This window comes from Enterovirga sp. GCM10030262 (assembly GCF_042666435.1).
Lineage (GTDB): Bacteria > Pseudomonadota > Alphaproteobacteria > Sphingomonadales > Sphingomonadaceae > Allosphingosinicella.
The window spans coordinates 1,058,136-1,114,781 of the sequence record NZ_JBHTDC010000001.1; the positions used below are offsets into that span (position 1 = coordinate 1,058,136).

51 protein-coding genes (2 of these 51 running past the window's edge) are annotated in these 56,646 nt (G+C 67.0%); 22 read left to right on the plus strand and 29 right to left on the minus strand.

Annotation, left to right across the window (positions count from 1 at the left end; all coding sequences use genetic code 11):
- Nucleotides 1-96: the 3' portion of a phosphoribosylaminoimidazolesuccinocarboxamide synthase gene (gene purC, locus ACFQRC_RS05205; RefSeq protein ID WP_379958532.1), read on the plus strand. 684 nt of this gene lie to the left of the window's left edge; 96 of the gene's 780 nt are visible here — the last part of the coding sequence; its start codon lies off the left edge, out of view; the stop codon is at nucleotides 94-96.
- A gap of 293 nt (nucleotides 97-389) precedes the next feature.
- Here purC and ACFQRC_RS05210 read toward each other — a convergent pair whose 3' ends face one another.
- From ACFQRC_RS05210 to argC, 9 genes are all read right to left on the minus strand, one after another.
- Nucleotides 390-1,334 (minus strand): M23 family metallopeptidase, encoded by a 945-nt coding sequence (locus ACFQRC_RS05210; RefSeq protein WP_379958534.1) that lies wholly within the window; start codon nucleotides 1,332-1,334, stop codon nucleotides 390-392.
- 136 nt (nucleotides 1,335-1,470) lie between these two features.
- Nucleotides 1,471-2,298: a ferritin-like domain-containing protein gene (locus ACFQRC_RS05215; protein WP_379958537.1), complete on the minus strand. Its 828-nt coding sequence runs from the start codon at nucleotides 2,296-2,298 to the stop codon at nucleotides 1,471-1,473.
- Nucleotides 2,289-3,248, minus strand: a complete 960-nt coding sequence (dmeF, locus tag ACFQRC_RS05220; protein ID WP_379958540.1) for a CDF family Co(II)/Ni(II) efflux transporter DmeF — start codon at nucleotides 3,246-3,248, stop codon at nucleotides 2,289-2,291. Before dmeF ends, ACFQRC_RS05215 begins: the two co-directional genes overlap by 10 nt.
- Before the next feature lie 72 nt (nucleotides 3,249-3,320).
- The gene (locus ACFQRC_RS05225; RefSeq protein ID WP_379958543.1) at nucleotides 3,321-4,565 is read right to left on the minus strand and encodes an argininosuccinate synthase; all 1,245 of its coding nucleotides are present in this window, start codon (nucleotides 4,563-4,565) and stop codon (nucleotides 3,321-3,323) included.
- Between the two features lie 2 nt (nucleotides 4,566-4,567).
- Nucleotides 4,568-5,038 carry an arginine repressor gene (argR, locus tag ACFQRC_RS05230; RefSeq protein ID WP_379958546.1) on the minus strand — a complete coding sequence of 157 codons (471 nt, stop codon included), beginning with the start codon at nucleotides 5,036-5,038 and terminating at the stop codon, nucleotides 4,568-4,570.
- The gene (gene argF, locus ACFQRC_RS05235) at nucleotides 5,035-5,913 is read right to left on the minus strand and encodes an ornithine carbamoyltransferase (protein ID WP_379958548.1); all 879 of its coding nucleotides are present in this window, start codon (nucleotides 5,911-5,913) and stop codon (nucleotides 5,035-5,037) included. The genes argR and argF overlap by 4 nt, the downstream gene beginning before the upstream one ends.
- A complete protein-coding gene (gene argB / locus ACFQRC_RS05240; RefSeq protein WP_379958550.1) occupies nucleotides 5,910-6,776 on the minus strand; it encodes an acetylglutamate kinase in 867 nt (288 codons plus the stop codon). The genes argF and argB overlap by 4 nt, the downstream gene beginning before the upstream one ends.
- 109 nt (nucleotides 6,777-6,885) lie before the next feature.
- Nucleotides 6,886-8,046: a bifunctional glutamate N-acetyltransferase/amino-acid acetyltransferase ArgJ gene (argJ, locus tag ACFQRC_RS05245; protein ID WP_379958552.1), complete on the minus strand. Its 1,161-nt coding sequence runs from the start codon at nucleotides 8,044-8,046 to the stop codon at nucleotides 6,886-6,888.
- Nucleotides 8,043-9,053: an N-acetyl-gamma-glutamyl-phosphate reductase gene (gene argC / locus ACFQRC_RS05250; protein WP_379958555.1), complete on the minus strand. Its 1,011-nt coding sequence runs from the start codon at nucleotides 9,051-9,053 to the stop codon at nucleotides 8,043-8,045. Before argC ends, argJ begins: the two co-directional genes overlap by 4 nt.
- A 124-nt stretch (nucleotides 9,054-9,177) precedes the next feature.
- On the opposite strand from argC, the gene ACFQRC_RS05255 reads away from it, so the two are divergent.
- Nucleotides 9,178-10,563: a M20/M25/M40 family metallo-hydrolase gene (locus tag ACFQRC_RS05255; RefSeq protein WP_379958557.1), complete on the plus strand. Its 1,386-nt coding sequence runs from the start codon at nucleotides 9,178-9,180 to the stop codon at nucleotides 10,561-10,563.
- 17 nt (nucleotides 10,564-10,580) lie between these two features.
- On the opposite strand, the gene betI is transcribed toward ACFQRC_RS05255, so the two are convergent.
- Nucleotides 10,581-11,183, minus strand: coding sequence for a transcriptional regulator BetI (gene betI / locus ACFQRC_RS05260; RefSeq protein WP_379958559.1), 603 nt, complete (start codon nucleotides 11,181-11,183; stop codon nucleotides 10,581-10,583).
- Between the two features lie 50 nt (nucleotides 11,184-11,233).
- Here betI and ACFQRC_RS05265 point away from each other — a divergent pair, with 50 nt between their 5' ends.
- Both ACFQRC_RS05265 and ACFQRC_RS05270 read left to right on the plus strand, forming a co-directional pair.
- Nucleotides 11,234-12,421, plus strand: coding sequence for an aromatic ring-hydroxylating dioxygenase subunit alpha (locus ACFQRC_RS05265; protein ID WP_379958561.1), 1,188 nt, complete (start codon nucleotides 11,234-11,236; stop codon nucleotides 12,419-12,421).
- Nucleotides 12,422-12,519: 98 nt separating this feature from the next.
- Entirely contained in the window at nucleotides 12,520-14,118 is a 1,599-nt protein-coding gene (locus ACFQRC_RS05270; RefSeq protein ID WP_379958563.1) for a phytoene desaturase family protein, read from the plus strand.
- Here ACFQRC_RS05270 and ACFQRC_RS05275 read toward each other — a convergent pair.
- From ACFQRC_RS05275 to ACFQRC_RS05300, 6 genes are all read right to left on the minus strand, one after another.
- Nucleotides 14,074-15,432, minus strand: a complete 1,359-nt coding sequence (locus ACFQRC_RS05275; RefSeq protein WP_379958565.1) for an amino acid permease — start codon at nucleotides 15,430-15,432, stop codon at nucleotides 14,074-14,076. The genes ACFQRC_RS05270 and ACFQRC_RS05275 overlap by 45 nt on opposite strands.
- Before the next feature lie 175 nt (nucleotides 15,433-15,607).
- Complete coding sequence (locus tag ACFQRC_RS05280) at nucleotides 15,608-16,564, minus strand: YdiY family protein (RefSeq protein WP_379958566.1); 957 nt, start codon at nucleotides 16,562-16,564, stop codon at nucleotides 15,608-15,610.
- Nucleotides 16,565-16,635: 71 nt separating this feature from the next.
- Nucleotides 16,636-19,083 (minus strand): TonB-dependent receptor, encoded by a 2,448-nt coding sequence (locus ACFQRC_RS05285; protein ID WP_379958568.1) that lies wholly within the window; start codon nucleotides 19,081-19,083, stop codon nucleotides 16,636-16,638.
- A 132-nt stretch (nucleotides 19,084-19,215) separates the two neighbouring features.
- Nucleotides 19,216-21,033, minus strand: a complete 1,818-nt coding sequence (locus ACFQRC_RS05290; RefSeq protein ID WP_379958571.1) for a sulfotransferase — start codon at nucleotides 21,031-21,033, stop codon at nucleotides 19,216-19,218.
- Nucleotides 21,034-21,109: 76 nt separating this feature from the next.
- Nucleotides 21,110-24,331 carry an autotransporter domain-containing protein gene (locus ACFQRC_RS05295; RefSeq protein WP_379958574.1) on the minus strand — a complete coding sequence of 1,074 codons (3,222 nt, stop codon included), beginning with the start codon at nucleotides 24,329-24,331 and terminating at the stop codon, nucleotides 21,110-21,112.
- A 229-nt stretch (nucleotides 24,332-24,560) separates the two neighbouring features.
- Nucleotides 24,561-25,541, minus strand: coding sequence for a LysR family transcriptional regulator (locus ACFQRC_RS05300; protein ID WP_379958577.1), 981 nt, complete (start codon nucleotides 25,539-25,541; stop codon nucleotides 24,561-24,563).
- Nucleotides 25,542-25,875: 334 nt separating this feature from the next.
- On the opposite strand from ACFQRC_RS05300, the gene ACFQRC_RS05305 reads away from it, so the two are divergent.
- The 11 genes from ACFQRC_RS05305 (at nucleotide 25,876) to ACFQRC_RS05355 (ending at nucleotide 35,833) form a co-directional block, all read left to right on the plus strand.
- On the plus strand, nucleotides 25,876-26,415 hold the full coding sequence (locus ACFQRC_RS05305) for a glycoside hydrolase family 108 protein (protein ID WP_379958579.1): 540 nt from the start codon (nucleotides 25,876-25,878) through the stop codon (nucleotides 26,413-26,415).
- Between the two features lie 42 nt (nucleotides 26,416-26,457).
- Nucleotides 26,458-26,871 carry a holin family protein gene (locus tag ACFQRC_RS05310; protein ID WP_379958581.1) on the plus strand — a complete coding sequence of 138 codons (414 nt, stop codon included), beginning with the start codon at nucleotides 26,458-26,460 and terminating at the stop codon, nucleotides 26,869-26,871.
- A gap of 218 nt (nucleotides 26,872-27,089) precedes the next feature.
- Complete coding sequence (locus ACFQRC_RS05315) at nucleotides 27,090-28,019, plus strand: right-handed parallel beta-helix repeat-containing protein (protein ID WP_379958584.1); 930 nt, start codon at nucleotides 27,090-27,092, stop codon at nucleotides 28,017-28,019.
- A 76-nt stretch (nucleotides 28,020-28,095) separates the two neighbouring features.
- On the plus strand, nucleotides 28,096-28,644 hold the full coding sequence (hslV, locus tag ACFQRC_RS05320; RefSeq protein WP_379958586.1) for an ATP-dependent protease subunit HslV: 549 nt from the start codon (nucleotides 28,096-28,098) through the stop codon (nucleotides 28,642-28,644).
- Between the two features lie 52 nt (nucleotides 28,645-28,696).
- Complete coding sequence (locus ACFQRC_RS05325) at nucleotides 28,697-29,800, plus strand: FAD-dependent oxidoreductase (protein ID WP_379958588.1); 1,104 nt, start codon at nucleotides 28,697-28,699, stop codon at nucleotides 29,798-29,800.
- Nucleotides 29,801-29,937: 137 nt separating this feature from the next.
- Complete coding sequence (gene hslU, locus ACFQRC_RS05330) at nucleotides 29,938-31,239, plus strand: ATP-dependent protease ATPase subunit HslU (protein WP_379958590.1); 1,302 nt, start codon at nucleotides 29,938-29,940, stop codon at nucleotides 31,237-31,239.
- A gap of 123 nt (nucleotides 31,240-31,362) precedes the next feature.
- A complete protein-coding gene (locus tag ACFQRC_RS05335) occupies nucleotides 31,363-31,860 on the plus strand; it encodes a hypothetical protein (protein ID WP_379958593.1) in 498 nt (165 codons plus the stop codon).
- A gap of 127 nt (nucleotides 31,861-31,987) precedes the next feature.
- Nucleotides 31,988-32,530 carry a hypothetical protein gene (locus ACFQRC_RS05340; protein WP_379958596.1) on the plus strand — a complete coding sequence of 181 codons (543 nt, stop codon included), beginning with the start codon at nucleotides 31,988-31,990 and terminating at the stop codon, nucleotides 32,528-32,530.
- A gap of 75 nt (nucleotides 32,531-32,605) precedes the next feature.
- The gene (locus ACFQRC_RS05345) at nucleotides 32,606-32,992 is read left to right on the plus strand and encodes a hypothetical protein (RefSeq protein WP_379958598.1); all 387 of its coding nucleotides are present in this window, start codon (nucleotides 32,606-32,608) and stop codon (nucleotides 32,990-32,992) included.
- Nucleotides 32,993-33,054: 62 nt separating this feature from the next.
- Nucleotides 33,055-33,426: a hypothetical protein gene (locus ACFQRC_RS05350; protein ID WP_379958601.1), complete on the plus strand. Its 372-nt coding sequence runs from the start codon at nucleotides 33,055-33,057 to the stop codon at nucleotides 33,424-33,426.
- Nucleotides 33,427-33,604: 178 nt separating this feature from the next.
- Entirely contained in the window at nucleotides 33,605-35,833 is a 2,229-nt protein-coding gene (locus ACFQRC_RS05355) for a hypothetical protein (protein WP_379958604.1), read from the plus strand.
- Between the two features lie 62 nt (nucleotides 35,834-35,895).
- On the opposite strand, the gene ACFQRC_RS05360 is transcribed toward ACFQRC_RS05355, so the two are convergent.
- The gene (locus tag ACFQRC_RS05360; protein ID WP_379958606.1) at nucleotides 35,896-36,459 is read right to left on the minus strand and encodes a glycine zipper 2TM domain-containing protein; all 564 of its coding nucleotides are present in this window, start codon (nucleotides 36,457-36,459) and stop codon (nucleotides 35,896-35,898) included.
- Nucleotides 36,460-36,597: 138 nt separating this feature from the next.
- Complete coding sequence (locus ACFQRC_RS05365) at nucleotides 36,598-37,590, minus strand: hypothetical protein (RefSeq protein ID WP_379958609.1); 993 nt, start codon at nucleotides 37,588-37,590, stop codon at nucleotides 36,598-36,600.
- Between the two features lie 118 nt (nucleotides 37,591-37,708).
- Between ACFQRC_RS05365 and ACFQRC_RS05370 the strand changes: the two genes are divergently transcribed.
- Nucleotides 37,709-38,335 carry a D-Ala-D-Ala carboxypeptidase family metallohydrolase gene (locus ACFQRC_RS05370; RefSeq protein ID WP_379958611.1) on the plus strand — a complete coding sequence of 209 codons (627 nt, stop codon included), beginning with the start codon at nucleotides 37,709-37,711 and terminating at the stop codon, nucleotides 38,333-38,335.
- Nucleotides 38,336-38,361: 26 nt separating this feature from the next.
- On the opposite strand, the gene ACFQRC_RS05375 is transcribed toward ACFQRC_RS05370, so the two are convergent.
- Nucleotides 38,362-39,123: a CsgG/HfaB family protein gene (locus tag ACFQRC_RS05375; protein ID WP_379958613.1), complete on the minus strand. Its 762-nt coding sequence runs from the start codon at nucleotides 39,121-39,123 to the stop codon at nucleotides 38,362-38,364.
- Nucleotides 39,124-39,349: 226 nt separating this feature from the next.
- Here ACFQRC_RS05375 and lepA point away from each other — a divergent pair, with 226 nt between their 5' ends.
- Nucleotides 39,350-41,170, plus strand: coding sequence for a translation elongation factor 4 (gene lepA, locus ACFQRC_RS05380; RefSeq protein ID WP_379958615.1), 1,821 nt, complete (start codon nucleotides 39,350-39,352; stop codon nucleotides 41,168-41,170).
- 231 nt (nucleotides 41,171-41,401) lie between these two features.
- On the opposite strand, the gene ACFQRC_RS05385 is transcribed toward lepA, so the two are convergent.
- The 3 genes from ACFQRC_RS05385 to ACFQRC_RS05395 form a co-directional block, all read right to left on the minus strand.
- Nucleotides 41,402-42,112 (minus strand): hypothetical protein, encoded by a 711-nt coding sequence (locus ACFQRC_RS05385; protein ID WP_379958618.1) that lies wholly within the window; start codon nucleotides 42,110-42,112, stop codon nucleotides 41,402-41,404.
- A 74-nt stretch (nucleotides 42,113-42,186) separates the two neighbouring features.
- Nucleotides 42,187-42,453 carry a hypothetical protein gene (locus tag ACFQRC_RS05390; protein ID WP_379958620.1) on the minus strand — a complete coding sequence of 89 codons (267 nt, stop codon included), beginning with the start codon at nucleotides 42,451-42,453 and terminating at the stop codon, nucleotides 42,187-42,189.
- A gap of 147 nt (nucleotides 42,454-42,600) precedes the next feature.
- Entirely contained in the window at nucleotides 42,601-43,074 is a 474-nt protein-coding gene (locus ACFQRC_RS05395) for an IS1595 family transposase (RefSeq protein ID WP_379958622.1), read from the minus strand.
- Between the two features lie 138 nt (nucleotides 43,075-43,212).
- Here ACFQRC_RS05395 and ACFQRC_RS05400 point away from each other — a divergent pair, with 138 nt between their 5' ends.
- Together ACFQRC_RS05400 and ACFQRC_RS05405 are read left to right on the plus strand one after the other, a co-directional pair.
- Complete coding sequence (locus tag ACFQRC_RS05400; protein WP_379958624.1) at nucleotides 43,213-43,743, plus strand: pyridoxamine 5'-phosphate oxidase family protein; 531 nt, start codon at nucleotides 43,213-43,215, stop codon at nucleotides 43,741-43,743.
- A gap of 88 nt (nucleotides 43,744-43,831) precedes the next feature.
- The gene (locus tag ACFQRC_RS05405) at nucleotides 43,832-44,197 is read left to right on the plus strand and encodes a hypothetical protein (protein ID WP_379958627.1); all 366 of its coding nucleotides are present in this window, start codon (nucleotides 43,832-43,834) and stop codon (nucleotides 44,195-44,197) included.
- 133 nt (nucleotides 44,198-44,330) lie between these two features.
- On the opposite strand, the gene ACFQRC_RS05410 is transcribed toward ACFQRC_RS05405, so the two are convergent.
- The gene (locus ACFQRC_RS05410) at nucleotides 44,331-45,077 is read right to left on the minus strand and encodes a hypothetical protein (RefSeq protein ID WP_379958629.1); all 747 of its coding nucleotides are present in this window, start codon (nucleotides 45,075-45,077) and stop codon (nucleotides 44,331-44,333) included.
- Between the two features lie 133 nt (nucleotides 45,078-45,210).
- Between ACFQRC_RS05410 and ACFQRC_RS05415 the strand changes: the two genes are divergently transcribed.
- The gene (locus ACFQRC_RS05415; RefSeq protein ID WP_379958631.1) at nucleotides 45,211-46,719 is read left to right on the plus strand and encodes an aldehyde dehydrogenase family protein; all 1,509 of its coding nucleotides are present in this window, start codon (nucleotides 45,211-45,213) and stop codon (nucleotides 46,717-46,719) included.
- A gap of 177 nt (nucleotides 46,720-46,896) precedes the next feature.
- On the opposite strand, the gene ACFQRC_RS05420 is transcribed toward ACFQRC_RS05415, so the two are convergent.
- From ACFQRC_RS05420 to lgt, 6 genes are all read right to left on the minus strand, one after another.
- Nucleotides 46,897-48,204, minus strand: coding sequence for a cystathionine gamma-synthase family protein (locus tag ACFQRC_RS05420; RefSeq protein WP_379960397.1), 1,308 nt, complete (start codon nucleotides 48,202-48,204; stop codon nucleotides 46,897-46,899).
- A gap of 142 nt (nucleotides 48,205-48,346) precedes the next feature.
- Nucleotides 48,347-49,750: an SLC13 family permease gene (locus ACFQRC_RS05425; protein ID WP_379958633.1), complete on the minus strand. Its 1,404-nt coding sequence runs from the start codon at nucleotides 49,748-49,750 to the stop codon at nucleotides 48,347-48,349.
- Between the two features lie 141 nt (nucleotides 49,751-49,891).
- On the minus strand, nucleotides 49,892-50,656 hold the full coding sequence (pgeF, locus tag ACFQRC_RS05430; RefSeq protein WP_379958636.1) for a peptidoglycan editing factor PgeF: 765 nt from the start codon (nucleotides 50,654-50,656) through the stop codon (nucleotides 49,892-49,894).
- Nucleotides 50,646-51,176 carry a GNAT family N-acetyltransferase gene (locus tag ACFQRC_RS05435; RefSeq protein WP_379958638.1) on the minus strand — a complete coding sequence of 177 codons (531 nt, stop codon included), beginning with the start codon at nucleotides 51,174-51,176 and terminating at the stop codon, nucleotides 50,646-50,648. Before ACFQRC_RS05435 ends, pgeF begins: the two co-directional genes overlap by 11 nt.
- Nucleotides 51,176-52,225, minus strand: a complete 1,050-nt coding sequence (locus tag ACFQRC_RS05440; RefSeq protein WP_379958641.1) for a class I SAM-dependent methyltransferase — start codon at nucleotides 52,223-52,225, stop codon at nucleotides 51,176-51,178. The genes ACFQRC_RS05435 and ACFQRC_RS05440 overlap by 1 nt, the downstream gene beginning before the upstream one ends.
- 108 nt (nucleotides 52,226-52,333) lie before the next feature.
- On the minus strand, nucleotides 52,334-53,161 hold the full coding sequence (gene lgt, locus ACFQRC_RS05445) for a prolipoprotein diacylglyceryl transferase (protein ID WP_379960399.1): 828 nt from the start codon (nucleotides 53,159-53,161) through the stop codon (nucleotides 52,334-52,336).
- A 119-nt stretch (nucleotides 53,162-53,280) separates the two neighbouring features.
- Between lgt and ACFQRC_RS05450 the strand changes: the two genes are divergently transcribed.
- Nucleotides 53,281-54,963: a class I adenylate-forming enzyme family protein gene (locus ACFQRC_RS05450; protein WP_379958644.1), complete on the plus strand. Its 1,683-nt coding sequence runs from the start codon at nucleotides 53,281-53,283 to the stop codon at nucleotides 54,961-54,963.
- 58 nt (nucleotides 54,964-55,021) lie between these two features.
- On the plus strand, nucleotides 55,022-56,646 hold the 5' portion of the coding sequence (locus ACFQRC_RS05455; protein WP_379958646.1) for a molybdopterin cofactor-binding domain-containing protein. Its footprint extends 613 nt past the window's final position; the window shows 1,625 of its 2,238 coding nt (coding positions 1-1,625); it begins with the start codon at nucleotides 55,022-55,024; the stop codon falls past the right edge of the window.

Genomic DNA, 56,646 nt, shown 5'->3' on the forward strand with positions numbered 1-56,646 from the left:
TATCAGGAAGTCGCCCGCCGCCTCGGCCTGATGCCCGAGGGCGAGGCCAACAGCGTCCTCGATCTCGAAAAGCACCGGAAGAAGAGGGGCAAGTAAGGCCGCCCGGTTCGCCGGCGAAGCCGGGACCCAGTGCTTCTGACAGCGCCTGGCGATTAAGCTGGAGCGCGCGCCACGACGCCCCTCTCAGCGCCGCGCCCAGGATTTCGCAAAGCTACCCGCCCAAGCCATGCACGCAAGCGCAAGCGACGCGCGCGCCTTCCTTCGCCCGGCCGCGGGCATGCGGGGAGGAGCACAGCACAACGCGTGCGCGAATTGGCCTTAGCGGGACAAAGAAAAAGCCCGCCGATCTTGCGACCGGCGGGCCTTTTCTTGCCCCGATGGGCCGAGCCTTATTGGGTCGCGCCCGCCGGGCCGCCCTGGGCGACGCGGGTGGCGGCGGCGGCACGGCGCTGGACGGCGAGAAGATAATCGTTCGACTGCATGAAGGGGACCGGGTTCACGGCCTTGCCGTCGATGCGGACCTCGTAATGGAGGTGGCTGCCGGTCGAGCGGCCGGTCGAGCCCATCAGGCCGATAATGTCGCCGCGCTTGACGCGCTGGCCGGCCTTCACGAGCAGCTTCGACATATGCCCGTAGCGGGTCTGGATGCCGCGACCGTGGTTCAATTCGACGAGGTTGCCATAGCCGCCGCGATTATATTCGGAGCGTCCGACGATGCCGTCGGCGGTGGCGTAGATGTTGGTGCCGACCGGGCCGGCGAGATCGATGCCGGCATGCATGGCGGCGCGGCCGCGGAAGGGATCGGAGCGGACGCCGTAGCCGCTGGTGAAGCTCATGCCCTTGACCGGCTCGGTCGAGGGAATGGCGATCGTGCCCTGCTCGATCTGGTCGAGCTTCTTCCAGCTCATGAACAATTGCTTGAACTTGGGGTTGGACGCCGACTGGAGCGGCTGGACCGCCTCGAACGGGCCGCCGGTGCCGGCGAAGCGCTTGGGATCGAGACCGAGGCGGCGAACCTCCTTCACGGTGAGCTTGTAGCGCGTGTCGGCGACCTTCTTGATCATCTGCACGTCGGCGTGCATCGCCTGGACCTGCATCTCCATCCGGGCGACCGCGACGGGATCGACGGTCGGGGCGGTGGCGATCTGCGCGGCGGCGAAAGCGGACCACAGGATCAGGAACAGGCCGGCCAGGGCCGCCGTCACCTGGAGCGGAACGCCGACGCTGACGCGCCGCAGGCTTTTGCCGTCATGAAAGAAAATATCGCGTGGTTTGAAAATGTTGCGGAACCTGAAAGCCGTTCCGCCGTTATCAGTCCGAACCATATTCATCATTACAATCCCCGGCGACCAGAAAAGCGGTCGGCACGGCCACGCATGATGGCGACCATGAAGCTCACATAAAGGCATCTCTGCCCGGCGTATTTTTCGTCAGGAAGTTGCCCACCCCGTGACGTGTGGCCGGAGACTGTTAAACATCCCTTGTCTGGGCAAGCCCGGAATAGAAATCCCGGGACAAACCGGCTTCACCCCGCGCCGAGTCGTTGAACGGAGGCTTCAGGTGGCCCCGGAAGTGACGTTCCGTTAACCATCGGAAGCGCTGGATCGGCTCAAATCCTAGGGATTCGCAGGTCCGTTTGAACCATCTCGTTCCGGCGCCGACATGCCGGATTTCGTCGCGATAGATGCGCTGCAATATGGCCGCCGAACGGGCATCGCCGGCGGCCTCGAACCGCGCGACCGTCGCCGGCGTCACGTCGAGCCCGCGCGCCTCCAGCACCATCGGCACGATCGCGAGCCGCGCCAGCACGTCGCGCGCGGTTTCCTCCGCCGCTTCCCACAGTCCGTCATGCGCGGGCAGCGCGCCATAGAAGGAGCCGAGGCTCCTCAAGCGCCGGTCGAGCAGAGCGAAATGCATCGCCTCGTCGGCGCCGACCGAGAGCCAGTCGTCGACAAATTCCGGCGGGAAATCCGCGCCGAAACGGCCGGCCATGTCGAAGGCCAGATCGATCGCGCCGAACTCGATATGGGCGAGCGCATGGAGCATCGCGATCCGGCCGCGATCGGAGCCGCCCTTGCCCCTTTTCGGCATGTGCGAGGCGGGCAGAAGCTCGGGGCGCGAGGGCCGGGCCGGCCGGTCGGGCATCGCCACGTCGAAGTCATGGGTCAGCGTGCCCCGCCGCCAGGCGCGCGCCGCCGTACGGGCGAGGCGCACCTTGTCGCGCGGCTCGGCGGTCAGCAGGACGGAGCGGATCGCCCGGGCGACGCTATTTTGCGGGCTCGTCTCGGCTAGCGGCAATGCGGCCCCGGGCAGCGATGCACTTCGATGGACAGATGGACGAGGGTGCGAAGATCGGCGAGGCGCGCGCGGTAATCGTCGACCCGCTGCGGACGATCGGCGACCAGCGAGACGATGCCGGCATGGGCGCCGGGCGCGATCCGCCAGACGTGGAGGTCGGTCACGCGAGCATCGCCGTCCGCCTCGATGCGGCGGCGCGCTTCCTCGGCCAGGCGGAGGTCGGAGCGGTCGAGCAGGATCGCGCCGGTGTCGCGCATCAGCCCGAAAGACCAGCGCGCGATGACCAGGGCGCCGACGATGCCGATGACCGGATCGAGCCATATCCAGCCGAGATAGCGGCCGGCGAGCAGGGCCGCGATGGCGAGCACCGAGGTCAAGGCGTCCGCCAGCACGTGGAGATAGGCGGAGCGGAGGTTGTTATCGTGGTGATGATGGCGGTCATGCGCCCCGCCATGGCCGTGATGGTGATGCCCTCCGGACAGCAGCCAGGCGCTGACCAGATTGACCAGCAGGCCGAGCACGGCGACGATGGTCGCTTCCTCGAAGGCGACGCCGCGCGGCTCCAGCAGCCGCTGGAACGATTCGACGCCGATCCCGACCGCGAACACCGCGAGCAGCAGAGCCGAGGCGAAGCCGGCGAGATCGCCGACCTTGCCGGTGCCGAAGGCGAAAGCGGGATCGTGCGCCCGCCGCCGCGCGAAGGCATAGGCCCCCGCGGCCACCGCCAGCGCGCCGGCATGGGTCGCCATGTGGAAGCCGTCGGCGAGCAGCGCCATCGATCCGGTCCAGTAGCCGGCGGCGATCTCGGCCACCATCATCACCGCCGTCAGCGCCACCACCCAGCGCGTGCGGCGCTCGTTGGCGTGGTGCGCTTCGCCGAGATAGGCGTGCGCGTGCCACAGCCCGTCGACGAAGTCGGCATGGAGCCTTTTATGCTCGGTCGTTTCCATCTCTAAACCCATAAGAGAAAAGGACGATGCTATCCACCGCCCCGCTTCATCGCCCGCGCCACGATGTCAGGGTCAAGCCCCGTTTCGGCGCTCCTCGAACAACCGGTGGCGCCGCGCGGCGATCCGGAGGCGTAAGGCGTTGAGGCGGATGAAGCCGGCGGCGTCGCGCTGGCTGTAGCTGCCCGACCCTTCCTCGAAGGTGACGAGATCCTGGTCGTAGAGCGCGACCGGGCTTTCGCGGCCGATGACGGTGGCGTTGCCCTTGTAGAGCTTCATCCGGACGATGCCGGTGACGAACTCCTGGCTTCGGTCGATCAGCGCCTGGAGCATCTCGCGCTCGGGCGAGAACCAGAAGCCGTTATAGATGAGCTTCGCGTAGCGCGGCATGATCTCGTCCTTCAAATGCATCGCGCCGCCGTCGAGCGTGATCGATTCGATGCCGCGATGGGCGGCGAGCAGGATGGTGCCGCCGGGCGTCTCATACACCCCGCGCGACTTCATCCCGACGAAGCGGTTCTCGACCAGATCGAGGCGGCCGATGCCGTTGTCGTGGCCGAGCCGGTTGAGTTCGGTCAGCAGGTCCGCCGGCGACAAGGGCCGGCCGTCGATCGCGACGGGATCGCCCGCCTCGAACGCGATCTCGATCACCGTGGCCTTGTCCGGCGCCTCCTCCGGCGAGATCGTGCGCTGGTGGACATATTCCGGGGCCTCCAGCGCCGGATCCTCGAGCACCTTCCCTTCCGACGAGGAATGGAGAAGGTTGGCGTCGATCGAGAAAGGCGATTCTCCTTGTCTATCCTTCGAAATCGGGATCTGGTGCTCCTCGGCGAAACGGATGAGCTGCTCGCGGCTGGCGAAATCCCATTCGCGCCAGGGGGCGACGACGCGGATGTCGGGCTCCAGCGCATAATAACCGAGCTCGAAACGGACCTGGTCGTTGCCCTTGCCGGTGGCGCCGTGACAGACCGCGTCGGCGCCGACGGCGCGCGCGATCTCGATCTGGCGCTTGGCGATCAGCGGCCGCGCGATCGAGGTGCCGAGCAGATATTGGCCTTCGTAAACCGTGTTCGCGCGGAACATCGGAAAGACATAGTCGCGGACGAATTCCTCGCGCACATCCTCGACGAAGATATTCTCCGGCCGGATGCCGAGTAGTTCCGCCTTGGCCCGCGCCGGCTCGACCTCCTCCCCCTGGCCCAGATCGGCGGTGAAGGTCACCACTTCCGCCCCATATTCGGTCTGGAGCCATTTCAGGATGATCGAGGTGTCAAGCCCGCCCGAATAAGCGAGCACCACCTTCTTCGGCGGATGGGTCATGTCTACTCCTGGGAAAGCGATAGGGTGCGGAAGCGGTGGGCGATGGCGCCGGCGACGGTGCCGTCACGGAGCGCCAGGAACAGCGTGTCGTCGCCGCAGATGGTGCCGGCGATCTCCGGCAGATTGGCCTGGTCGATGGCGAGGCCGACAAGGTGGGCGGAACCGGGCGGAGTCTTCAGGACGACGAGATTGCCCGCCGCCTCGACCGAGCGGACCCATTCGGCGAGGATGCGGTCGAGCCGCGCTGCCGCCCAGTCGCTTTCCGTCACCTGATCGGGAAGCGCATAGCCGAGCACGCCGCCGCGCTTGACCTTGACCGCGCCCATCTGGTCGAGGTCGCGCGACACCGTCGCCTGGGTGACGGCGATGCCGAGGCCGGCGAGCTTCGCCGTCACCTCCTCCTGGCTGCCGACGCCGTCCGAGCGGATCATGTCGGCGATCAGCTTCTGGCGGCGGGCGCGGGCGTCGGTCATGATTCCCCCCCCATCATCCAGGCCATGGCGCCGCGGGCGGTGTGCATCCGGTTCTCCGCCTGCCGCCAGACGGCGCTCCTCGGCCCGTCCATGACCGCGTCGGTCACTTCTTCCCCGCGCCGGGCCGGAAGGCAATGGAGGAACCAGGCGTCGCCGGCGCGGGCCATCAGCGCGTCGTCCACGCGATAGGCGGAAAGCGCCGCGCGGCGGGCCTCGGCTTCGCAATCCTGGCCCATCGAGACCCAGACATCGGTGTAGACGATGCTCGCGCCTGTCACGGCCTCGGCCGGGTCGGCGGTCTGGCGGATGCCGAGGCCGTCGGCTTCGGCGGTCGAGAAGCCATAGCCTTCGGGGCTTGCCACGCGAAGCTCCGCGCCCAGCTTCGCGCAGCCCTGGGCCAGCGAGCGGCAGACGTTGTTGGCGTCGCCGACCCACGCGATCCTCGCGCCCGCCAGCGATCCGAGCAACTGGCGGATGGTGAGCAGGTCGGCCAGCGCCTGGAGCGGATGGTCGCTGTCGGAGAGCATGTTGAGCACGGGCGTCGCGACCGCCGCCGCCATCCGCTCCAGCAGCCCGTGATCGGCAACCCGGGCTGCGATGACCGAATGGTAGCAAGCGAGCGTGCGCGCGACATCCTCGGCCGTCTCGCGGGTGCCGAGGCCGATCTCGTCCTTGTGGATGGTGACCGGATGCCCGCCCAATTGGACCGTCGCCATCTCCATCGAGTTGCGGGTGCGGGCGCTGGGCTTCTGGAACAGGAGCGCGACCCCCTGCCCCGCCAGCGGCCGGCCGAGCTCGGCGCGCGTCGACAGATCGAGGATCGCTTCCAGTGCCCCGGCGTCGAGATCGGCGATGGCGAGGATGTCGCGGCTCACCAGTCGGCCTCCCGCTTGACCATGGTGCCGATCCCCTCGTCCGTGAGCAGTTCGATGAGCAAGGCATGGGGCACGCGGCCGTCGATGATGTGGGCAAAGCCGACGCCGCCCTCGACCGCGTCGGCGCAGGCACGCAGCTTCGGGATCATGCCCGCGCTGACGCTCTCATGCGCGATCCGCTCGCGCAGTTCGGCGGCGGTGACGCGCGGCACGAGGCTGGCCGGGTCGTTCACATCCTCGAGCAGGCCCGGCGCGGCGGTGAGGTAGATGATCTTCTCCGCGCCCATCGCGACCGAGATGGCCATCGCGGCGTCGTCGGCATTGATGTTGAACGGCTGGCCCGACGCGTCGGCGCCGACCGTGGAGACGACCGGAGTCAGGCCGTCGTCGAGCAATTGGTGGAGCAGACCGGCGCGCACATTCGCGACGTCGCCGACATAGCCGAGCGCGGGATCGCGCGGCACGGTGGTCAGCAGGCCGCCATCCTCGCCCGAGACGCCGACGGCGACCGGCTCGTCCAGGGCCTCGCGGTTGATGGTGGCGACGAGGTCGCGATTGACCTTGCCGACCAGCACCATGCGGACGATGTCCAAGGTCTCCGCGTCGGTCACGCGAAGCCCGTCGCGGAATTCCGGCGCCTTGCCCATCCGCTTCATCATCGCATCGACCTGCGGCCCGCCGCCATGGACGAGTACGCAGCGGACGCCGACGCTCCGCAGCAACAGCACGTCCTGCGCCAGCGCCTTGTCCAGCTCGGCATCGATCGCAGCGCCGCCCAGCTTCACCACGACCGCCTTGCCGGCGAAGCGGCGGATATAGGGCAAAGCCTCGACGAGGATGCGAGCGGTCTGGGAGGGGGTCATCACTTCTCCGTCACCCCGGCGAAGGCCGGGGTCTCGCGGAGGCCCGCAGAGATTTCTGGTCCTGAGACCCCGGCCTTCGCCGGGGTGACGGAATGGCTTGTACCGCTCATCATGAAGTCACCGAATTTTCCTTGATGTAGCCGGGGCCGAGATCGATCCCGATCACCTGCGCGGCGCCGGTGCCGAGGCCGAGCGCGACTTCGATGTTGATCCGCTGGTTCTTCATGTGATCGGCGACGGCGGCCTCGTCATGGGGGGCGGATGTCCCGGCCTTCGAGACGACGATCCCGCCATAAGCGACGACCGCTTTGTCCGGATCGAAATCGATCCCCGCCGATCCCGCCGCGCCGAGCAGGCGGCCCCAATAAGGGTCCGAGCCGTACCAGGAGCATTTGACGAGATTGTTCTCGGCGATCGCCTTGGCCGCGATCCGCGCCTCTTCATCGCTGGCCGCGCCGGTGACGCGCAAGGTCACCATCTTGGTCATCCCTTCCGCGTCGCGCGCCATCTGCCAGGTCAGATCCTCGCAGACCTTGTGCACGGCGTCGGCGAATTCGGCGAGGTCCGGCTTCCCTGTCCGCCCGCTGGCGAGCAGGATCATCGTGTCGTTGGTCGAGGTCGCGCCATCGACGTTGAGCGTGTTGAAGGTGCGGTTCGCGGCGTCGCGAAGGATCGCCTGAAGCTCGTCGCGCGACACGTCGGCGTCGGTGGTGAGGAAGGCCAGCATGGTCGCCATGTTGGGCGCGATCATGCCGCAGCCCTTGGCGATGCCGCCGACGGTGAAGGTCGAACCCTTCACCACCGCTTCCTTGGGGACGTGATCGGTGGTGAGGATGCCTTTCGCCGCCTCCTCCGAACCATGAATGGACAGCTTCTTCGCCAATTTCGGCGTCGCGGCCAGGATCCTGTCCATCGGCAGAGGCGTGCCGATAATGCCCGTCGAGCAGACCAGCACGTCGTCGCGCGCGCAGCCGACCGCTTCGGCCGTGGCCGCGCACATCGCCTCGGCATCGGCATAGCCTTGCGCCCCGGTCCCGGCATTGGCGTTGCCCGAATTGACGACGATCGCCGCCGCGCGGCCGCCATTGTCGGCCAGCCGCTTGCGCGACACGCCGACCGGCGGCGCGAAGAACTTGTTCCGGGTGAAGACGGCGACCGCGGTCACCGGCTTGCCGTCGTCGGTCGCGATCATCGCCATGTCATGGCGGCGCCTCTTGACCCCGGCATGGCAACCGGACGCGACGAACCCCAAAGCGGCGGTGACGCTCATGGATAGACTCCGCATACAGAGAGACCCTGGCTTTCGTCGAAGCCGAGCATGAGATTGGCGCACTGGATCATCTGTCCGGCGGCTCCCTTCACCAGATTATCGAGCGCGGAAATAACGAGCACCCGGCCGGTGCGCGCATCGTAGCGGGCGGTGAGGTGGACGGCGTTGGAGCCCAGCGTCCATTTGGTCGCCGGCGCCCGTTCCGAAACATGGACGAACGGCTCGTCTTTATAAGCGGCGCGGAGCGTGTCGAGCGGGTCGCAGGGACCGTTCGCAACGGCGTAGCAGGTGGCGAGAATACCCCGGTTCATCGGCGCGAGATGCGGCGTGAACAGGATATTCGCGCCGAGGCTCGCTTCCATCTCGGCGGTGTGGCGGTGGGACACGAGTCCGTAAGCGGAGAGCGATTCCGAAACATTGTTGAAATGGGTCGAGTCTTTGAGACCCTTGCCCGCGCCGCTGACGCCGGAAGCGGCGTCGACCACGATGCTCTCCGGATCGATCAGGCCGGCGTCCACCAACGGCTTCAGCGCGATGATGGTGGCGGTCGGATAGCAGCCGGCGGCGGCGACCGCGCGCGCCGACCGGATCGCTTCGCGGTTGAGCTCGGGTATGCCGTAGACGAACCTATCGAGCAGCTCCGGCGCCCGGTGCGGTTCGCCATACCAATGTTGATAAGCGCCCGCATCCTTGAGCCGGAAATCGGCGCCGAGATCGACGAACGGAATGGAGCGGTCCAGAATCGCGGGGGCGAGCGCCTGCGACTGGCCGTGCGGCAGCGCCGCGAAGACGAGGTCGATGCCCTCCAGCGCCGCCTCGCCTTCGTAACGCTCGATAATCGCGCCCGGATAAGCCAGCGCGAGATGCGGGTGCACCTCGCCCAGCGCCTGCCCGGCCTGGCTGTCGCCGAACAGTCGCGTCGGTCGCAGCGCGGGATGCGCGGCGCAGAGCCGCAGCAATTCCCCGCCAACGAATCCGGACGCTCCGAAGATGGCTATTTGTGTCATCGGGGCGCATATGTATATTTATGCATTAGTATGCAAGATTATTCTTTTGTGATGCCGCGCCGCAGCTGGTTGCCTCCCGCCGCGGAGGCGGGCAGACATGGCGCTTGTTCGGTTGGGAGGGTTTATGAAGCTTCGTTCCGCTATCGCCGCCATCGCCCTGGCGGCAGCCGCCTGGACCGTCCCCGCCACCGCGCAGCAAGTGACGCCCGCCGACGTGGCCGAGGCCAAGGACATATTGAAGCGCTCGATCGCCTTTCGCACCGTCGAGGGCCAGGGCCAGGTGCCCGCTTACGCCGCTTATCTGGCGTCGGTGCTTAAAGGGGCGGGCTTTGCCGACAGCGACATCGAGATCACGCCAATGGGCGAGACCGCGACGCTCGTCGCCCGCTGGCCCGGCACGAGCGACGCCCGGCCGATCGTCCTCCTCGGCCATATGGACGTGGTCGAGGCCAAGGCCGAGGATTGGGAGCGCGACCCCTTCACCGCCGTCGAGGAAGGCGGCTATATTTTCGGGCGCGGCGCTGAGGACAACAAATATGACGTGAGCCTGATGGTGGCGACGCTCGCCCAGCTCCGCCGCGCGGGCTTCAAGCCGGAGCGGGAGCTCGTCCTGGCGCTTACCGGCGACGAAGAGACGCGGATGGTCACCACCCGCGCCCTCGCCCGCCGGTTCAAGGATGCCGAGATGGTGCTGAACGGCGATGGCGGCGGCGGCATCCTCGGGCCGGACGGCAAGCCGATCTTCTACGGCCTCCAGGGCGGCGAGAAGACCTATGCCGATTTCGAGATCATTTTCACCAATGAAGGGGGCCATTCCAGCACCCCCACCGGCGACAACGCCATTCAGCACCTCGCCGCTTCTCTCCAGCGGATCGGCGCCTATGAATTCCCGCCCCAGGCGAACGAGCTGACCCGCGCCTCGCTGGCGGCGGCGAGCCGGCAGCTGGGCGGCGACCTGGGTTCGGCCATGGCCGCCTTCTCCCGCGATCCGACCGACCTGGAGGCCGCCGCCCTGATCTCGACGAGGCCGGAATATATCGGCCAGGTCCGCACCACCTGCGTGGCGACGATGGTCGATGCCGGCCACGCCCGAAACGCGCTGCCGCAGCGGGCGACCGCCAACGTCAATTGCCGCATCTTCCCGGGCGTCCCGGTCGAATCGGTAAAGGCGAAGCTGACCGAACTGGTCGGCGACGATCGGGCCGAGATCGTCACCATCGACGATCCGACCGCCAGCGACGCCTCGCCGCTCCGCGCTGACGTGATGGAGGCCGTGGAAAAAGCGGTGGCGGCGCGCTATCCGGGCCTTCCGGTGACGCCGAGCATGTCCGCCGGCGCGACCGACAGCCTCCATTTCCGCGCCGCCGGCGTCCCCAGCTACGGCGTCTCCAGCCTTTTCATTCGCGCCGAGGACGGCTTCGCCCATGGCCTCAATGAGCGGGTGCCGGTGGAGGGAATCGGCGCGTCGCTGGCGCATTGGCGGTCGATCCTGGGGGATCTGGCCCGGTAACCACGGCCCCCGCCGGCTCAATCGAACCCCGGCCGCTCCAACAGGCTGTCCACCCAGCGCACCGCCATGGCGCTGGCCTGCGCGGGCGTGAAGGTCGACGGGTCGAGCGACAGCTCCAGCCACAGGCCGTCGACCAGCGCCGACAAGGCGATCGCCACCGGACCGGCCTCGGCCGGCGTCAGGCCGCAGCCGCCGAGCAGCAGCTCCAGTTCCTCGCGATAGCCGCGATAGGTCTCGCCGTGGATGGAGGCGATGGCGGGGGCGGTCTTCACGAGGCTCCAGAAAGCCAGCCAGGTGGCGAGCAAGGCCGGATCGGCGATCGGCGGGCGGAAGCTGGCGGTGATGAAGGCGATGAGCCGGGCGCGCGGCTCGGCGCCGGCCGCCTCCTCCGCCGCCCTCAACGTCGCCGAGACACGGTCGGTGACGTCGCGATAGGTGGCGGCGACGAGATCGTCGATGCCGTCGAAATAATGGGTCAGCAGGCCCGGCGAGACTCCGGCGCGCGCGCAGATCGAGCGGACCGAGGTGCCGGCGACCCCAAGCTCGGCGAGCGAGGCCGCCGTCGCGTCGATCAGCGACTGCCGCCGGAAGTCCGCGCTTTCGCGTGTCGTCGTCCTCATTGCGCGATCCTAGCAGTTATTATACGATCGTACAAAAGCTGGAGTCGGTGATGAATCAAATGCGGCCTGTGGAGGCGCTGTCGAACGTCGATCCGGACGAGGGCTGGAGCCTGCCTGCCTGGATTTACGACGATCCCGAATTCCACCGCGTCGAGATGGAACGGGTGATGCGGCCGAGCTGGCAGATCGTCTGCCATCTGAGCGACATTCCCGGCACAGGCGACTGGCACACGCTCGAATTTCTCGGCGAGAGCATCATCGTCGTGCGCGGCAAGGACGGGACGGTGCGCGCCTTCACCAACGTCTGCCGCCATCGCGGCTCCCGCCTCGTCGATGGAAGCTCGGGTTGCGCGAAGAAACTGGTCTGCCCCTATCACGCCTGGACCTATAATCTCGACGGCACGCTCGCCGGTGTGCCGGGGAAGGACGGCTACCCCGCCTTCGACACCGCCGACCACGGTCTCGCCCCGGTCGAACTGGAGGTGTGGCGGGGCTTCGTGTTCGTCCGGCTGGAGGGCGGCGGGCCGGCGGTCTGGGAGATGATGGCCCCCTATGAAAGCCGCGTCGCGCCCTACCGCTTCGAGCAATTGGAAGCGATCGGGCGGGTGACGTTGCGGCCTCGCCCGGTGAACTGGAAGAACGTCGCCGACAATTATTCGGACGGGCTTCACATCCCGATCGCCCATCCCGGCCTCACGCGCCTGTTCGGACGGGGCTATGGCATCGAGGCCGAGAGCCACGTGGACCGCATGTGGGGCGCGATGATCGACCGGCCGTCGCCCAACCTGTCGGAGCGCCTGTACCAGAATATATTGCCGCCGGTGGACCATCTTCCCGATGAGGCACAGCGGCTGTGGCTCTATTTCAAGCTGTGGCCCAACGTCGCCTTCGACATCTATCCCGACCAGGTCGATTTCATGCAGTTCCTGCCGGTCTCGCCGACCGAGACCCTGATCCGCGAGATCAGCTACGCGCTGCCCGATGAACGGCGCGAGATGAAGGCGGCGCGCTATTTGAACTGGCGCATCAACCGCCAGGTCAATGCCGAGGACACGATCCTCATCGCGCGGGTGCAGGCGGGGATGCAGTCGCGCAGCTTCACCGTCGGGCCATTGAGCGACGAGGAGGTCTGCCTCAAAAGCTTCTGCCGCAAGCTGCGGGCGCTGATCCCGGAGGCGCGGCTGCACGAGCCGCCGGCGGCGGGATGGAGCCAACGGGCGGCGATCGACATGAATTAATCCGTCACCCCAGCGAAGGCTGGGGTCTCAGGGGGCAGGTCCGTGACCTCTTGTCCTGAGATCCCGGCCTTTGCCGGGATGACGAACGAGGAACCGGAATGACCAGCAAATACGACGCACTGATCATCGGCGCGGGCCATAACGGCCTCGTCTGCGCTTTCTACCTCGCCCGCGCCGGCCTCAGGGTCCGCATCGTCGAGCGGCGCGATATCGTTGGCGGGGCGGCGGTGACCGAGGAATTCCATCCCGGCTTCCGCAACAGCGTGGCCAGCTACACAGTCAGCCTGCTCCAGCCCAAGGTGATACGCGACATGCGGCTGGTCGAGCACGGCTACAAGGTGATCGAACGCCCGATCTCCAACTTCCTGCCGCAGGAGGATGGCCGCTACCTGAAGCTCGGCGGCGGGCTCGAGAAGACCCAGGCCGAATTCCGCAAATTCTCTGACAAGGACGCCGCGACCCTCCCCGCTTATTACGAATCGCTGGAGAATGTCGCCGACGTGCTGCGCGACCTCGCCCTCAAGACCCCGCCCAATATCGGCGAAGGCCTCAAGACCCTGATTGATGGCGCCCGCCAAGGGCGGCGGCTGGCGAAGATGCCGCTCCACCAGCAGCGCGACGTGCTCGACCTGTTCGTGAAGAGCGCGCGAACATTCCTCGACTCGTGGTTCGAGAGCGAGGCGGTCAAGGCCGCGTTCGGCTTCGACGCCGTGGTCGGCAATTATGCCAGCCCGGACACGCCCGGCTCCGCCTACGTCCTCCTCCACCACGTCTTCGGCGAGGTGAACGGCAAGCGTGGCGCCTGGGGGCATAGCGTCGGCGGCATGGGCGCGATCACGCAGGCGATGGCGAAGGTCTGCCGTGCGGCGGGGGTCGAGATCAGTCTCGAAGCACCGGTCGCCAAGGTCCTGGTCGATGGAAACAAGGTGGCGGGCGTCCGGCTGGAGAGCGGCGAGGAGATCGCCTGCCCGACAGTCATCGCCAATGTCGGCCCGAAAATTCTCTACGAGCGGATGATGGACCCGGCCGATCTCGGCCCCGAATATGTCCGCCGCATCAAGGCGTTCAAGGCGGGTTCGGGCACCTTCCGGATGAACGTGGCCCTGTCCGAGCTGCCCCGCTTCACCGCGCTGCCCGAGCCCGGCGAGCATCTCCAGTCCGGCATCATCATCGCGCCGACCCTCGATTATATGGACCGCGCCTTCCTCGACGCGAAGCAGTTCGGCATGTCGAAAAAGCCGATCGTCGAGATGCTGATCCCCTCGATCGTCGACGACAGCCTCGCCCCTCCCGGGAACCATGTCGCCAGCCTGTTCTGCCAGCAGTTCGATCCGGACCATGACTGGGACACGCATGGCGAGGCGGCGGCGGACCTCATCATCGATACGGTCGAGGATTATGCGCCCGGCTTCAGGGCCTCGGTGCTCGGCCGCATGATCCTGTCGCCCTGGGATCTGGAGCGCAAGCTCGGCCTCGCCGGCGGCGACATCATGCACGGCAACATGACCCTCGATCAGCTCTGGTCGGCGCGGCCGGTGCTTGGCAGCGGCGCCTATCGCGGGCCGGTGAAGGGCCTCTATATGTGCGGCGCCGGCACCCACCCCGGCGGCGGCGTCACCGGCGCCCCCGGCCACAACGCCGCGCGCGAGATCCTAGCCGACCGGAGCTTCCTCGGCCGCCTCGTCCGCCGGGGCTGAGCGGCGGGTCGCGAAGTAGATCGGCACCCCGAGCGCGAGCAGCACGAACCACCAGCCGACCGCCTCGACCCCCGCCCCCCAGATCGCCCAGAGCGAATAGACCGCGCCCAGTATCGCGATCGGCGGCAGGAGCGCGGTCGCCGTCACGCCTCCCCGCGCGCGCAGCCGCAGCGCGGCGAGCGAGACGAAGAAATAGGGGACGAGCGAAGCCGTCGTCGCTAGGAGGATGATGAACTTGAAGAGGTCCGCCATCGAGCGCGAATAGTTCATCAGCAGGACGATCGTCAGCAAAGCGCCCGAAACCAGGTGCGCCCGAACCGGCGTTCCGCGCGCGCTGTTCCTCGCCAGCCAGGCCGGGAAGACGCCGCCCTTGGCCATCGCCCAAGGCATCTCGCCCTGCAGCAATATCCATCCGTTGAGCGCGCCGAACGCGCTGATCGCCGCGAACAAGGCAATGGCGACGCCCGCCCCCTCGCCCCAGTGGAGCTCGACGAAATCGGCGAGCGGCGCGCCCGATTGCGCGGCCTCCTCGGGCGGCAGCAGCAGCGCCACGGACGAGCAGGCGAAGATGTAGATGAGACCGGTCAGCGCCGTCCCGATCAGGGTCGCGCGGCCGATGGTCCGGGCCGGGTCTTCCACCTTCTCGGCCGGCACGGTCGCCGATTCAAGGCCGAGAAACGCCCACAAGGTGAGCGCCGCCGCCGCCGAGATGCCGGCTGGGCCGGTCAGCTGGATATCCTCGGCGCGAAGCGGCGGCAGCGAGGCGCCGCCGTCGCCCGAGATAACGATCGCCGCCAGCACGATGACGGCGGCCAAAGGGAGGAATTTGAGCAAGGTGGTCACGACCTGAACCCGGCCGGCGGTCGCGGCGCCATAGCAATTGATGCCGATCAGCGCCCAGACCATCGCGCAGGTGATCAGCACCGAATGCTCGGCTATGCCCGGTATCAACGTGCTGAGCGGCGCCACGACGCCCGTGGCGATCGCGACATTGCCGACCCACAGGGATATCCAGTAGCTCCACGCCACCAGGAAGCCGGTCATCGGCCCGAACGCCTCGCGCGTATAGGCATAAGGCCCGCCCGCGCGGGGGAGCGACCGAGCGAGCGTCGCGAAGATATAAGCGAGGCACATCGCCCCGGCGATGGTCACGAACCAGCCGAACACGCCATTCCAGCCCAAAGGCGCCAGGCTCGCCGGCAACAGGAACACGCCCGAGCCGATCATGTTGCCGACGCACAGCGCCAGGCACATCCAGAAACCGAGCACGCGCCGCTGGGCCGTGGCCGGCTGCGGCGAGCTGTCGTCAGGCATTGATGGCTGCATCTAAGTCTCCGCGGCTGTTTCCCCGTCTAGGAGAATTTTCATCCCCACTGAACCATTCCCGTCATTCCAGCGAAAGCTGGAATCTCTCTGCCTTTCAGAAAAGGAGATTCCAGCTTTCGCTGGAATGACGATTTAGAGTTTACGGTGACGCGGCAGGCTTCGCCTAGAAGCTGTAGATCAGGGTCGCGCGGCTCAGCGTGTCTACGGGATCGACGCCGGGCGGCGTGCCGCGCTCATATTGGATATTGTAGGAGAATCGCGCCTTGAGCGCCCCGAGCAGCTGCGTGTCGAGCGCGGTAAGGGCAGTGGCGCTGCCGTCGTTCGATTCGAGATAGAAGGAACCGGTCTGGCTGAACTGGAGCGTCGGCGTGACCTTCCACGCGAAATCGAGCGAGGCGCGCCCGGCAAATGTGGAGCTGGTCGCGCCATCGGTGAGGTCGGTCAGGCGGAAGGCCGGTCCACCCTCCAGATCGAGCGTCACGGCGTTGGAGGCGATCACGCCGTAGCCGAGGCCACCGCCCAGCGTGTAACGGTTCTGGTAGCCGACGAAGCGGTCATGCTCATATTGAGCGAGTCCAAAGACATAGAGCCTGTCGTCGACCTTGTAATTGGGCTGCCACGAAGCGAGCAGCCGCTGGGTCGTCGTGGTGCCGCCCGTTCGCTGGAAATCGGCGCGGGCGGCGAGCTTGTGCCGCCATTTGAGGCCCGCCCGCTCCGCGCTCAGCGCACCATAGACGCCGAGATTGCTGGTATTGCCGGTCGCACGGGAGGCGCCGAGTTCGACCTGGCCCTTCCAATTGTCGAACGGCGACGCGCTGGCGAGCCGGTGTTCCGTCTCGCGCGCGGCGCGCGCCGCCGCCTCCGCGAGACGCACCTTCCAGGCCGCCTCGATCGCGTCGATTTCGGCGGCGGCGGCGGGATTGGCCTGCCGCGCGACGGCCATGACGGTCGCCACGGCTTTGGCGTCGCCGCCGGCGATCGCCGTCTCGATCATGGCGCGGACGGGCGCCGGCAGCGAAGAAGGGGAGGCCTCGCCGACCTTCGCGGGATTTTCCTCGAGTGCTTGGGCGGTGGGCGCGACGGCGGAAGCCATCGCCAGAACGGAAAGCAACAGCGACATGAGCCGATCGGTAACGGCCCGACCCGCGAGTGTCGAGGCCGCCGCCGATCGGTTCCGGGCGCGTCAGCCCGTCAGAATTTCGTCCCGACCTTCAGCCCGATGGTCCGGGGCTGGGTCACGTAGGTATAGATTTTGGGTCCGATGGCCGTGTCGCCACCGGGATCGCCGCAGACCGATTCGAGGCATTGTATGCCCTTGGCGGTGGCGCCGACCTCGTCGAACAGGTTGCGGACGAACACTTCCGCCGACCAGGTGCCGCTCTTCACGCCGGCGCTGATATCGACCGTATTGTAGGACGGCAGATCGCCGACGATCTCGCGCTCCACCAGGCGCAGGTCGCTCGTCCTGCGCCCTTCATGGACGAGGCCGGCCTGGAAATGTCCTTCATAGGATGGGCCGACCGGGAATTCGTAGCGCGCCAGGATATTGCCCTTGAACCTCGACGTGACCGGCAGGCGCGTGCCGGCGGGCGCCAGCAGGTCATTGGCTTCGCCATCGACTCCCGGTAGCGTGCAGTCGAACTGCTTGTTGGCGATCAGGCAGAAATCCTCGGTGATCTCGGCGTCGTTATAGGCCGCTCCGGCGCTGAGGCTCAAGCCCGGCGCGAGCCGCGCGAACAGATCGACCTCGGCGCCACGGATGCGGGCATTGCCGGCGTTGCGCACTTCGGAAAGACCGTTGGCGCCCAGGAAGGACAATTGGATGTCGGTCCAGTCGAGCTGGTACAAGGCGGCGTTGAAGCGCAGCCGGTTGTCGAGCCAGCTCGTCTTGAAGCCCAATTCGTAATTGTCGATGAAATCGGCCTCGTAGGGCGGCAGGGTCCCGCGCCGGTTGATGCCGCCCGGCCGGAAGCCGCGTGAGGCGGTAACATAGACGAGCGCGTCGTCGCTGAACTTGTAGGTCGCGTTGATGCGGTGGATGAAGTCGGTGTCGGCCGTGCTCTTGTCGAGATTGGTGCAGGGCGACCCGTTGACGACCGGCGGGCCGAAACAGGCGGCGACGCCGGTGCGGCTGCTATAGCCGGCGCTGTAGCCGAAGAAGCCCTCCAGCGAATTGTCGTAGCGATAGATGCGCCCGCCCAGGGTGACGCTGAGCCTGTCGGTCACATCCGCCGTCAGCTCGCCGAAAAGCGCATAGTCGCGGTCGACCCGGAATTGCTTGGTGAGCCAGATATTGCTCTCCGTCCCCGGCACCGTGATAGAATCGGCGATGTCGTCGATGATGTAATTCTGCTCGATATTATGGGTCTGCCGCTGATAGAAAAGACCGCCGATGAAGCGGACGCGTTCCTCGGAAGGAGAAGCGAACCGAAGCTCGTGGCTTTGCTTGGTGTAGCGGTCGGTGAAGACGATATACTGGTTCGGGTTCACCAGATTGTCGTCATTGTCGTAGAAATATTCGCCATATCCGGCGAGCGCGTCGTAGAAATAGGCATAGTCGACATAGTCGACCTCGCCATCGACCTTGCGGGTCAGATAGGAACCGGCATAGGTCATGTCGAAATTGCCGATCTTGCCCTCGACGGTCAGCGCCGCCTGGATCCAGCGGTCGTTCGAGCGCTCCGGGTTGAACTGCATCGTCTGAAGCTCGCCAAGGCCCGATTCCTGGGCGAACGAGCCGTGCGCCACCTGCTTCTGCCCCATGATCTGGGGGGTGACGGTCCAATTGTCGTCGAGGTCGATCTTCAACGCGGCGCGGCCGCCATAGGTCTCGACATCGTTATAATCCTCCTCGACCAAAGGAGCGTTGCTGAACGCGATGCCGGAGGAGGGGAAGTTGAGCGTGCCCGGCACGTTGTCGATATAGCCGGCATCCTTCTTGTACCAGCCGACCACGCGCAGCGCCATATTCTCGGAGATCGGCGCATTGACGAACGCTTCGCCGATATAGCCGAAGCCGCCATGGGCGACGTTGTTCACCTCGACATTGCCCTCGCCATAGAAGCCGGACGTATCGGGCTTGTTGGTGATGATGCGGATGGTGCCCGCCTGGCTCGACGCGCCGTAGAGCGTGCCCTGCGGCCCGGCCAGCGCCTCGACCCGGGCGATGTCGAAGACGTGGATGTCGAGGGCGCCGGTGATGGTCGTGATCGGCTGCTCGTCGAGATAGGTGCCGACGCTCGGCAGCGAGGTCGAATGGTTGGCGTTCTCACCCGAAGCGACGCCGCGGAAATAGACGTTGGCGAAGCCCGGCCCGGCGCTCTGATAGGAGAGGCTCGGCACGTAGCGCGCATAATCGTCGAAATCGGTGACCTGGAGCTGGTCGAGCTTCTCGGTTCCGATCGCGGTGATGGCGATGGGAACGTCCTGGAGATTCTCCTCGCGCTTCTGGGCGGTGACGATGATGTCGGCGTCGTCGGACTGGCCGCGGCCGGTGTCCGCCTGGTCGTCGGCGCCGCTGGCCTCGCCGGTGGCGACATCCTGCGCCACCGCGGCGCCCGCCGTGCACAACATGGTCGATGCGAACAGCGCCATGGTGGCGACGCCCAGCCTGGTCCGGGACAATTTCGATGACCGCATATTACCTCCCCCAAGAGATGGTCGATTTCACCGGAAGCTGTGCCGCTTTTCGGGGGCCGTCAATCGCAATGAAGCGGGCGTGACGCGGGCGTAACGATTGCCGGTAATCTGTGGTGAAATTGCCACTCCTGCTCAGGCGGCGGGCGCGTCCGGATAGCAATCGAGCACCGGGCCGAGCGCGGCCTTCAACGGACCCAGCCACGGCTCATAGGCCCGCCACTGGTCGAGCCCTTCCCGGTTGATGGGCCGGCGCACCTGCTCCGAGCTCGCGGTGCGGACGGCGCGCTCGTTTTCGTGGAAGCGGAGGCAGGCCGGATCGAATTCCAGCCCCAAATGGTCGAGCAGTCGGCGAACCTGCGCCTCGGGATCGGCGACCATATGCTCGTGAAGGATGCGATGTACGCCGCCGGGCAGGACGGCGTCGATGTGGCGCATCGACCGGACATAATCGGCATAATAGAGGCCGAGCTCGGCGAGATCGTAGGTGAAGCCCTGCCCCCGGGCGAAGTGCTGCTTGAAGTTGGAGAAGCAGCAGGCGAGCGGATGCCGGCGCGCGTCGATGATCTTCGCGTTGGGCAGGATCAGCTTGATGAGCCCTACATGCATCCAGTTGTTGGGCAGCTTGTCGATGAAATGGGGCCGGTCCGTCTTTCGCTGCACGCGGGTGCGGTCGAGATATTCCTCGCCCAAAGCGGCGCATTCGGCGGCGCTCAGCCCGGCGAGACAGTCGGGATAGGCTCCCGGGTCGCCCCTCGACTTGCGGCCACCGAGCCGTCTCGCCAGCGCCGGCATGTCGGGCAGCTCCATCGTCCCTTCGATCAGCCGATGGCTGGCGAGGATCTGCTCGATCAGGGTCGATCCGGCGCGCGGCATGCCGATGATGAAGATCGGATCGGAAGCCGGGCAGCCATGATCCCGGCGGGACTCGAAGAAGGCCGGCGTGAAGAGCGCTTCGCAGCGGCCGACATGCTCGCTCGTGTCCGCCGGGTCGTAATCCACCGCGCGGCGGCGCAGCCGGTTGCCCTCGGCATAATGGCCGAAGGATTCCGCCGCCCGCCCGGCATCTTCGTCGGCCTTGCCCAGCGCGAAATGGAGGTGGTAGCGATCCTCATCGATCACGTCGCCGCGTTCCAGCGCCTCCATCATGGCCGCGATATCGCCACCGTCGAACGTCACCGTCTTCAAATTGGCGAGGCTCCACCAGACCTCGCCGAGGCCGGGCTCGATCGCCAGCGCGCGGCGATAGGCGGCGATGCCCTCCTGCTGCCGTCCGACGGTCTTCAGCATATGGCCGAAGCTCATCCACACCTTGGGCTGGTCCGGGAAGCGGGCCAGCACCTGCTCGTAGAGACCGATCGCCTCCTCGTAGCTGCCGAGGCGGCCGAGCGCGGCGGCCTTCAGATTCTGGGCCGCCGGATTGGCCGGGTCGCCGACCAGCAAAGCGTCGAGCACCATCACGGCGTCGGCCGGCCGGTTCTGGCGATAGAGGATTGTGGCGAGATTGGCGCGCGCGGCGGCAAAGCCCGGCGCCAGCTCCAGCGCGCGGCGGAGCAGATTCTCGGCATCGCCATAGCGCCCCAGCCGCGCCGCCAGCTCCGCCATCATGCGGATCGCCGCCACGTCGGTCGGCTTCGCCTTGAGCCGCGGCCGCAGGATATGCTCGGCGGTCGCCAGCTCGTTGTCGAGCAAGGCCTCGGCGGCTTCGATCAGCACCGGTTCGCGGACGGAGGCGGAGATCGCTTCCAGCTCCGCCTGCTCCGCGCCCTCGCCGTCGCCGGTCCGCCGGAGCGCCGCCGCCAGCAGCCTCAGCGCATCGGCATTGGCCGGCGCGATGCGCAATATCTCGCGGGCCTGCATCGCGGCCGATCCCGGATCGTGCCGCAGCAGCCGCCCGCCATGGACCAGCGCCTGCGCCACGGTACCGGATCGTTCCTCGGCGGCGGCGGCCATGTTCCTCATTCCCTCCCCACGTCGGTCCAGCCCATCCTAAGGCCGGATCGACGCGGGTCCAGCGGGAAGACGATGGCTAGAAGCCGAGCTGGAGCGAGGCGCGGAAGGCGACCGCCGCGCGGCCTTGCTGCTCCTCGGCATTTACCTCGCCGCCGATCAGGAAGGAATCGTTGCCGCCGAGCAAGCGGAACTTGCCGACCCAGCCGCTCTCCCGCTCGGTGCCGAGCAGGGTGAAATCCTCGCCGCCCTCGAAGCGGGCGGTGGTGGCGCCGAGCGAGCCGCCGATCAGCTGGCGGCGGCCGCCCTCGATCTCGGCCCGGAAGAAGCCTTCGCCCACTTCGGCTCCGCCCATGATGTCGTAGCCGATGGCGACCGTGGCGTTGGCGGCGGTCTCGTCGCCGGAGCGGGAATCGACGACCAGGTCCATCGCCGTGCCGCCGCCGCTCTCGGTATAGCCATCCTCCTTCAGCCGGTAATAGTCGATCGACGCCGCCGGGCGGACGGCAAGCCGGCCGAAGCGCAATTCGTAGGAGAGGCCGGCGGCAGCCGAGACCAAGGTGCCGCTCCAGTCGCCGCGCGATTCCCGGGTCACCGTCTCGGTCCCCGTCGAGCCGGTGAAGCGGCGCAGCCCCTCGAAATCCACATGGGCCGCCGAGACCCGGGCGAAAGCCTGGAGCGCGTCCCAATTGTTGCGCCAGTAAGCCGCGATTTCCGCCTGGCGCGTGTTCACCTCGTTGTCGGTGCCGCCGTCGGCATCCTTGCCGAGCAGATAAGCGAGCGAGACGCCGAAATTGCCGACGCCGCCCGCCTGGAGCTCGGCGCCGCCCGAAGCGCCCCAGCCGTTGATGTCGTAGGAGGAGGTGTCGCCGAGCCCCTTGCTCGATCCCCAAGCGACCTGCTGGAGGAAGAAGCCCCAGCCGCCCATGTCAACCATCGGCGAGCGCGGATCGGCGAGGAAACGGGCCGTGGCGCGCGACGCCTGCGTCACGGTCTCGAAAGTGCCGCCGGCATGTTCGGGGAGAAGCTGGCGGAGCGATGAGCGGAACGTGTCGCCGTCCTGTATGGCGAGGAACACGTCGGCCATAAGCGCATCGCTGTCGAGGTTGGCGACGATCGCGTCATAGGCGCCGCCCTGCGAGCGGTTGAGGCCGAGCTCGGCCGCGCTCTTGCGGCGGATGTTCAGCGCGACCTCGCCGGCCGCGTCGTCGGCGGCGATGCTGCTCGCGTAGAGGAAGGGGAGGACCGCGCCGGCGGTGGTGAGGTTGGATCCGCCCTCCAGGCTGCCGGCCCGGACGATGACGTAGCTTCCCTCGCCGTCCGAGATGCTGTCCAGCTTGACGTTGACCTTGGAGCCGGTGCCGAAACTCGCGTCGCCCGCGACATCGTAGAGCGTGTTGGTGCCGGCGCCGGTGTCGATGCTGACGGTCAGCGAACCGCCGCCGCTGACGTCGAGCGAGCCCAGGCTCACCGCCCCCTTGTTGGCGACGTCGAGCGACCCGCCGGCGAGGGTGACGGCGAGGCCGCCGCTGCCGGCCAGAGTGCCGGAGAAGATCGACGTGCCGCCCAGCGTCAGGCTGTCCGCGCCGCCGCCGAAATCGACATTGCCGGTCAGCCTGGAGCTTCCGCCAAGCGCGAGGCTGTCGGCGCCGGCGCCGAAAGCGACGTTGCCGGCATGGAGGGCGTCTCCGCTCAGCGCGAGACGATTGGAGCCGCCGCCGAAGCGGATATTGCCGACCACCTTGCCGTCGGCGATGTCGAGCAGGTCGTCGCCCGATCCGAACAGGATCGCGCCGGTGATGGAGGGCGCGGCGGCGCCTTCCGCGACGGCCGTCTGCCGGACCGTCACGCCGTCCCGGTTGGCGCGCAGATCGAGGGCGATCGCGCGATCGGCGTCCTTGCCGCCTCCGGCGCTGATGCCGCCCTTGTTCTCGACCAAAGAGACGGTGCCCGACCGGTCGACGATGGCGGTCGCCTTGCCGCCGGCGCCGGTGAGGGTGGCCGCGATCTGGCCGCTGTTGCGGATCGTGCCGACATCGGCGCCTTCGTCGATGGCGATAGCCTCGACCCGCGACGTGCCCGCCTTGCCGCCGACGGCGGTGACCTTGCCGGCGATCCTGACGGTCTCGACGTCGGCGCCGTCGCCGAGGCGGATCGCGGTCGCGTCGCCGCCCCTCGAATCGGCGGTGACACTGCCGTTGACGGCGAGGCCGCCGGCCACCGTGACTCTGCCGCCCAGCCCGCCGATGGACAGAGCGGTGGCGGAGACGCCCTGATAGACGCCGAAGGCGCGGACATCGCCGTTGATGACGATGCCATGGCCGCCCGCGGCCTCGCCGGCGACGGCTCCGATCGCGATATCCTCCGCCGCGCCGATCCGGACAGCCGGCGCCGCGCCATAGGTCATGATGACCGCGCGCGACTCCTTGGCGTCCTCGACACCGTCATCATCCTCGTCATCCTCGTCCTCGTCGCGATCGGGGGGCGGCGCATCGAAGAGGATGCCGCCCGCCACGTTGCCGGCGACGGTCAGCGCGGAGCCGCCCTGGAGCAGGTCGTCCGCGTCGAGCTTCTTGGGGTCGGCCGGCGCCGTGATCGAGCGGTAGCCGGTCGACGTGATCCCGCCCTGCACGACCAGCGAGCCGCCGATATCGCCGTCGAGGGCGACGCCGACGGAATTCGCGCCCTTGACCTCGACGAGGCCGGTCACGCGGACATTGCCCGCGACATCGCCGGCGCGGATGCCGACGCTGTTGTCGCCGGTCACGCTGACCTTGACGCTGCTGGCCAGCGCCCCGCCCAGCGGCCCATCGATCGCGATGCCGGCGGACTGGTTGCCCTCGACCGTGATGGTGCCGTTATTGATGACATTGCCGGCGAGCGCGCCGGTCCGGATGCCGAAGCGCCCCGATCCTTGCGCGAAGGGACCGTCGAGATCGCCGTCCTTGTCGGCATCGGTGGCGGTGTAATTCTCGTCGAGAATGATGGTGCCGGTATTGACGATCGACCCGTCGACTCCCGCCTCGGCCAATACGCCCGTGGCGCCGCTGGCGCCGCTGATCTGGACCGTGCCTTCGTTCCTGGCATCGTTGTCGCTGTCGAGGGTGACGGCCGCGCCGCCATTGGGTTTCACCGAGCCCGACGCGACGATGCGGATGTCGTCCGGCTGGCCGCTGGCGATCGTGGAGGTGCGGACCGGCGCCGTCTGCGCCGAGTTGATGACGGTTTCCGCCCGCAGCGGCGCGACGGCGGCAGCAAGGGCGACGGGCGTGAGGCAGGTGGCGGCAAGCAGGCGACGCATCGATCCATTACCTTTGTTCAAAAGAGTTTGGGGGGCTGATAGGCGATGCCCGCAACCCACAAGGCTGGGCGGGACGACGCGGATTTCTGTCTATCCTGGAAAAGTCGCGCGGCGCCGGTCTTTAAAAAAAAAGCCCGGATCGTCGCGACGACCCTCTTCGGTCCTGTGCCCCCGGGGCGCCATTGTCAGAAGTCGGGTCTGACGGAAATGCGGCGCTTGCGGATATCGGTTATTCAGCCGCCTGGAGAAGGCCCTCGGCGGGACAGTCCGTCCGTGCGTCGGCGCGGCAGCGGTCGGCGATGAGCGCGATCAGCCATTGCAGCGCCGGATCGCGGTGGCCGCGCGTATGCCACATCAGCCAATGGTCCACGGCGCCGAGCTCGGGCGGCGCCGGCAGCAGGCAAAGCCGCCCGTCCCGGCCATGCTCGTGCGCCGCCGAAGCCGGGAGCAGCATCGCCGCGTCGCTCCGCGCGACAATCTCCAGCGCGGCCACGAAATAGGGAATGGTGGCGATCAGCCGGCCTTCGAGCCCGCGCGCGCGCAGGACACGGATCAACGGATCGGGCTCGTCGTCCGAGAGGGCCACGCCGACCAGGGGCCAGGCGAGTATGTCCTCCAGTGCGGGCGCCCCGTCCGCCATGGCCGCCAGCGGGTGGCCGGCCCGGACGACGCACAGCATCGTCTCGCTGAACAGGTGCCGCTCATGGACCAGGCTGCGGTCGGGCTCGGCGCTTCCGATCAAGAGGTCGATCTCGCCGCCGGCCAGCCGGGCGACCGCATCGGCCGGGACCGGCTTGACGTCGATCGCCACCCCCGGCGCCGCCGCCATGATCGCCGCGAGCGACGGCATCAGCACCGATCGGGCGCCGTGATCGGACGCGGCGACGCGGAAGCGCCGCGTCAGCGTCGCCGGCTCCACTCCGGGGCGCGCTACCAGCCGCGACACCCCGTCCAGCCAGGCGCGCAGCGGCTCCGCCAATTCCTCGGCCCGCCGCGTCGGCAGCATTCCGCCCCGCGTGCGCACCAGCAAGGGATCGTCGAACAGCCGCCGCAATTCCGCCAGCGCGCGGCTCATCGCCGGCTGGCTCATCCGCTGTCGCCGGGCCGCCTGCGAGACGCTGCGAGTCTCGATCAGCGCGGCGAGGCTGTTGAGGAGATTGAGGTCCATGTCGATCATGAAGGTAACCAGCGCCGGATGGGTGCCCCCCATCTTGCTTGGATCGCCGCTGTCAGCCGGCCGGAACGGCGGCCGCGAGGCGTCGCGGACGAAATCGCCGCGCCGGCTGGAAGGGCCTTCGCCCCGTCATGACTGGATATTCGGGCACTGCTCATCCCCACGCAAAGACGTCTAAAGTCTCGCGGCCCGCCCGCGCGCCCTTTCGCAGCAACGATGCGGGCCGTCAAGCGGCGAAACCGCGCATGGCCCTCCGATGAAGGCCGGCCTCGTACCCGCCCGCCAACGCAACACCCACGAGGATAATCCGTTTTCCTACAGATATCCCTTCTGGTTATTAGTGGCGCGACTCGAGCCAGGGAGCAAGCGCATGGACATCGACAATCTGATCGAAGAGGTGATCGGCCGCGAAGGCGGTTATTCGAACCATCCGGCGGACAAGGGCGGCGCCACCCGCTGGGGCGTGACCGAGGCGGTGGCGCGGGCGCACGGTTTCCGTGGCGACATGCGCGCCTTTCCGCGCGCCGAGGCGGTCGCGATCTATCGCCGGATCTACTGGCTCCGTCCCGGGCTCGACGCCGTCGCCCGGCACGCGCCGCGCGTGGCGGAAGAATTGTTCGACACCGGTGTCAACATGGGGCCGGAAGTGGCGGCCGGCTTCCTCCAGCGGGCGCTGAACGCGCTCAATCGCGGCGCCAGCGACTATGCCGACATCGCCGTCGACCGCCGCATCGGGCCGCGCACCCTCGCCGCCCTCGCCGGCTTCGTCGACCGCCGCGGAGAAAGCGGGGAAGTTGTACTGCTGAAGGCGATCGAGGCGCTCCAGGGCGAACGCTATCTCCGCCTCGCCGAGCAGCGCCCGGCCAACGAGGCCTTCCTCTACGGCTGGCTCGCCAACCGTTTGGGCTGAATCGCATGGCATCCATCAACTTCATCAACTTTGGAGAAAATCATGTCACTCATCGCAGGCATTATCGGCCCCGTGGCCGCGCTCATCGACAAGATCATTCCCGATCCCGAGGCGCGCGACCGCGCCAAGCTGGAACTGCTGAAGGCCGAAGGCAGCCAGGAAATGCGGGCGGTGGAGGCGCGGATGAGCGCGATCATCGCCGAAGCGCGCAGCGCCGATCCCTGGACCAGCCGCGCCCGGCCGAGCTTCCTCTACGTGATGTACGCGCTCTTGCTCTGGTCGGTTCCGATGGGCCTGATCGCCGCCGTCAATCCCGGCATGGCCCATGGGATCGGGCAGGGCATGACCGTTTATCTCTCCGGCATTCCCGAAGAACTCTACGCCCTCTTCGGCACCGGCTATCTAGGCTACACCGCCGCCCGCGCCTGGGGCAAGGCGAAGGGATCGGATAAATAAGATAGTCGATCCAGTTTCTTAGTAAATGAATAAAGACCGTTTAACCAACGGTTATAGAGAAACCTGTCCAATTCGGCGATTCTTTCTGTAACGGTCTTGGATTATATTGTAGGAGAGTTTCCCATCATTGCCATGAAGCAATGAGGGATGCTTGCGATTACATTCCGAGTTCGAGGCATGCAATCGCCGAGGGCAATCGAAAGCAGGGAGGGCTTCAAATGCACAAGTCGGTGACATCTCTTATGTTGATGGCGTCGGTCGCCATCGCGGCGCCGGCCTTCGGCCAGGCCACGCGCACCTGGGTCTCGGGCGTCGGCGACGACGTCAATCCCTGCAGCCGCACCGCGCCGTGCAAGACCTTTGCCGGCGCGATCTCGAAGACCGCCACCAATGGCGAGATCAACGTCATCGATCCCGGCGGGTTCGGCGCCATCACCATCACCAAGTCGATCACCATCGACGGCTACGGACCGGAATCGTCGATCCTTGCCGCCGGCACGAGCGGAGTCATCATCAACGGCGCCGGCATCGTCGTCACGCTCCGCAACCTGTCGATCAACGGCGCCGCGACGACCGCCGGCAGCGGCGTCCGCATCCTCAACGCGGATTCGGTCAACATCGACAATGTCAGGATCGCCAACTTCACCGGCACCGGCACCGCCGGCCGCGGCGTCTCGATCGAGACGACCGGCGCCAATGTCCGCGTGTCGATCGCCGACTCCCAATTCTACAATATGGGCAACGCCAGCGTCGCCTCGGTGCCAACCGCGGGCAACGTGCTGCTCGATGTCCATGGCGTGAACATATTCAGGGGCGCCGACGCAGGGATCCAGGCCAGAACCCTCACCAAGCTGACATTGTCCGATTCCGCGATCGCCGGGCATCCCAACGGCGCGGCCGTGGAGGTGAGCCTGTCGGATGCGTCGGCTCATATCAGCAACAGCGTGCTTTCCAACAACCGGTTCGGGATCAACAACGGGCTGGGCGGCGGCACGCCCACGACCCGGCTGTACGGGACCGTCATCACCGGCAGCACCATCGAGGCGCTCAGGATCAATGGCGGCAGCGTCCTTTCCTACGGAAACAACGCGATCCGTGGCAATGCCGGCAACGAGGCGCCGACGCCGCCCGTCATCGGCATGCAATAGCCGGTCTGGCGACGCCCCCGGGATTGCGCCCCCGCGCCGGCTTTCCCACATAGCCCCGACACAAGCGGGAGCGGACATGGAAAGCTGGCACGGCACGACGATCCTGGGCGTGCGCAAGAACGGCAATGTGGTGGTGGCGGGCGACGGCCAGGTGTCGCTCGGCCAGACCGTGATCAAGCCCAATGCGCGCAAGGTCCGGCGGCTGCATGACGGCTCGGTGATCGGCGGCTTCGCCGGCGCCACCGCCGACGCCTTCACCTTGTTCGAGCGGCTGGAACGCAAATTGGAGCAGCATCACGGCCAATTGATGCGCGCTGCCGTGGAACTCGCCAAGGACTGGCGGACGGACAAATATCTGCGCAACCTCGAAGCGATGATGATCGTCGCCGACAAGGACGTGACCCTCATCCTCACCGGCAACGGCGACGTGCTGGAGCCGGCCGCCGGAATCGCCGCCATCGGCTCCGGGGGCAATTTCGCCCTTTCCGCCGCCACCGCCCTCTTCGACTATGAAGAGGATGCCGAGACCGTTGCCCGCAAGGCGATGAAGATCGCCGCCGAGGTCTGCGTCTACACCAACGACAATCTGACCGTGGAGACGATCGAAGGCGCTGCATCCGCCTGAGAACCTCATTCCCGCTTTCGCGGGAATGACGAATGAGGCTAGGCTCCTTTCGATGTTGGACCGCCGCCGCTTCGTCAGCTCCTCCGCGCTCGCTTTGGGCGGCCTCGCCCTTCCCGGCTGCGCCACCACCATTGCGCGGCCATCGGCGTCGGCGGCGCCCACCGGCTGCCTGCCGCCGGTCGACGTCTCGGCCGACCGCGTCATCCGCACCGTCGCCGGCCTCCGCCCCTATCGCGCGCCTGGCTTCGTCGTCCGGGCCGAGGCGCTGGGCGACAAGCGGCTCGTCCACAATTACGGCCATGGCGGCGCCGGCATCACCTTGAGTTGGGGCACGTCGAAGCTCGCGACCGAGCTTGGCCTGCCCGGCCACCAGGGACCGGCCGCGGTGATCGGCGCCGGCATCATGGGCCTCACTACCGCGCGCCTCGTCCAGGAGGCCGGGTTCCCGGTGACGCTCTACACGGCCGCTTTGCCGCCCGACACGACCTCCAACATCGCCGGCGGCCAGTGGAGCCCGTTCGGCCATTATCGCGACGACGCGGTGACGCCCGAATGGCGCGCCCAGTTCGCCCGCGCGCTCGATTATAGCTGGCGCCGCTTCCAGATCATGATCGGCGACGATTACGGAATACGCTGGCTCACCACCTATGCCGAATCCGGCGGCGATGCGGGCCCGGCGGACACCTATCACCCGGCCGCCGCGCGGCTGTCATCCCAGGATCACCCCTTCCCGGTCGACAACGTCGTCCGCTTCGACACGATGTATGTCGAGACCGGCCGCTTCCTCCGCCAGATGATGCGCGACATCCACGTCGCCGGTGGCCGTTTCGCCATCCGCCGCTTCGCCTCGCCCGCCGAGATTTCCGCCTTGCCCGAACGGCTCGTGTTCAACTGCACCGGCCTCGGCGCCCGCGAGCTGTTCGGCGATACCGAACTGCATCCAGTGCGCGGCCAGCTCGCCATCCTGCTGCCCCAGCCGGAGGTTCGCTACGCCTTCACCGGCGACGCCGGCTACATGTTTCCCCGCCCCGACGGCATCATCCTCGGCGGCACGTTCGAGCGCGACGAATGGCGGGCCGAGCCGCGGGCGGAGGACATCGCCCGCATAATCGCCTCGCACCGCCGCCTGTTCGAGGGTTTCCGCTGCACCGCTTGATTCCGAAGCTGCGGCGGCCATCTAGACGGGGACTCCTTCGTCATTCCAGCGAAAGCTGGAATCTCCTTCCTTTCGTTCCGCAGAGGGAGGGAGATTCCAGCTTTCGCTGGAATGACGCGCAACATTCAGGAATGTGAATGAACGATGCTCTCACTCCCAAGGCGGTGGTCGCCGCCCTCGACGCCCATATCGTCGGCCAGACCGAGGCCAAGCGCGCGGTCGCGGTGGCTCTGCGCAACCGATGGCGCCGCCAGCGTCTCTCCGACGAACTGCGCGAGGAAGTGACGCCGAAGAACATCCTAATGATCGGCCCCACCGGCTGCGGCAAGACGGAGATTTCGCGCCGTCTCGCCAAGCTCGCCGACGCGCCGTTCGTGAAGGTCGAAGCGACCAAGTTCACCGAGGTCGGCTATGTCGGCCGCGACGTCGAGCAGATCGCTCGCGACCTCGTCGAGGAAGCGGTGCGGCTGGAAAAGGAGCGCCGCCGCGAGGCGGTGCGCGAGGCCGCGTCCGAGGCGGCGATGGAACGGATGCTCGATGCCTTGACCGGCAAGGATTCCAGCCAGGCGACCCGCGAGGCCTTCCGCCAGCGGCTCCACGACAATCATCTCAATGACAAGGAAGTCGAGATCGAGGTGGTCGAGGCGCCCAACACGCCGTTCGAGATTCCCGGCATGGGCGGCCAGGTCGGCATGATCAATTTGAGCGACATGATGGGCAAGGCGTTCGGCCAGCAGCCGCGCAAGAAGCGCAAAATGCGCGTCGCCGAAGCCTGGGACAAGCTGGTCGAGGAGGAATCCGACAAGCGCCTCGACACCGACGACGTCAACCGCACGGCGCTGAAGGACGCGGAGGCGAACGGCATCGTCTTTTTGGACGAGATCGACAAGATCGCGGTCTCCGACGTGCGCGGCGGATCGGTCAGCCGCGAGGGCGTCCAGCGCGACCTGCTGCCGCTGATCGAGGGCACGACGGTCGCCACCAAATACGGCCCGATGAAGACCGACCATATCCTCTTCATCGCGTCCGGCGCCTTCCACGTCGCCAAGCCCAGCGACCTCCTCCCCGAGCTCCAGGGCCGCCTCCCCATCCGGGTCGAATTGAAGGCGCTGACCGAGGCGGATTTCGTCCGCATCCTGGCCGAGACCGACGCCAGCCTGACCGAGCAATATAGCGCCCTTCTCGGCACGGAGGGCGTCGAGGTCGTCTTTACCGAGGACGGCATAAGCGCCATCGCCCGCATCGCGGCGGAGGTGAACGGCCAGATCGAGAATATCGGCGCCCGCCGCCTCCAGACGGTGATGGAGAAACTGCTCGAGGATGTCAGCTTCGAGGCCGAGGAACGGCATGGCGAGCGTGTGACGGTCGATGCGGACTATGTCGAAAGGCAGCTCGCCGAAGTGGCGCGCGACACCGATCTCAGCAAATACGTGCTCTGAGGCGGCCGCCCTCTCATCGGGGAATGGACACGGTTGGCCGCCCGGAATGCGCCCTTTCGCGCGCGCGGATGGTTAATTTCCAAAGCTCGGGAGGCACACCGCCCGACGCAATGGAGATAATGAATGCATAATCGAACCACCCTGCTGACCGCCGCGGCCGCTGCCGCGATCCTCGCCGCGCCGGCAATGGCGCAGGTCGGCGTCGATGTCGGATCGACCACCGATGTCGGCGCGACGGTCCAGACGCCGCCGGCCTCGGGCAATCTCGACGCGGTGCAGGACACTGTCGACAGCACTCGCGATACCGCCGAGGACGCGGTCGATACCGCGACGGACACCGCCGCCGACGCCGCCGATCAGGCCGCCGACGCCGCGCCCGACGCTAATGCGGACGCCACGGTCAGCGCCGAGCTCAAGGCCGGCGCCGAGGTGCGCGACCCGCAAGGCGACCTGGTCGGAACCGTCGAATCGGTCAGCGCCGAGGGCGCCGTCGTCGCCACCGGCGAGAGCCGCGTCGTGATCCCCGCCACTTCGTTCGCGAAGAACGATCGCGGCCTGGTGATCGCCATGACCAAAACAGAGCTCGACGCCGCGGCCAAGGCCGCCGCCGATCCGACCTGAGCGAGCCCGGCTCAAAAAGGAGGGCCGCGTTCGATGGATCGGGCGCGGCCTTTTTTGCATCCGGCCACCAACCCACCTCCCGCCCATTGGCGTTGACCGCCCTGGATCGCGCCTTCAGGGAACCATCATGAAACCCATTCTCCTGTTGCTCGTCCTGACCGCCGCCTGTTCGGGCGAGGAAAACATGGCCGGGGAGGCCGAGAGCGTCGAGGCTCCGGCGGAGGTCGCGGCGCCGGCCAAAGCCCTCGACCCGCCTTCGCCCGGCCAGGCCGGCGCGCTCCCCGACGATCGCGGGCCGATCTCGGAAGCGCCGTTCACGCCCGAAAGCGCCCAGGGCGCGGCGGATGTGCTCCAGACTTATTATGCGCTGATCGAAGAGGGCGATTATGAGAGCGCCTGGCGCCTCCGCGCGCCGGGCGGAAACGGCAAGAATTTCGCCGAATTCGCCGCCGGCTTCGACAAATATGCGGAGCATCACGCCCTCATCGGCGCGCCGTCGGACATATCCGGCGCCGCCGGCTCGCTCTATGTCGAAGTGCCGGTGCAGACCTATGGCAAGCTCCAGGACGGGACACCGTTCAGCAGCGCCGGCACGGTCACGATGCGACGCTCCAACGACGTTCCGGGCGCGACCGCGGAGCAGCGGCGCTGGAGAATCCACACCCGATAAGGCGGTCAGCGCGCGATTCATGAAACCGGGCGGCGGCATGTTTGTTGTCCGGGCATCCATGAAAGGGGAATTGAAGTGCGGATTGTGATCGCCGGCGCGGGACTTGCGCTGATGCTGGCTCTGCCCGGATGCGAGCGCGGCGCTCCGGAAGCGGACGACACACCGATCGACGTCGCCGGCGCGGACGCCTCTCAGGAGGCCCTGCTGGCGCTGGACGAGGGACAGCGCAACGCGACCTTCATTCGCGCGATCCGCGACGCCGACGCCGACCTCACCTGCCAGGGCGTCGAAAGCTCGGCCTATGTCGGCGAGCATGAGGGCCTGCCGATGTGGACCGCGCGCTGCGCCGACGGCACCGACTGGGCGCTGCTGCTCGGCCCCGACGGGACGACTCAGGTCATGCTGTGCGAGGCTGCCCGGCGGGCGGGGCTCCCCGATTGCGCGACGCGGCCGACCGCCTGACTTGCGTCCGCCTCGGGGATCGCCGACACCCCTCGCGCCAACGGGAGACGATAATGCGGCGAATGACGACAATAACCGGAGCCCTGATCTTCGTAGCGCTCGGCGGTTGCGACGGCGGCGGCGGCGACGCGGGCGGAACGCCGACGACGCGGATCACGGCCAGCACGGAGTATGTCGACCGCCTCAGGTCGCTGAGCGAGATGAACCGCGGCCTCGCGCTGCGGCGGGCGGTCCAGGATAGCGGCGGCACCTGCAAGAGCGTGGACGCTTCAGGCTATCAGGAGGATTACGAGAACCTCTCGATGTGGACGGCCCGCTGCTCGGACGGCAACGACTGGGCGATATTCATCGCCCCCAACGGCGACGTCCAGGTCCGCGACTGCACCGAGGCGGCAACGCTCGGGCTCCCGGCGTGCCGGTTCGAGGAAGAATGACGTGGAATGAGGAAGGTCGCTGCGAGCTTAATCGCTGACCTTCAAGGGAAGGCCGGTTCCATTCCGCTAAGCACCTTGCCAAATCACGGAAAACAGACTTGACCGAGGTGGGAGCGCCAAACGGCGCCGGCTGTTTGGGAGCAGCGGCTTATGTCGGCCGCAAATCGGGGGATATCTTGTGGCGAATTACGAAGGAACAGCCGGAAACGACGTTCATCGCGGCACGGCGGACGGGGAATGGCTCGAAGGAAAAGACGGCAACGACGAACTCCATGGCCTCGGAGGTCACGACATGCTGTGGGGCGATGAGGGCGACGACCAGTTGTTTGGCGGCGCCAACATCGATCATCTCGACGGCGGCCTCGGCGACGACCTGTTGGTAGGAGGCAGCGGCAACGATGTGCTGCGCGGCCGGGGCGGCGTCGATCATTACCATGGCGGCGACGATGACGGGCGTGACCAGATTTATGGCACGACCGGCGATCGTGCCGTCTTCTTCATGGTGGATGCGGTCCAGGGCGTTTTCGCCGACCTTCGCACGGGGGTCGCCATCGACGGGCATGGCAATCGCGAGACGATGACCGGAATCGAATCTCTGTCGGGAGGATCGGCCTTCGCGGACGAGATGCGCGGCAGCGGCGTCTCCAACTATCTTGGCGGCGGCGCCGGCGATACGTTGATGGGATTTGGCGGAAACGATTACTTCAGCCTCGACGCCGCTGCCGCATTGCTGGACGGCGGAGCGGGGATCGACACGCTCGGCGCTTTCGGCACCCAGAAATATGTTCCAGACAACGACGGCGATGGCTGGGCCGATCTCGTCGAGGCGTATCAAGGGGTTACAGTCGACCTCGCCCGCAACTTGGTGATCGATGCCTTCGGAGACACAGGTGCCATAAGAGGCGTCGAAAACTTTGCCGGCTCGTTGAACTATTACGACGACCGTCTCATCGGCGACGACAACGACAACATCATCAGAGGTTTAGGCGGGGGAGATCATATCGACGGTCGCGGGGGTCGGGACACAGTCGATTATTCGGAGCTAGGAAATTACGGCCTCCATGCCGTCATAGTCGACCTCGCCGCCGGCTATTCCGAAGATGTGCAGCTATACGACATCCCCGGAGAACCCGCCGGCCCTCGCTACGGTCGCGATACCGTTCTCGGGATCGAAAATGTCATCGGCACTGGCAGAGGGGACCGATTGCTGGGCGATGACAACGCCAACGTCATCTCACCGGACGCCGGAAACGACATTGGGAATGGGCGTGGAGGCGTCGACACGGTCGATTATTCCGACGTGCGTTCGGCTTTGACGGTCGACCTCTCCGCCAACCTGGCCATCCAGGCGGGAACGGGAGCTGGACCGGTCTATTGGGGCGGCGGCTGGAACGGGCCTGTGGTCGAGGCCGACGATGCCGAGCGGACGCGCGACCGTCTCTACAACATCGAAAATGTCGTCGGCTCGGGCCATGACGATCGCATCACCGGCGACGGCGCTGCCAACCGGCTCGCCGGCGGGCGCGGCAACGACGTGATCGCATACAGCGGTGGCGGCGATACCTTCGTCGGCGGCGCGGGGTACGACACGGTCGATTATTCCGGGGCCGGCGGTGTCGTGACCCTCGATCTCGCGGCCGGCGCCGCATCGGTTGCCGGTTCACCGGACCCCGACCGGCTATTCTCGATTGAGAACGCAATCGGCTCCGGGTTTGAAGACCGGCTCGCCGGCAATGCCCGCCAAAACCGGCTCGACGGCCGAGAGGGCGCCGATCATATGGCCGGGGGCGAGGGGAACGACCTCTATACCGTCGATCATCTCGCTGATCGCGTCGTCGAAGCCCGTGACGCGGGCGCTGATCGCGTGCGAAGCTCGGTCGATTTCGCGCTGAAGGGCAATGTCGAGAACCTGGCCCTTACCGGCGCGCAATACATTGACGGCACCGGCAACGGCCTTGCCAATATCATCCGGGGCAATGACGGGGGGAACATCCTCGACGGCCACTCCGGCAACGACCTGCTCGATGGAGGGGCGGGCGACGACGGCCTCCATGGCGGACGCGGCCGCGACAGGCTGGACGGCGGCACCGGTTCGGACAGCTTCTTCTTCGATACGCTGCTCCGCGCCAACGAGGCCGACACGATCCTGGATTTCTCCGCCGCCGACGACAGCATCCGCCTCGATCGTGCGATTTTCCAAGGCGTCGAGGCCGACGGCAGGCTCCCCAACCACGCCTTTCGCGCCGGAACTACGGCCGAGGATGCGAGCGACCGCATCCTCTACGACGAGGCAACGGGCGACATCTTCTACGATGCCGACGGCGACGGGGGCGCCGCCGCCGTCCTCTTCGCGCAAGTGACGCCGGGAACCGAGCTCACCGCCGCCGACTTCTTCGTCTACGGCTGAACGCAAAGAAAAGGCCCGGCGGGCAATGCCGCCGGGCCTCTCTTTCGTGCCTTCCGCTGAAATCAGCGGCAGGTGATGTTGTCGCGGTCGATCGAGCGGCCGAGGAGGGCGCCGGCGGCGCCGCCCAGGATCGTGCCGATCGTGCTGCTGTCACCCGGCGCGATGATGTTGCCGAGTACGCCGCCGGCGATGCCGCCGACGATCAGGCCCGTCGTCCCGTCCGAACGACGGCAATAATATTGGCCGTTCGAACCACGATAGATGCGCTCGCCATAGCCCAGCCGACGCGGCTGATAATAGCTGCCGCTGCGATAATAGCGGTCGGCATAATAACGGCTCTGGCCGCGCTCGAAGCGATTATAGTCGTAATTGCGGTAGCGCCTCCAGTCGCGGATGTCCTCGCGGCGATCCCGGCGGGCGTCGCGGACGTCCTCGCGATAATCGCGGCGCGCTTCGCGAACGTCGCGGCGATCATCGGCCCGGCGCAGATCCTTGCGATAATCCCTCTGCGCCTTGCGGACGTCCTTCCGATATTCCCGATTCTCCTTGCGGGGCGGATCGGCCAAAGCGGGCGCGGCGGGAAGGGCCACTGCCGCCATCGTGGCGGCCAAGATCATCATTTTCATCTCTCTTACTCCTAACATGCCCCTTAACGGAGCCGCTGCCTCAACAACGAACCGATCCTAGCCGGGGTTGCGTGAACCCAGCACTACTTCGCGTTCATGAAACGGACAGCCCGGCGCGGCTCCCGCGCGGCTCCGGTTTCAGGGCGCGATGGCGAGCCCGTCGCCGTTCCGGCCGACCGCGAACCGGCGCAGCACCTCGCCGCTGGCGAAATCCACTTCCGCCACCTGGTCGCGCCCCGTTTCGGCGGCATAGAGGCGGCGGCCGTCGGCAGAGAAGAGGATGGTCACCTGCCCCGCTTCCTCGGCGCCGCTCAGCACGATGTCGCGCACCTTCTCGCGCGTCGAAGCGTCGATGACGGTGAGGCTGCCCGAGCCGAGGTTCGAGGTGACGATCCAGCGCCCGTCCGGGCTGGCGGCGACCCGGATCGGCACCCGGCCGGTCGTCACCTCGGCCAGCCGCTCGAAGCTTTGCGTGTCGAACGCCTGCACCCGGGCGCCTTCGAGGTCGCCGACCCAGAGCTCGCGCCCGCCGACCGCCAGCGCGATGCCCTCCGGCCTTCCGCCCACCTCCAAGTCGCGGAGCTTGCTGCCCGCCACGAGGTCGATCACCGTCACCGTGCCGGCCGGGATGTTGGCGGTGTAGGCGCGGCTCCCGTCGGGCGAGACCGCGACCATGTGTGTCCCCTCCTGGCCGGTGGGGATGGCGGTGACCGCGTCTTCATTGGCGGTATCGACGATTGTCAGCGATCGGCTCCGCTCCGTCGTCGCCACCAGCCGGCCGTCGTCGAGCCAGACAAGCCCGTGCGGCCCTTCATTGGGCGACAGGTCGATCGTCCGCAGCTTCTCCCGCGCGGCGACATCGAAAATGTCGATCGTGCTGCCGCCATAAGCGACCACCGCCGCGCGCCGGCCATCGGGAGAGATTGCGATCTCGTGCGGCATGTGCCCGGTCGCCGCGCGCCCCAACTCGGCGCCGCTTGCCAGGTCGATGAAGCTCAGCGTGTCCTCGCCCTTGTTGCCGACGATCAGGGTGCCGGTCGCGCTCGCCGCCGCTGTCTCGGGCGTCTGGGCCGGCGCGCACGCCGCCAGCATCGCCATCGCCATTCCGATCGCCCGCTTAAGCATGCCCATGTACCCGCTCCTCTGCCCGCCTGCCGATGCTAACGCGCATCGCGCTACGCGCAACCCTGTGACGAGCGGGGCGCAAGGAGGGTTGAAAAAGCGCACATATTTGTGCTATATACCTGTTATGCCTAAACTATTTCGGATCGCAGCGCTTGCGCTGACGGCTCTCTTCGCCTCGCCCTCCCTCGCCGCCGGGCCCGCCGACGGCCAGGCGCGCGCCGATTATCTTGCCTGGCTCGCCCGCGAGCCGGCCGCCCGCGCGCAGGTGCTCGCGTTCAGGCAATATCTCGACATGGAGAATGTCGGCGCGGTCGTGCCGACCTGGCAGCTGGTCCGCACCGCCAGCATGTGGCGGACCTGCGACGGCCCCCGCTTCGAGGTCGCGCCGATCGCGGAATGGCAGCACATTGCCGCCACCCTCGGCTTCGTGAAGGCGCATGTGACGCCGGCGATCGGCGCGGTCGAGGCGGTCTCGGGCTATCGCAACGAAGGGCTGAACCAATGTTCGGGCGGGGCGAAGGCCAGCGCCCACCGCCATTTCTTCGCGCTCGACCTGATCCCCGCCTCCGCCGACGCCACCCGCGACGGCATGATCCGCAGCCTGTGCCAAATCCACGATGTTCGCGGCCAGGAACATGGCGTCGGCCTGGGTTTCTATTCGGGCCTGCGCTTCCACGTCGATTCCAAGGGCTTTCGCCGCTGGGGAAGCGACGGCCGCGGCGCCACCTCGCCCTGCAACCAGATCGCCTGATATCAAGGCGGCACGAGCGGATCGGATCAACGCGCGACCGGGGCCGCCGCGCTCGGGTCGAGCGGCAACCCGCCCAATTGGGTGACGAGATCGGTATAGGCGTCGAGATAGGCGAGCACGATCACTTGGCCGATCTCGGTATTCTGATAGCCGCCCCCGCCGATCCCGGCGAAGCCGCCCCAGAATCCGCCGCCGCCGCCGCCGAAACCGATGTCGGTCTTGCGGGCATAGCCTTCGGTCATTCGCTCCTGCTCGGTGGTGCGGCTGTTGACCAAAGTGAGGATGACGTTGGCCTCCTTCTTCTTGATGCTGATGCCACCGACGATGCCGCCGAACAGGCCGCCGCCGAGCAATCCGCCCAGCGCCGCGCCGACGCCTCCGCCGCCGCTGTTGGAATTCTTCGAGACGATGTCCGGCACGATGAAATAATCGGCCGCCTTGACCTGCGCCCGGCCGATATTCGACCCCTCCTGCAGCTCGCCCGAATCGGCCAGCGCGCGTTCCAGGTTCCGGTTCTGGAGGCCCCTGCCGCGATCGACCAAGCCGAAGCAGCCCGATTTCATCACGAACAATTTGATGATCGCCTCGGGGCTGCCGAGCCCCAGCTCGCGCCACCAATTATCGTCCGGCTCGACGATGGCGATGGTGCCCAGCTTCTGGGTGCAGATCGGAATCTGGGCCTGCCCCCGTTCCTGCGACTTGCGGCCCGAGGACTTGCCTTGGGCGAGCGCGGGAGTCGCGGCCAAAGCGGCGGTGGCCAGAGCGGCGATCAAGATGGATGTGCGCAACGTCAGTCTCCCCCGAAACCTGGTGTGTGACGCAACCGGCGGGCGGACGAGGCGAAGGCCGGATACCGAACCCGCGCCGACGCTGTAGCACCTCGCGCGGCCGGGCGGAAGGCCGCGTGGCCGGAAAGGGCGGATCGGCCCCGCCCGCCGCCGGCGCGGCCAACTACCAATTGGCCTCCCCCGCCGCCGGTGCTAGGGCGCGCGCAACTCCGTCGAAAAGCATAAAATGACCGATCTTAAGAAGATACGCAATTTCAGCATCATCGCCCATATCGACCATGGGAAGTCGACGCTCGCCGACCGGCTGATCCAGCGCACCGGAGGGCTAACCGACCGCGAAATGTCGAGCCAGGTGCTCGACAATATGGAGATCGAGAAAGAGCGCGGGATCACGATCAAGGCCCAGACGGTGCGGCTCGATTACACCGCCCGCGACGGCGAGGCCTATGTGCTCAACCTGATGGACACGCCCGGCCATGTCGACTTCGCCTATGAAGTCAGCCGCAGCCTCGCCGCGTGCGAGGGCGCGTTGCTGGTGGTGGACGCGGCCCAGGGGGTCGAGGCGCAGACGCTCGCAAACGTCTACCAGTCGATCGAGCACGACCATGAGATCGTCCCCGTCATCAACAAGATCGACCTCCCCGCCGCCGAGCCCGAGCAGGTCAGGAAGGAGATCGAGGACATAATCGGCCTTCCCGCGGATGACGCCGTGCTGGCCAGCGCCAAGACCGGCATCGGCATCGACGAGATACTGGAAGCGATCGTCGCCCGCATCCCCGCGCCCAAGGGCGAGCGCGACGCGCCGCTAAAGGCGATGCTGGTCGATTCATGGTACGACCCCTATCTCGGCGTCGTCATCCTGATCCGCGTCATCGACGGCCACATCCGCAAGGGCCAGACGATCAAGTTCATGGCCGGCGGCACCACCCATCTGGTCGACCGCGTCGGCTGCATGCGCCCCAAGATCGAGCAATTGCCCGAACTCGGCCCCGGCGAGATCGGCTTCATCACCGCCCAGATCAAGGACATTTCCGAAACGCGCGTCGGCGACACCATCACCGATGCGAAACGCCCCACCGCGCACCCCCTGCCCGGCTTCAAGGAAGTCCAGCCGGTTGTCTTCTGCGGCCTGTTCCCGGTCGACGCCAACGATTTCGAGAAGCTCCGCGAATCGATCTCCAAGCTGCGCCTCAACGACGCCAGCTTCAGCTTCGAGATGGAGACCAGCGCCGCCTTGGGCTTCGGCTTCCGCTGCGGCTTCCTCGGCCTCCTCCACCTCGAGATCATCCAGGAGCGCCTGACCCGCGAATACGATCTCGACCTCATCACCACCGCGCCGAGCGTCGTCTACAACATCCATTTGGGCCGCGCCAAGGACGGCACCGGCGAGCGCACCATCGCGCTCCACAACCCGGCCGACATGCCCGACCCCAACCGCATCGACAGCATCGAGGAGCCGTGGATCGAGGCGACCATCTACGTCCCCGACGAATATCTGGGGCCGATCCTCAAGCTCTGCCAGGATCGCCGCGGCATCCAGAAGAATCTGACCTACGTCGCCGGCCGCGCCCAGCTCACCTACGAGCTGCCCTTGAACGAAGTGGTGTTCGATTTCTACGACCGCCTGAAGAGCATTTCGCGCGGCTATGCGAGCTTCGACTATCATCAGATCGGCCACCGCGAGGGCGACCTCGTCAAGATGAGCATCCTGGTCAACGCCGAGCCGGTCGACGCTTTGTCGATGATCGTCCACCGCGGCACCGCCGAAGCCCGCGGCCGCGGCATGTGCGAGCGATTGAAGGACCTCATCCCCCGCCACCTCTTCAAAATCCCCATCCAGGCCGCGATCGGCGGCAAGGTCATCGCCCGCGAGACGATCGCGGCGCTGCGCAAGGACGTCACCGCCAAATGCTATGGTGGCGATATCAGCCGCAAGAAGAAGCTCCTCGACAAACAGAAAGAGGGCAAAAAACGCATGCGCGAATATGGCTCGGTCTCTATTCCTCAAGAAGCTTTCATCGCCGCGCTTAGAATGGGCGAGGAGTGACGCAGGCCCGCCCGCCGAAGCTTCAGCGAAGGAGGAAGGCGTTTATTGCGGCGCTCAGGATGGGCGAGGAGTAGAAATTATCAATCGCGACGCTCTCGATTTTCGCCATCGCTTTGGCAATTATATACTTGAGAAAGCAGCGACTCCATGGCACAAGATCGAGGACAGGCCAGCGCTCTTTCTCGATTAGAGCAATCCCTCTCCCCAGAGGTTTGTTCTACTATCACACCCCTACTCAGGGCTCGCCTTCAGCGCGACGAAGGCTTTCAGGATGCTTTCGCAAAGCTCCACCAAATCTTTCAGCGTCTCGACAACAGGGCGCGAGCCGACGCCCCAATCGTCGGGCGCTGTTAGGGAGGGGGTCCCGCGATTTGCGATGTACGGCTTACCAAGAATGAGCCGCCCGTCCGGTTGCTCCCCTAGTTGAGGAAATTCGACGTGGAACATAGCGTCTGGCTTGGGCACTAGGCTGCGATGCTTGTCGATGATGTCCAGATCGTGGATTGCGCGCAGTTCGAGATTCCCGCCTTTGTAGGGGCGCAGCGTTTTTAGCAGCCTAACGGCGTCCTCTCCGCAGAGGTTGAAGCGTCTTTTACGGATCATGAGGTCCAAGTCGTCCTCCTCCCCTGCGAATGGGAAGTGAACGCCATCGGGGGATTCGCCGCGTTGCAAAGCCAGGGCGCATGCCATGAGGTCAAGTGAAGAACGCAGGTTGTGGATGATGTCCCCTAGGATAGTCGCTGTCATGGGCGGCGGGTCGTGGGGTTCTGAGGCAATTTCCATGCCCCATGTTCCATCGGCGTTCTGCCAAGGCTCAAAGCGCGAAATTGGAACGGGTGTTGCAAAGAACTCCACAAGGGAGGCCTCCAGTTCGGCGAGGTGGTGTTTGGCCCTCTCAAGCTTTAAGAACGGCGCGGCGAATGCGTTTGAAAGGTCAGTCATGTCAGACACCGATCATATCAACGAGGATGACGTGCTTCGGCGTATGCTGAACACGCCGCCGACGCCGCACAAGCCTATTGGGGGGTCTCCCCGTCGCGGATCGAAGCCGACGGGTCGAGGCCGCGCTTCATCAGATAGTCGTGAAGGACGAGGCTGAGGCGTTGCGCCCCAGCTATTGGCATTATCAGCCTTCCCGTCGCCACTAGGGCCTCTTTCATTCCCACCACCGGACTTTCCGGGCGCACTGTGGCGAAGGTGATCCGGATTGTCTGATTTACGAGGTCAAATGTTATGGCATCATCTGCGAAAACGTCGGGGATCGAAAAATCCCCGATGATCAAAGGGCCTTCGTTTGCCATCGTATCAATGTCCCCCAAGCCTTTTGGTGATGGGCAGTTATGGGGGTCAAACGATTGGGGGCGCAACTGGACTCTTATCGAGTCCAGCACTTGCGGCGCTCGCCGATAGGCTCTGGCGGCTCGTAATAATCAGGCGGCGAGTTTGTCAGTCCGCCGATAGGTAAGGCGCTTACCATAGATGCCGCGAAGGGACTGGTCGGCGCGCTCGGCGTCGGTATCGCTACGGGTGTGGTAGCGGAAATCAAACTCGGCGGCGTAGCGGCCAAGGTGCGCTTCGCTCATATGGTGATAGGTGCCGATGACGCCGCGCTTGAAGATGGAGAAGAAGTTTTCGGCGGTGTTGCTATGGGCGAAGCCGCCCATGCGGACATATTCGCTCTGGCTGTGAATGACGCTGGTATGACCGGCGAACTCGCGACCGACGCGGGTATAGACCATGCTTTCGTCGGTCATAAGGTGCGAAGCGCGATCGACGTTGGTAACGATGAGCGGGCGAAGGGTTTTCGCGTTGACGTTGGCGACATGGAAGCTGCGAACGTGACCTTCGCGCTCGACTAGGGCGACCACGGCTTTCTTCGCGGCGGGGCAACTCCGGGGACACAATACTCAATTGATCTCTAGACCGCTGCGCCGGCACGCTGGCGTCAATCGTCGGGGCGGCCTCGAAGGCGGGCCGGGCCCGGAACTGAGAGATCGGCCACGCGCTTTCTCCTTTGAACTCAGCACAAAGGAGCAGGACCGATGACCGACAGCCAAGGCGAAACGCGGGTTTGGGAGTTGATGGAGGAGATCGGCTTTTGCATGCTCTCCAGCCTCGATGTGTCCGAGGGACGCCCCTCGACGTCCATCGGGACGAACGACCTGCTGATACGCTCGCGGCCGATGGCGGCGCATGTGTGTCGCGACGAGAACGCGATCTACTTCCTGACCGACGCCGACAGCGCCAAGGATGAGGACATCGAGGCGCGGCCTCAGGTCAATCTCGCCTTCGCCGATACCAAGGGGCAGACCTACGTCTCGCTGACCGGACGGGCGGCGGTGTCGAACGATCGGGAGAAGATAAGCGAGCTTTTCTCGACCCCGGCCAAGGCCTGGTGGGACGATGCCGACGATCCCTCGATCCGCGTGCTGAAGGTCACGCCCCATGACGCGCAATATTGGGACAGCGGGGGCACGGTGCGCTCCTATATCAAGATGGCCGCCGCCATCGCCACCGACAGCAAGCCCGACCTTGGCGACCATGAGAAGGTCGATATGGAGGAGGGGGTGTGAGGGGGAACATGCCCTCCCCCGGCCCCTCCCGCTAGCGGGAGGGGAGAAGTTAGGAAATCGGTAGGCGCTTCGGCTTTAGGCTCATGCCATGGACGCTCACTACACATTTGAGATCGACCGCTCTCGCGCGCTGGTTCGCATCACCATGAGCGGGCTGTTCACGCTGGCCGACATCGACGGCTTTCTCCGCGACCGACGGGAGGCGCATGCGGCGCTGGGGTGCGCGCCCAACCGGCACCTGACCCTGAACGACCTTCGCGGCATGAAGATTCAGCATCAGGAGGTGGTCACCGCGTTTCGCGAGATGCTGGCGGCGCCGGAATATCGATCGCGGCGGCTCGCCTTCGTCGCCGGGCCGACGCTGGCCAAAAGCCAGCTGATGCGCGCGCTGTCGGGCCGGGACGCGCAATGTTTCGAGGACGTGGCGAGCGCGGAAAGGTGGCTGTTCGCCTGAGGGGGCGTGTTGCGTCGACAGGGTGATTCGGGCGAGCTGGCCGGGCAACGCCCCTCGACTTCGCTCGGGAGGAAAGGACTTCAGGCGGCAGGCCTGTCGCTCGGGTAGCTCGCGCAGGCTGGCCGGTGGGTCGCTATGCGTCGTCCGCCTTGCTCGCGGTGCCGCGCATTTCCTCCAGCGCGTCCAGCAGTTGCTGGACGAGGCTGGGACCGCCGGTCGCCTCCGGGAGCAGCCCCGCCTCGGCGGTCAGCAGCATGTCGGGCGCGCGCGCGCTGGGCAGGCCGAAAGGCTCGTCGTCCTGCGGCTCCGTCCGCCTCGCCTTTTCCCAGTCGACCGGGCCGACCAGGATTTCCCAGGCGGCGCGCCGTTCCAAATCCTCGCAGATGGCGGCGAGGAACAGGCGGCGGGCGCGCAGCAGACGATCCCGGATGCGCCCCTGGCATTCGATCCATTCCAGATATTCGGCATCCTCCTCCTCCCCGTCGCCGCCGGCGCGGCCCGAAGGGTGGGGCAATTCGCGCAGCTCCTGATCGCTGGCGAGGCCGGCGAGATTGTCCCGAAGGCGCGCCATTTCGCGGTCGCGATGGATTTCCAACGCGGCGTCCCAGGCGGCGGCGAAGCTGCGGCCGCCGCGGGCGGTGCGCAATTGCTCCGCGCCGAACGCATGCTTGCCGATCGCGCGCCCGGCACGACGGGCCGAGCCGGTGACCGCCAGCGCCGCGATGAAGGCGCGCTGATATTCGGGCGTCCAGCCGTCGGCATGCGGCCGTCGCGGGACCGGCTCGAAGCCCAAAATGTCGGCGATGCCGGAAAAGGGATCCTCGCCGGCCACGCCCTCGGCGCGGCAGCGATCGCAAATGACGGGAATTGGGTTCTCCATGATTCGCATATTGAACCACAGAGGTTTGCCTGTAGGAAAGCGCAAAATCGCCGGGCGCGGGCGCGGCGGCGCGGCCGGGGTTCAAGCCGGCGGCGCGAGGCGCTACAGGGCGCGCACAACGAAAGGACTCGCGATGAACGACATGACCCCCATTTCCGCCCAGCCCGCTTATTCCGAGCGCGTCCAGGCGCTGCTGAAGCGCGCGCCGGCTCTGTTCATCGACGGCGAATGGGTCGCATCGAGCCACGGCAAGACTTTGGCCGTCCACGACCCGTCGACCGGGCGCGAGATCGCGGCGATCGTCGATGCGTCGGACGCCGACGCCGACCGGGCGGTCGCGGCGGCGCGGGCCGCGTTCGACGACGGCCGCTGGTCGGGCCTCGCTTCCTATGCCCGCGAGCGGGTCATCGCCCGCCTCGCCGACCTGATCGAAGCGAATATCGACGAACTGGCCGAGCTCGAGTCGATCGACAACGGCAAGCCGCGGGCGGCCTCGGCGGGCTACGACCTCCCCAAATGCGTCCAGACTTTGCGCTACATGGCGGGCTGGGCGACCAAGATTTCGGGCGAGCATATCGAGCCGTCGGGCGCCCCGGCCGGCACCTTCCACGCTTATGTGCGGCGCGAGCCGGTCGGCGTAGCGGTGCAGATCGTGCCGTGGAACTTCCCGCTGATGATGGCGGTGCAGAAGATCGCGCCGGCGCTGGCGGCGGGGTGTACGGTGATTCTTAAGCCGGCAGAGCAGACCAGCCTGACCGCGCTCCGCCTCGCCGACCTGGTCGCGGAGGCGGGCTTTCCGGCGGGCGTGTTCAACCTCGTCACCGGTTTGGGCGAGACCTGCGGCGACCGGATGGTCAGGAGCCCGCTGGTCGACAAGGTCGCCTTCACCGGATCGACCGAGGTCGGCAAGATCATCAACCGCGCCGCCACCGACACGCTGAAGCGCGTGACCCTGGAGCTGGGCGGCAAATCGCCGGTCATCGTGCTCCCCGACGTCGATATCGGCAAGGCCGGCGCGGGCGCGGCGCGCTCGATCTTCGCCAATGCCGGGCAGGTCTGCATCGCCGGCTCGCGGCTCTACGCCCATCGCGACATTTTCGACAAATTGCTCGAGGCGGTGTCCGACAATGCCGGCAAGCTGCGGGTCGGGCCGAGCCTCGATCCCGCGACCTCGATGGGGCCGCTCGTCTCGACCGAGCAGCGCGAGCGGGTGATGAACTATATCGACCAGGGGCGGAAGGCGGGCGCGTCGGTGCTGCGCGGCGGCGACGCGCCGGGCGGAGACGGCTATTTCGTCAACCCGACCATCCTCGTCGACGTGAAGCCCGAGATGAGCGTGGTGCGCGAGGAAATTTTCGGGCCGGTGCTCGCCGCCCAGCGCTACGACGACCTCGACGAAGTGGCCAAGGCCGCCAACGACACGCCCTACGGCCTCGCCGCCACCGTCTGGACGCGCGACGTCTCGGCGATGCACCGCATGGCGGCGAAGCTGCGCGCCGGCATGGTCTGGGGCAATATCAATTCGGCGGCGGACACGTCGCTGCCGTTCGGCGGCTTCAAGCAATCGGGCTTCGGCCGCGAATCGGGACGCTACGGCATCGAGGCCTATACCGAATTGAAGACGGTCGCGATCGCGCTCTGACAGAGGGGAGCCCGATCCGCCGAAACGCGCGGACCGGGGCCTGGGGCATGATGAGTTTGGATGCACCTCTCGTCATGCTGAACTTGTTTCAGCATCCATATCCGAGCCGCGCGACGGGCGGGTAGGTGGACCCTGAAACGAGTTCAGGGTGACGATTCAATCCAACCGCGTCCCGCCCTAAATCGCCGCCAGGGCCTGGTCGAAATCGGCGACAAGATCTTCGGCATCCTCGACGCCGATCGAGATGCGGACGAGATTGTCGGTGATGCCGAGCGCCTGCTTGCGCTCGTCGGGGACCGAGAGGTGGGTCATCGCCGCCGGCGCGCTGGCCAAGGTCTCGGTGCCGCCCAGCGACACGGCGAGCTTGGCGATCTTCAGTGCGTCGAGGAAAGCGAAAGCCTCGCGCTCGCCGCCCTTCAGGTATAGCGAGAAGGTCGAGCCGGCGCCGGTGCAATGGCGTTGGTAGATGTCCGCCTGGCGGTCATCCTTCAAGAAGCCCAGATAGCCGACGCTCTCGACCTTGGCATGGTCGCGGAGGAACGCGCAGACCTTGGCCGCATTCTCGCCGGCGCGGGTCATGCGCAGTTCGAGCGTCTCCAGGCTCCGCAGCAGCATCCAGGCGGTGTTGGGATCGGTGATCGTGCCGATCGTGTTGCGCATCGCCCGAATGGGATCGAGCAAGGCCTTGGCGCCGACGATGCCGCCCGCCACCAGATCGCTGTGCCCGCCGGCATATTTGGTCAGCGAATAGACGGAAAGATCGGCGCCATGCTCGATCGGCTTGGACCAGAGCGGCCCAAGGAAGGTGTTGTCGATGGCGATCGGCGGACGATGGTCGTCGCCGGTGAACAGGGCTTCGCGCGCCGCCGCGACGGCCTGGACGTCGACCAATTGGTTGGTCGGGTTGGCCGGGCTTTCAAGGTAGATGAGCGAGACGCGGCCGAGGGCCTTGGCGCGCTCGATCACCGCCTCGATCTCCTCGCGCGTCGCGCCGGCGGGGAAATCGAGCCACTGAATGCCGAAGCGGCCGAGGATGCGGCCGATCAGGGTCTCGGTCGCGGCGTAGAGCGGGCCGGAATGGACGATAACGTCGCCGGGCTGGACGAAGGTCAGCAGCAAGGTGGCGATGGCGGACATGCCGCTGGAGAAAGTGAGCGCTTCCTCGGCATCCTCCCACAGGCTGAGGCGGTCCTCGGCGATCTCCTGGTTGGGGCCGTTGAAGCGGGAGTAGACGAGCCCCTCGGCGCCGCCGGGACGCTTGCCGGTGACGCCCTCGAAATGGCGCTTGCCAGCCGCGGCATTCTCGAAGACGAAGGTGGAGGTGAGGAAGATGGGTGGCTTCAACGAGCCCTCCGACAAAGCCGGGTCGAAGCCGTGGCCCATCATCAAGGTGGAGGGCTTGAGCCTGCGCCCGCCTATCTCGAGCACGTCCGGCTTGGGGCGGCGGCGCGGGGTGGTCCCGGTGAGGTCGGATTCGTCTTTCATCATGCGGGCCTTCTCTTACCCGCTCATCCTGAGGAGGGACTGAGCCTGGCGAAGGCCCGTCTCGAAGGACCGTCCTTCGAGACGCCGGTTCGGCAGGCTCACCGGCTCCTCAGGATGAGCGGTGTTGGCATATGGCCGGTCCCTAGCCCAATATCGATGCAATCATCCAGACCGTTCCCACCATTAGCCCCACTCCCGCTATATCAAGCAGCAGCCCCGCCTTCAGCATCCGCGGCAGCGCGATGTGGCCAGTCGCCCAGGCGATGGCGTTGGGGCCGGTGCCGGAGGGGAGCATGAAGCCCCAGCTGGCCGCCATCGCCGCCGGCAGAGCGAGCAGGATCGGATCAACTCCGGTGGCGAGGACGAGGCTGCCGACGACCGGGATGATGCCGCTGGCGACGGCGACGTTGGTCGCGAATTCGGTGACCAGGATGACGAGCGCGACCAGCACCAAAGCGACGACGATCGGCGGGACGGTGGCGAGCGGCTGGAGCGCCGTGCCGAGCCATGTCGCCAGGCCCGATTCGGTAATCCCCGCCGCCAGCGCGAGGCCGCCGCCGAACAGCAGGATCACGCCCCATGGCGCGCGATTAGCCTCGTCCCAGTTGAGGATGGCGCGGCCCGTGCCGTCCGGAATGACGAAGAGGAGGAGGGCGCCGAATATCGCGACGGTTCCGTCGGTGAGGGCGTCGTCGGGCAGCAGCGGCGAGATGAGCGGCACCAGCACCCAGGCGACCACCACCGCGAGCACCAGTGGGACGAGGCGCTTTTCGGCGAGGCTCCAGGGGCGCGCCTCGCCGATGCCGGCGCGGGCCGCCTCGGCGTCGAAATCGTCAGGGCGGACGTGCTGGACCTTGAGCAGGATCAGCCAGCAAAGCGGGATCGACACCAGGACGAGGGGCAGGCCGTACATCGCCCAAGTCAGGAAATCGATGCGGAGGCCGGTCGAGCGCTCGATGATGCCGGCGGCGATGGCGTTGGTGGGGGAGCCCACCAGAGTGCCGAGTCCGCCGATCGAGGCGGCGAAGGCGATGCCCATGACCAGCGCGCCGGGAAAGCCTTCCGTCTCGCCGGTCTCGATTCTGGCCGCATGGAGGACGGCGACCGCGATCGGGATCATGATGAGGGTGGTCGCGGTGTTGGAGACGATGAAGCTCAAGATCGCCGTCGCGGTCATGAAGGCGAGCAGCATCGCCGCCGGCGTGGTCCCGCCGCGCGAGACGATGGCCAAAGCGAGGCGGCGGTGGAGGCCGGTCCGCTCGATCGCCAGCGCGATGATGGCGCCGCCAAGGACCAGGAACAGGATCGGCGAATAATAAGCCGCCGCCGCCTCGTTGGCGCTCATGATCCCGAACATCGGGAAAGCGAGGAAAGGAAGGAGGGCCGTTGCAGTGAGCGGCAGCGCCTGGGTCATCCACCACGTTCCCATCAGCAGCACCAGCGCGGACGCATGCCAGGCGGATACCGGCATCCCTTCCGGCGCCGGCATCAGCAGCATGATCGCGAACAGGACGAGCCCGCCCCACAAACCCCAACGCGCGGCCATCCATCCCCCCATTTTTCGACGGGTGTGCCAGAACACATGCCTGTGTGCCAGCCACGTCATCCCGGCGAAGGCCGGGATTCCATGGGGTGAAAGGCGCCGATCTCTTTGCTCGCTGGGACCCCGGCCTTCGCCGGGGTGACGTTAGGCCGGCAGCGCGATCAGCGAGATTTGACGGCCGTAATCGGGCTCGCTCCTGTGGGTGGCGCGGCGGTAGCTGTAGAAACGGTCGGGGGCGGAATAGGTGTCGAGGCCGAGGGCTTCGATCCGGGCCAGGCCGGCCATGGCGAGGCGCGAGACGACATAGGCTTCGAGGTCGAACTGGTGGTGGCCGGCGCGGCCACCGGCGAAGAAACGCTCATTTGCCGGCTCGGCCTCGACGAAGCGGCGCAAGAAGCCCTCGTCCACCTCATAGGATTTGCGGGCGATGGTCGGGCCGATTGCGGCGGCGATGCGGGCGCGGTCGGCGCCGAGCTTCTCCATCGCCGCGACCGTGGCCTCGGCGACGCCGCCGATGGCGCCTTTCCAGCCGGAATGGGCGGCGCCGATCACGCCTGCTTCCACGTCGGCGAAAAGGACGGGGGTGCAGTCTGCGGTGAGGATGCCGAGGGCGAGGCCGGGGCGGTCGGTCACCATCGCGTCGGCGTGGGGGCGGGCATCATCGGGAAAGGGCTCCGTCACGGTGATCGCGGTCGCGGAATGGACCTGATGCACGGTCACCAGCTTCGCGCCGGGCGCGACCGCCTCGACGGCGAGGCGGCGGTTGGCGTGGATCGCCTGCCGGTCGTCGCCCGAGCCGAGGCCGACATTGAGGCCAGCGCATATTCCCGTCGAGACCCCGCCGCGCCGTCCGAGGAAGCCGTGGGCCACGCCGCTCAGCAGCTGCGAGCGGATCACCTCAACCGACATGGGCGTCCCTCAAAAACAGGCGCATCACATGGTCCACATCGGCGTGGTTTCCAACCATGAAATCATAGTCGCCGACATATTCGAAGCCGTAGCGGGCGTAGAAGCGGCGGGCGCGGTGGTTGTCGACGAAGACCGAGAGATAGAGATCCTCCGCACCCCGCGCCCTTGCCTCCAGGATCACCCAGGCCATCAGTTCGCGGGCGAGACCGGCGCCCTGCCACGGCGCCAGCACGTAGAATTGCCTGAGCTCGATCGAGGGGCCGCGCGGCTCGAAGGGAAGCGAGGGCGGGCCCAGTTTCGCATAGCCGACCGCCTCGCCGGACGCCTGCGCGATCCGGACCGCAAAAGCGGGATCGGCAAGCTCCTCCCGCCATTGCTCCGGATTATGGCCGGCGAGGAAGGCGGCGAGGTCTTCGGGGCGATAGAGATGGCCGAACGTCTCGGTGAAGCTCCGCCGCGCGAGTTCCGCCAGCCGCGCGGCGTCCGCCGGCTTGGCGTCGCGATAGTCGATGTCGGTCATCAAAATCCCTCCGGTTCCGGCCAGTCGCGCGACACCAGGGCCATCATTTTGAACAAGGCGCCCATTTCGGCGGGCGCGGTCAGCCGGTGGCGGGCGGCGGCGATCTCGTCGCCCCGCTCCGGCGCGGCCTTGGCGAGGGACGCGGCGCGCAGGTCGATGCCCATCGTCTTCAGCCATTCGCCCTGCGCGCGCGGGCCGCAGACGCGAACGCCCTCGGCTCTGGCCGCCTCGACCAACGGCTCGAAATCGACATGGGCGGTGAGGTCGCGCTCGCCCGGATCGGCCCACGGATCGGCGAAGCCGTGTCTCTTCACCGCCTGGAGCGTGTCGCCGAGGGCCGTGCGTTCGTGGCCGTAATCGACGATCAGGGCGGCCCCGCCTTGCGCGGCGATGCGGCGCGCGAGATCCCGCACGATCGCGACCGAGGCGGGCGAGGTTTCGAGGATGCTGCCGTCGGGAGCATCGCGAAGACGCCCGGGAACGCTCTCGCCCGGAATCGCGCGGACCGCCGCGGGCAGAAACCCGCCATCGTCCCGGTTCACCACCATCCGTTCGCACCAGCCCTGGTCCGTCGCCAGCAACTGGCGGACGGGGAGCGAGTCGAGAAATTCGTTGGCGACGACGAGCAGAGGGACATCGTCCGGCAGGGTTTCCAGATCGTCGTGCCACCGGCAGGCGGGAACGCGGTCCGCCTGGGCGGCCTTGAGCACGGGGCTGGTCTCGACCAGGTCGGCGGGCGGCTCCAGCCCGGCCGCGCGCATCGCCCGCAGCGCATCGGCGGCGAGCGTGCCCCGGCCCGGCCCGAGCTCGACATAATGCGCCGTCGCCGGCCGTCCGGCGCGCATCCATACGTCCGCGAGCCAGAGGCCGACCAGCTCGCCGAACATCTGGCTGATCTCCGGCGCGGTGGTGAAATCGCCGGCCGCGCCGAGCGGGTCGCGCGTGGCGTAATAATGCGCGTTCGCCTCGGCCATATATTGAGCGACCGGGATCGGGCCGGTGGCGGCGATGAGGCGCGCGAGGCGGTTAGACAGATCGGGGTCGCTCACGGCCTTCCATTTTCCCTCAGCCGTTCAGGCTGAGCTTGTCGAAGCCCTGCTCTTGCCGCCTCACGAAGGACAGTCCTCGACAGGCTCAGGATGAGCGGACTCTTGATCTCATGCGACACTTTCGCTTCCCGCGATCGATTCCACGCGCTGCCGCCGCGCCCTGGCGGTGGCGATGAGGTAGATTCCGCCGACGATCATCGGGACGGTCAGGGTCTGGCCCATGGTGAGGCCCCAGGGAAGATTCTCCAGGCCGGCATCGGGCTGGCGGACCAATTCGACGAGAAAGCGGCTGATGCCGTAGCCGAGGATGAAGGTGCCGACGAGCTTGCCCGGCTCGTAGCGGGCCTGCGTCTTCCAGAAGAGGAACCAGAGGACGAGGCCGAGCAGGAGCCCTTCAAGCCCGGCCTCGTAGAGCTGGCTCGGGTGCCGCGCCACCTCGCCGCCGGTCGGAAAGACCATCGCCCAGGGAACGTCGGTCGCGCGGCCCCACAATTCCCCGTTCACGAAATTGGCGAGGCGGCCGAAGAACAGGCCGAAGGGGACGCAGCAGGCGACATAATCGTGGATGCGCAGCCATTGCAGGCCGTGCTTGCGCGCCATGTAGAGGATGCCGAGGCTGACCCCGATGACGCCGCCGTGGAACGACATGCCGCCGTCCCACAGCTGCAATATCTCGGCCGGATTCTGGAGATAATATTCAGGCCGGTAGAAGAGGACATAGCCGAGGCGGCCGCCGAGCAGGATGCCGAGGGTCGCGTAGAAGACCATGTCGTCGGCGTGGCGGCGGGCCATCGGCGCGCCGGGCCGCTCGATCAGCTTCAGAAGATACCACCAGCCCAAGGCGATGCCGGCGAGATAGGCGAGCGAATACCAGCGCAGCTGGAAGAAACCGAGGTCGAGCGCGATCGGATCGAGACCCAGGCTGTCCCAGCGCAAGGCGGCCGTAGCGTCCGCGGCGACGGCCGCGATTTGTGGAAGGATCAAGGCTTTCCCCTTTGGATTTCCGCCCTCATAGTGGCCGCGACAGGAAACCGAAAGAGCAGGAGAGACCGTCTGTGCCGAGCGACCTCGACCGAAAGTTCGACGCCGTATTGCAGGTCGTCACCGGCCCCGAAGGCCGGATCCGCGTCGGCGAGGACGATCAAGGCCGCGCCATCGTCACCAATCTGCCGCCGACCTTGCCGGGGCTGTTCGACGCCTTCTGCGCGCTCCATGCCGACACGGTCGCACTGGTCGCGGACGGCGAGCGGCTGACCTTCGCCCAGTTGAACGCGGAGGCGACCCGCCTCGCTTATGCGCTGGCGAGCGGCTTCGGCATCGGCAAGGGCGACCGGGTCGCGATCGCCATGCGCAACGCGCCGAGCTGGATCGCCGCCTATATGGCCGTGCTGAAGGCGGGCGGGGTCGCGGTCCTGGTCAACGGCTGGTGGCAGCCCGACGAGCTGAAGCACGGGCTGGAGCTGACCGAGCCGAAGCTGGTCATCGCCGACGCCCCGCGCGCGGAGCGGATCGCGGCGACCGGCCTCGATCTCCAGACCATCGTCCTGCCGGTCGGGGAGCGCCTGAGCGAGGCCCTCCTCCCGATCCTCGCTCAGGGCAATGGCGATGGCGCGCTCCCCGAGGTGAAGCCCGAGGACGACGCCACCATCCTCTTCACCTCCGGCTCGACCGGCGCGGCCAAGGGCGCGGTCTCGACGCACCGGGCGGTGACCACCGCCACTTATGCCTATTCGATCGGCCTCGTCACCTTGCTCGGCATCCTCCAAAGCGAAGGCAGGCCTCCCGCCAATCCGCCGCGCACCCTCGTCATCGTTCCGCTTTTCCACGTGACCGGCGAAGTGCCGGTGCTGCTCAACAGCTTCGTCATCGGCCGGGGCATGGTGCTGATGGCGAAATGGGACGCGGGCGAGGCGCTCAGGCTGATCGAGCAGGAAACGGTCACTTATTTCGTCGGCGTGCCGACGATGAGCCTGGAGCTGATGCAGCATCCGGATCGGGACAGATACGACCTCTCCTCGCTGACCGACATCGCCGCCGGCGGCGCGGCGCGGCCGGTGTCCCATGTGAAGCGACTCCAGGAGAGCTTCCGCGGCGCCCAGCCCGCGCTCGGCTATGGCCTGACCGAGACGAACGCGGTGGGCTGCGGCAATTTCTGGTCCAATTACGCCGACAAGCCCGACTCCACCGGCCGCCCGCAACAGCCGATCGTCGAGCTGGCGATCCTCGGCGAAGGCGACCGCCACCTGCCGCCGGGCGAACCGGGCGAGATCGCCATCCGCTCGGCGGCGAACATCCGCACCTATTGGGGCGACCCGGCGGCGACCCGGGCGGCGTTCACCGCCGACGGCTATTTCCGCACCGGCGACATCGGCTATCTCGACGAGGACGATTATCTGTTCATCGTCGACAGGAAGAAGGACATCATCATCCGCGGCGGCGAGAATATCAGCTGCCAGGAGGTGGAAGCGGCGCTTTACGGCCACCCCGCCATTTCCGAGGCCTGCGTGTTCGGCCTGCCCTGCGACCGGCTGGGCGAGGTGCCGGCGGCGGTGGTCTATAGTGAGAGCGACAGAGGCCTCGACAGGGAGACCCTGCTCGCCTTCCTCGAAAGCCGCCTCGCCCGGTTCAAGCTCCCCGCTTATATCTGGATCCACGACGAGCCCCTGCCCAAGCTCGGCACCGGCAAGATCGACAAGGTCACCCTGCGCGAACGTTACCGCGCGGAGGCGGAGGCGTAGCGCTTCGGCGTCGCATCGGCACTAGCCGCTTCGGCGGGACGCCATTATCAGACCTCCGATGGCTTTGAGCGGGACAGGAACGGGCGTCAGCCGGCGCAATCTGCTGATCGGCGGCGGCGCGGGGATCGGGCTGGTCGTCGCCTGGAGGCTGTGGCCGCGCCGCTACGAGCCGAACCTCCGCGCGGCCGACGGCGAGACTTTGTTCAACGCCTTCCTCAAGATCGGTGGCGACGGCCGGGTGATCGTCGCCGTGCCGCAGGCGGAAATGGGCCAGGGCGTCTATACCAGCCTCCCCCAGATAGTGGCGGACGAACTGGGCGCCGACTGGCGGACGGTCGCGGTCGAACCGGCGCCGATCAGCCCGCTCTACGCCAACAGCTTCCTTGCCGAGGAGGCGGCCGGGGACGGCGTTCCTTCGGCTCTGCGCGGAGTCGTGCGCTGGGCGGCGCGGGAGCAGGCGACGCGCGCGGCGCTGATGATCACCGGCGGCTCGACCTCGATCCGCGCGTTTGAGCCGCGGCTGCGCGAAGCCGGCGCCGCCGCCCGCGCCTTGCTCAGCAAGGCGGCCGCCGAAAGATGGGATGTCGAGTGGGAGCTGCTCGACACCAGGGCCGGCTTCGTCGTCAATGGCGGCGAGCGGCTGAGCTTCGCCGAGCTGGCCGAGGCGGCGGCGGCGCAGGAGCTGCCCGAGCATCTGCCGGTTCGCGGCGGCCTGGAGAATCGCCTGACCGGCCAGTCGCTGCCGCGCATCGACCTGCCGTCCAAGGTCGACGGCTCCGCGCGCTTCGCCGGCGACGTGCGGCTCCCCGACATGGTCTATGCGTCGGTGCGGCAAGGCCCAATCGGCGGCGGCCCGCTGGCGAGCATCGATCGCGACGCCGCCGAAGCGGTCCCTGGTGTCGTCGCCTTGTTCGAGACGCCGCGCTGGGTGGGCGCGGCGGCGAGCAATTGGTGGGCCGCCAACCGCGCCGTCGAGGCGATGAAGCCCGCCTTCATTAATCCGCCCAAAGCGGCGAGCAGCGCCGGGATCGAGGCCGCGCTGGCCCAGGCGCTGGAGGCGGATGAAGGCGAACGCGCCTTCGAGAGGGGCGATGTCGCCGCGGCTTATGCCGGAGCACCGATCTTCCGCGCGCGTTACTCGGCCGGCGTCGCGCCCAACGCCCCGCTGGAGACGCTGACCGCCACCGCCCGCATCACCGGAGACCGGCTGGAAGTGTGGGCGCCGACCCAGGCGCCTTCGCTCGCCCGCGCGGCGGCGGCGCGGGCCGCCGGCTTTCCCGAGGCGCGGGTGACCGTCTATCCGATGCTGGTCGGCGGCGGCTACGGCCGCAAGATCGAGACGATCGCCATCGAGCAGGCGGTGACGATGACCGCCCAGGTCAAGCGCCCGGTGCAGCTCGTCTGGTCGCGCATCGAGGAGACGATGCAGGACAGCTTCCGCCCGCCCGCCGCCGCGGTGATGAGCGCGAGCATGATGGAAGGCGGCCGCCTTACCGGCTGGCAGGCGCGGATCGCCGCGCCGGCGACCACCGACCAGGTGATCGGACGGCTGGACGGCGCCGAGGCTTCGGGCGACGGCGCCGACCCGGCGATGGTCGACGGGGCCGTCCCGCCTTACGACATACCGTCGGTCGCCATCGACCATCTGCCGGCCGATACCGGGCTTCGCACCGGCCTGTCGCG

Excerpts from the sequence above, each read along its gene's own strand:
- ACFQRC_RS05210 (WP_379958534.1), bottom strand. The coding sequence starts at position 1,334 with ATGATGAATATGGTTCGGACTGATAACGGCGGAACGGCTTTCAGGTTC.
- dmeF (WP_379958540.1), bottom strand. The coding sequence starts at position 3,248 with ATGGAAACGACCGAGCATAAAAGGCTCCATGCCGACTTCGTCGACGGG.
- ACFQRC_RS05225 (WP_379958543.1), bottom strand. The coding sequence starts at position 4,565 with ATGACCCATCCGCCGAAGAAGGTGGTGCTCGCTTATTCGGGCGGGCTT.
- argR (WP_379958546.1), bottom strand. The coding sequence starts at position 5,038 with ATGACCGACGCCCGCGCCCGCCGCCAGAAGCTGATCGCCGACATGATC.
- argB (WP_379958550.1), bottom strand. The coding sequence starts at position 6,776 with ATGACCCCCTCCCAGACCGCTCGCATCCTCGTCGAGGCTTTGCCCTAT.
- argJ (WP_379958552.1), bottom strand. The coding sequence starts at position 8,046 with ATGAGCGTCACCGCCGCTTTGGGGTTCGTCGCGTCCGGTTGCCATGCC.
- argC (WP_379958555.1), bottom strand. The coding sequence starts at position 9,053 with ATGACACAAATAGCCATCTTCGGAGCGTCCGGATTCGTTGGCGGGGAA.
- ACFQRC_RS05255 (WP_379958557.1), top strand. The coding sequence starts at position 9,178 with ATGAAGCTTCGTTCCGCTATCGCCGCCATCGCCCTGGCGGCAGCCGCC.
- betI (WP_379958559.1), bottom strand. The coding sequence starts at position 11,183 with ATGAGGACGACGACACGCGAAAGCGCGGACTTCCGGCGGCAGTCGCTG.
- ACFQRC_RS05265 (WP_379958561.1), top strand. The coding sequence starts at position 11,234 with ATGAATCAAATGCGGCCTGTGGAGGCGCTGTCGAACGTCGATCCGGAC.
- ACFQRC_RS05270 (WP_379958563.1), top strand. The coding sequence starts at position 12,520 with ATGACCAGCAAATACGACGCACTGATCATCGGCGCGGGCCATAACGGC.
- ACFQRC_RS05275 (WP_379958565.1), bottom strand. The coding sequence starts at position 15,432 with ATGCCTGACGACAGCTCGCCGCAGCCGGCCACGGCCCAGCGGCGCGTG.
- ACFQRC_RS05280 (WP_379958566.1), bottom strand. The coding sequence starts at position 16,564 with ATGTCGCTGTTGCTTTCCGTTCTGGCGATGGCTTCCGCCGTCGCGCCC.
- ACFQRC_RS05285 (WP_379958568.1), bottom strand. The coding sequence starts at position 19,083 with ATGCGGTCATCGAAATTGTCCCGGACCAGGCTGGGCGTCGCCACCATG.
- ACFQRC_RS05290 (WP_379958571.1), bottom strand. The coding sequence starts at position 21,033 with ATGGCCGCCGCCGCCGAGGAACGATCCGGTACCGTGGCGCAGGCGCTG.
- ACFQRC_RS05295 (WP_379958574.1), bottom strand. The coding sequence starts at position 24,331 with ATGCGTCGCCTGCTTGCCGCCACCTGCCTCACGCCCGTCGCCCTTGCT.
- ACFQRC_RS05300 (WP_379958577.1), bottom strand. The coding sequence starts at position 25,541 with ATGGGGGGCACCCATCCGGCGCTGGTTACCTTCATGATCGACATGGAC.
- ACFQRC_RS05305 (WP_379958579.1), top strand. The coding sequence starts at position 25,876 with ATGGACATCGACAATCTGATCGAAGAGGTGATCGGCCGCGAAGGCGGT.
- ACFQRC_RS05310 (WP_379958581.1), top strand. The coding sequence starts at position 26,458 with ATGTCACTCATCGCAGGCATTATCGGCCCCGTGGCCGCGCTCATCGAC.
- ACFQRC_RS05315 (WP_379958584.1), top strand. The coding sequence starts at position 27,090 with ATGCACAAGTCGGTGACATCTCTTATGTTGATGGCGTCGGTCGCCATC.
- hslV (WP_379958586.1), top strand. The coding sequence starts at position 28,096 with ATGGAAAGCTGGCACGGCACGACGATCCTGGGCGTGCGCAAGAACGGC.
- ACFQRC_RS05325 (WP_379958588.1), top strand. The coding sequence starts at position 28,697 with ATGTTGGACCGCCGCCGCTTCGTCAGCTCCTCCGCGCTCGCTTTGGGC.
- hslU (WP_379958590.1), top strand. The coding sequence starts at position 29,938 with ATGAACGATGCTCTCACTCCCAAGGCGGTGGTCGCCGCCCTCGACGCC.
- ACFQRC_RS05335 (WP_379958593.1), top strand. The coding sequence starts at position 31,363 with ATGCATAATCGAACCACCCTGCTGACCGCCGCGGCCGCTGCCGCGATC.
- ACFQRC_RS05340 (WP_379958596.1), top strand. The coding sequence starts at position 31,988 with ATGAAACCCATTCTCCTGTTGCTCGTCCTGACCGCCGCCTGTTCGGGC.
- ACFQRC_RS05350 (WP_379958601.1), top strand. The coding sequence starts at position 33,055 with ATGACGACAATAACCGGAGCCCTGATCTTCGTAGCGCTCGGCGGTTGC.
- ACFQRC_RS05360 (WP_379958606.1), bottom strand. The coding sequence starts at position 36,459 with ATGAAAATGATGATCTTGGCCGCCACGATGGCGGCAGTGGCCCTTCCC.
- ACFQRC_RS05365 (WP_379958609.1), bottom strand. The coding sequence starts at position 37,590 with ATGGGCATGCTTAAGCGGGCGATCGGAATGGCGATGGCGATGCTGGCG.
- ACFQRC_RS05370 (WP_379958611.1), top strand. The coding sequence starts at position 37,709 with ATGCCTAAACTATTTCGGATCGCAGCGCTTGCGCTGACGGCTCTCTTC.
- lepA (WP_379958615.1), top strand. The coding sequence starts at position 39,350 with ATGACCGATCTTAAGAAGATACGCAATTTCAGCATCATCGCCCATATC.
- ACFQRC_RS05385 (WP_379958618.1), bottom strand. The coding sequence starts at position 42,112 with ATGACTGACCTTTCAAACGCATTCGCCGCGCCGTTCTTAAAGCTTGAG.
- ACFQRC_RS05400 (WP_379958624.1), top strand. The coding sequence starts at position 43,213 with ATGACCGACAGCCAAGGCGAAACGCGGGTTTGGGAGTTGATGGAGGAG.
- ACFQRC_RS05405 (WP_379958627.1), top strand. The coding sequence starts at position 43,832 with ATGGACGCTCACTACACATTTGAGATCGACCGCTCTCGCGCGCTGGTT.
- ACFQRC_RS05410 (WP_379958629.1), bottom strand. The coding sequence starts at position 45,077 with ATGGAGAACCCAATTCCCGTCATTTGCGATCGCTGCCGCGCCGAGGGC.
- ACFQRC_RS05415 (WP_379958631.1), top strand. The coding sequence starts at position 45,211 with ATGAACGACATGACCCCCATTTCCGCCCAGCCCGCTTATTCCGAGCGC.
- ACFQRC_RS05420 (WP_379960397.1), bottom strand. The coding sequence starts at position 48,204 with ATGAAAGACGAATCCGACCTCACCGGGACCACCCCGCGCCGCCGCCCC.
- ACFQRC_RS05425 (WP_379958633.1), bottom strand. The coding sequence starts at position 49,750 with ATGGCCGCGCGTTGGGGTTTGTGGGGCGGGCTCGTCCTGTTCGCGATC.
- pgeF (WP_379958636.1), bottom strand. The coding sequence starts at position 50,656 with ATGTCGGTTGAGGTGATCCGCTCGCAGCTGCTGAGCGGCGTGGCCCAC.
- ACFQRC_RS05435 (WP_379958638.1), bottom strand. The coding sequence starts at position 51,176 with ATGACCGACATCGACTATCGCGACGCCAAGCCGGCGGACGCCGCGCGG.